Genomic DNA, 57,671 nt, shown 5'->3' on the forward strand with positions numbered 1-57,671 from the left:
ATTCTATTATTTCATTCTCTTCGGGAGATGAACAACGTATGATGCTTATGGGCTTAAAACGTTACATTAAATATGTTAATATGCCTAATATTATAGAATTAAGAAACATCATTGCAAATAAAGTAACTCAAGAAAACAAATATTGCTTTTAATTAAGTAAGTGACTAATTCAAATCCTTAACGCTTCAAATTAACTTTTGAAGCGTTTTTTATTTTCAGTATTTTTAAGCTAAAATTTACAATATGAAATACATAACCACATTAACCCTCCTATTTGCAATAAGTATTTCCTTTAGTCAACAAAACAGTAAGATATACGATATAATAGAATCAATTTCGGCCGAAAGAATTCAAAAAGACATTCAAACCCTTGTTAATTTTGGTACACGAAATACCTTTAGTGACACCCTCTCAGACACCCGAGGCATTGGAGCCGCAAGGCGCTGGATTAAGAAAGAATTTGAAAATATTTCTAAAGATTGCAAGAACTGTTTAGACGTATTTTACCAGAAAGATCTTGTAAAAAAAGAAGGTAACCGAAGAGTGCCACATGATGCTTGGGTGGTTAATGTCGTTGCGGTTCAACGCGGTACCAAATACCCAAATAGATATGTAATAATGAGTGGTGATATAGATTCTAGAGCTAGTAATACCATGGACTTCACTACAGACGCCCCGGGAGCAAATGACAACGCATCTGGGATGGCAGGAACTATAGAAGCCGCCAGAGTATTAAGTAAATACACCTTTGAAAGCAGCATTGTTTATGTTGGGCTCTCAGGAGAAGAACAAGGCTTATTTGGTGGTGCAGGTTTGGCAAAATACGCCAAAGACAACAATTGGGATATCATTGGCATACTAAACAATGATATGATTGGAAATATTAAAGGTGTTGATGGTGTTATTGACAATAGGACATTTAGAATATTCTCAGAACCAGTACCTCCAACCGAAACCGAACGCCAGAGAAAAATGCGTAGGTATTATGGTGGTGAAGTTGATGGTATTTCACGTCAGTTAGCACGGTACATCCATAAAACCACAACAACATATATGCCCGAAATGAATCCTATGATGGTTTATAGATTAGATAGGTTTGGCAGAGGCGGGCACCATCGTCCATTTAACGACTTAGGATATGCAGGAATACGTATTATGGAAGCCCATGAAAACTATACCCAACAGCATCAAGACATTAGAGAAGCAAATGGTATTAAGTATGGTGATGTTATTGAGCACGTAAACTTTGACTATGCAAAAAAACTAACGGCCGTAAACGCTATCAACCTAGCTAGTTTAGCTTGGGCGCCACCGGCTCCTAAAAACGTATTTATAGGCGGTATTGTGCAGCCTGCAGCAAAATTTCAATGGACCAATGTTGAAGACGTCGCTGGTTATAAAATTTATTGGAGAGATACCACCTCCCCTACTTGGGATTATAGCAGATACGTGGGCGATATTACAGAGTTTACTTTAAAAGGCATAGTTATTGACAATTACTTCTTTGGAATATCTTCGGTTGGGAAAAACGGATTTGAAAGTGTGGTTACTTTTCCAAATGATATTTTCGTAGAAAAAGATTAACATATACTTAAGAAGGCTTTTATTTAAATTTGAAGAAACTAACCATTATGTCATTTTTTCGTTCTGTAGTCATTATTTTTATCGTTTTCATTTCCGCATCTTCAAACGCGCAGTTACTTAAAGAAAAACACAATTTCACAAGGCAAGATACACTACGAGGCAGTATAACACCAGAACGAGAATGGTGGGATCTTACCTACTATCATTTGGATATTAAAGTTAATCCAGATGAAAAATTTATTGCTGGTAAAAACACCATTCAGTATAAAGTTTTAAAGCCTAATTCTAAAATGCAGATAGATTTGCAACCTCCAATGCAACTTACTAAGGCTATTCAGAATGGAAAAGCGCTTGAGATAACTCATGAAGGTAATGCCCACTTTATAACTTTAGAAGCGGTACAAGATGTAGATGCCATAAATACTATTGATGTGTATTACGAAGGTAATCCAAGAGAAGCTGTTAGAGCCCCTTGGGATGGTGGTGTTTCTTGGAAAAAGGATAGTAATGGTAATCATTTTATAGCTACTTCTTGTCAAGGTTTAGGCGCTAGTGTTTGGTGGCCCTGTAAAGACCATATGTATGATGAAGTAGACAGCATGCTTATAAGTGTTAATGTGCCAGATAAACTAACTAACGTTTCTAACGGAAGACTACGTTTAGTAGAACAGATTGGGGATACAAAAACCTTCCATTGGGTGGTTAAGAATCCCATAAACAACTATGGCGTAAATATTAATATTGCAGATTATGTAAATTTCTCTGAAGTCTACGATGGTATGGCTGGAAACTTAGACATGAATTATTACGTACTTAGAGATAACCTAGAGCAGGCTAAAGAGCATTTTAAAGATGCGCCCAAAATGATGAAAGCTTTTGAACATTGGTTTGGCCAGTACCCTTTTTACAGAGATGGTTATAAACTAGTTGAAGTACCATATTTAGGCATGGAGCATCAAAGTTCCGTGACTTACGGAAACAAATATAAAAAGGGCTATTTAGGAAGTGATTTGTCTGGTACTGGTTGGGGGCTGAAATTTGATTTTATCATCATACATGAATCCGGACATGAATGGTTTGCAAATAACATTACCAATAAAGACATAGCCGATATGTGGGTACACGAAAGTTTTACTGCGTATTCCGAAAGTCTATTTTTAGAATACTACTACGGCAAAAAAGCTGGTGCAGAATATGTTATTGGTACACGAAGAACGATCTTAAACGATAGACCTATGATTGGACATTATGATGTGAATCACGAAGGTTCTGGAGATATGTATTACAAAGGTGCAAATATGCTTCACACCTTACGTCAGTTAATTGAAGATGATGACAAATGGCGTAAAATACTAAGAGGATTAAATACGACCTTTTATCATCAAACAGTGAGTTCTAAACAAATTGAAGATTATTTAAGTGAGGAAACAGGAATTGATTTAACTGAATTTTTTAATCAGTATTTAAGAACAACTAAGGTGCCTACCTTAGAATATAAATTTGATGGTAATAACTTAAAATACCGTTGGACCAATATTATAGATGGTTTTGACATGCCTGTTCAAATCAAAGTAAATGATACAGAGCAATGGATATTTCCAAAGGCAGATTGGAATGCTTTAGAACACAATGCTACCATTGAAACGGTTGAATTGGATAAAGACTTCTATATTAAATCTAAAGCAATTTAAACTTGAAAGATTTACAAGAACTTTATTTTGAACGCGATACCGATTGGTACGATTGGTTATTGAAAAACCATGAGGTTGAAGAAGCTGTCTATCTTATCTTTTACAAATTAGAATTAAATATACCTACCATGCGATGGGAAGAAGCGGTTAAAGTAGCGTTATGCTTTGGATGGATAGATTCTACAGTAAAAAGCTTAGGTGATGGTAAACGCCGACAGTACTTTAGTAAACGTAACCCTAAAAGTACTTGGAGTGCGCTTAATAAACGTTATGTTGCCGAACTAGAGCAATCTGGACTAATTCATGAAGCTGGTTATAAAATGATTGAATTAGCAAAACAAACAGGAACTTGGACAGCGATGGATGATGTTGAAAATGGCGTTATACCAGAAGCTTTACAAAAGGCCTTTGACCAAAACCCTATAGCATTTGAAAACTACCAAAATTTCGCAAAAGGTTATAGAAAAGGCTATTTATCTTGGTTAAATAGTGCTAAACGAGAAGACACCAAACAAAAACGTATTTCTGAAATTATTAGACTCTGTGAGGCTAATGTTAAGAGTAGAGGCATATATTAATTGACAATTATAGGATTGGTATTGGATGAACTAAAATGCTCTTATGAAAGGTTTAGAAATTGCTTAACACCATTAAAGTTAAAAATTTAGACAAGATAAATGAAAAGTAAGATTTTCGAAGTTGGTTTACTGGACCAATATCATATCTATATTCCAGAAGACGTTTTTAGACCTTTTGTTGAAGCTAAACATAGTAGAGTCAAAATAAAAGCGTCACATCAAACAAAGTCAATTGAATTTTATGCCGCAGTAAAAAAAGATAAAAATACGGGTGACTATAAAATAATGTTTGGCAATAGATTGCAAAAATCTTTAGGGCTTTTCATGAATGATTATTTCTCTATGCAAATCTTTCAAGACACCTCAAAATACGGTGTTGATATGCCTGAAGAATTAGATGCTGTTTTTAAAAGTGACCTGGAAGCTTTTCAAATTTTTGAGAACCTAACCGCTGGAAAAAAACGCAGTATTATTTATGCTGTAGCCAGATATAAAACAAGCCAAACAAGAATTGATAAAGCTTTGATTGCCTGTGAAAATTTAAAAAAAGGAGAAACTAATCCTATGAAAATTTTTAAGCTTTAGAACATCAACTTTTTAATATTATCCATATACCCTCTACTAACTCTAACAACATCGCCATTTAGCATAGTAACATCATAACTTTTGGTATACTTATTAAGTTCTTTAACCTTATTCAAATTTATTATGGAAGATCTATGTACTCTAATAAATATATTGTTATTCAATTTTTCTTCCAATGTTGAAATGCCATAATTACTTAAATAACTATAGTCATTCACAATAATTTTAGAATAATCGCCATAAGCTTCAATTCTAACCACATCCTCTAAACTTAAGGTTACAAGTTTATTTTGGCTTTGTACTAGTATACGCTTAGGATATTGTGATTCCTCCAAAAGCAAACTTTCAGCTAATGGGCGCACCTTATTGTTTGAGTTGTTGTAAAGTTTTTCAATTGAAGTTTTAAACCGCTTCTTAGTATAAGGTTTTAATAAATAGTCTATTGCATGAACCTCAAATGCCTTTAAGGCATATTGGTCATAAGCCGTTGAAAAAATAATCTGAGGTAATTCTTCTAAATGGGTTAAGACATCAAAACCTGTCATTCCCGGCATTTGAATATCCAAAAAAACTAAATCTGGCTTAAATTCATTGATGAGTTTTACAGCATCTACACCATTATTGGCTTCACCAAGTAAAATAAGATCTTTGTAATTTTGAAGATATTCTTTTATTAACTGACGTCCCGAAGCCTCATCATCTACTATAATTACTTTTTTCATACGTTCATATTGAAAAATTAATTTTTAAACCTTGAGGTAAATTATCCGATAAGCTTAAGGTTGTCTGATACATTTTTTCTAACCTCAACTTAGTATTTGTTAAACCTATACCCTTTTCGAATGCGTCATTTTTATCTTTAATACCAACACCCGTATCTGCAACTTCAAATGCTAGCCGTCCGTTTTTCTTTTGAATAGATATTGTAATTTTTCCACCTTCAACTAAGGAAGACAGTCCATGTTTTATGGAGTTCTCTACAAGGGGCTGCAATAACATAGGCGGTATAACTTCATCCATAATTGATTCATCAACATTTACCTCAATGTCTAAACGCTCTTTAAAACGCTCTTTTTCCAAAGCTAAATATTTATTTACAAAGTCTATTTCTTCTCTAATGGTTACTTTTTCAGTCTGTGAAGCTTTTAATTGATATCTAAACAAATCCGATAATTCTGCAATTAAATGTCTTGTATGTTCATTTTCGGCAGGTACAGAAGCACTAATAGTATTAAAAATATTATACAAGAAATGAGGATTTAACTGGGCTTTTAAGGCGGATAATTCACTTTTTAATGCGGCATTTCTAAGCTCACTTTCCAAGCGCCTTTTCCTTTGATCTTCAAGGTAATAGTTATAAGCGTGAAAGATGCCAAATTGTAAGGTATAGAATAACGCAGGAATGTAGATATCCCATACTCTTGCTACGCCTCTTAAATGACCCCATTCAAACAAATCGCATACCACGTAATATAGCTGCTGCCAAACGACAACAAATGTGGGTAACAAAATAATATGTAGTAGTACCTTTTTGTAGGTTTTCCAATACTTTAATTTTTTAAACAAAAACCACCAAATAGGATAGGTTAAAATTGCTTTAAGAATATAGTCCACACCTACGGTATTCATAAACTCCATAAAATCAAAAATGGAAGATTCTCCTTTACTCCACCTACTGCTATTTATAGTTATTGCAGCATGGTATGCAAATGCCCAAAACAAATAAAATCCAATAAAAAAGATAAGTTCTATAATCTTGATTCCTAGGAAACGCTTTTTTAGAAAAGATTGACTTGATTCCATATTCTAAATTTTCAACAAATTTAAAGTTAGTATATTTTTTTGGCTTTGACTTTCCGACGAGTTGACCTATTTACAGCTAAATGGACATTCCAATTCGTCGATACATAGGTTCATCGGTCTGTAATGACGTGCACCACATACACTTAGTTTTCATCTTTGACAGACAAAATTCAATCAACATGAAAACTATTATTCAAATTATTGCAACACTTATCTGTTCTATTACTATGGCTCAATCTAATATTACAGGTAGCGTGGTAGATGAAAACCTTCAACCTATTCCTGGAGCCATTATTTCCATTTATAATTCAGATAAATCAAGTTTCATAAAGGCATCTTTAAGTGATGATGATGGCAATTTTTTTATTAAAAATATAGCCAAAGGCGATTATATATTAACTATAACAAGTTTAGGGTTTCAACCGTTCAATTCTAATGTTTTTAAACTTTCTAATGTTAAAGATTTTGGAGCTATTAAATTAATTCCTGCTTCGGAAGATTTAGAGGAAGTTGTGGTAACTGCCGAAAAACCAATGGTGCAAGTTATGGCTGATAAAACAGTTTTTAATATACAAAATACAATAAATGCTACTGGTGATTCTGGTTTCGAATTATTAAGAAAAGCACCTGGTGTAATTATTGACAATAGTGATAATGTCATTGTTGAAGGAAAAACTGGCGTACTAGTTTATATAGACGATAAACCATCTATTCTTAGAGGTGAAGATCTAACCAATTACTTAAAAAGTATACAGTCTAGTGATATCGAAGCCATAGAAATAATTACCCAACCATCATCCAAATACGATGCTGAAGGTAATGCAGGTATCATTAACATTAAGCTAAAACGTGATAAAAGTTTAGGGACTAATGGTACAATAGCCTCGGGCTTAACTTATGGAGAATTTGCCAGAATGAATAATTCTGCCTCCTTTAACAATAGAGGTAAAAAGACCAATTTTTATGGTACTTTTAGTAATAGGTTTGGAGAAAGCCTAAGCTTTATTAATCTTTTTAGGCAACAAAATAACACCACTTTTGACGCTAGAACTGAAACAATATTAGACAACTTAAATAATAATGCCAGGTTTGGTTTTGACTGGTACGCAAGTAAAAAATCTACTTTTGGTGTTATTGTCTCAGGTAATTTTTCAGATAATGCCTCTTATTCCGATTCCCGTACACCAATAACACCTATAGGAGACACAACCCCAAATCAAGTATTAATTGCTGAAAGTGACACCGAAAATAATGTATCTAACTTGTACGCTAACTTTAACTATAAACTTAAAGGAGCCAATAATACCGCTTTAAATATTGATGTAGATTTTGGAAAGTATGCTCGTGATAGAGAAAATTTACAACCTAATCAATATTTTGATGGTAGTGAATCACAAGTTTTAAGCGAAGTCATAAATTTTATGGTAACACCCATTGACATCAATCTATTTACCAGCAAAATTGATTACGAACAAGACTTATTTAAAGGAAAGTTAAGTATTGGTGGTAAATTTTCAAAAGTTGTAACAGACAATACGTTTGATTTTTATGATCGTGTAAATGGACAAGATATTTTAAATATGGAGCGTACCAATGATTTTCAATATGACGAAAACATAAATGCACTGTATTTTAATTATAGCTACAAGCTTAAAAAATGGAATCTACAGTTCGGGTTACGTATGGAAAACACAAAATCTGATGGCGTTTTAGTAAGCTTACAAGAAGATCAAAATAATCGTGTAAAACGAAGTTATACCGATTGGTTTCCTAGTGGAGGGATAACCTATCAATTAAATCAAAAAAACGCCTTTGCTTTAAATTATAGTAGACGTATTCAAAGACCAAATTATGCAAGTTTAAATCCGTTTGAATATAAAATTGATGAGTTATCATTTAGTAAGGGGAATCCTTTTTTACAACCTCAATATACCGACAATATTAAACTATCACATACCTTCAATTATCGTTTAACCACTTCAATAAGTTATAGTTTTATAAAAGACTATTTTGCAAAAATAACTGAAGCTGTTGGTCAAAATCAGAACTTCTTAACCACCAGAAATGTTGCTAACCAGAAGATTATTAATCTTGGCATAAGCTATCCAACTAGTTTTAACAAATGGTGGAGCATATATGTTAGTGCAAATGCGTACAGAAGTATTTTTGAAGCCACTAATCCAGACTTCCTTCCAATTTCGCAAAATACATTAAGTTTTTATGCTCAAAACACATTCAAATTACCAAAAGGATTTAGAGCCGAGGTATCTGGTTGGTATAGTTCTCCATCTATTTGGGGTGGTACTTATCAAACCAAAAGTTTAGGTTCACTCAATATAGCTTTTCAAAAGAAATTTATGAACGATAAAATTACTGCTAGATTAGGTTTTAATGATGTATTCTTCACCTCACCATGGCGTGGCGACACACAATTTGGAGATTTAATAATCAATGGAGATGGTGGTGGAGACAGCAGACAAATCCGTTTTAATCTTAGCTATAAATTAGGAAGTAATGACATTAAAAAAGCCCGAAAACGAAAAACAGGGTTAGAAGATGAGAAAAATAGAATTGGAGGTTAACGGTTATATAAACTATCATCAATCAATCAATCAACGAATAGTTAACGTTTACTATTAGAAACGAAAAAGGAAGCCAATTGGCTTCCTTTTTATTTTTTATATCCCACTAATAAAGCTCCCATAAGGGTCTTTAAACTGAGTACTTTCGGCAAAGCGTTGTTTACTCAATAACTTGTATTCTACCAGTGCCCATAGCACGAACTCTTTTACAAAGAAGCTATCTTCAGTTTTTAAATTTGGTAGATACTCACCTAACAAATCATCAAGTGGTGTAATACTGGCTAAAATAGTTTGGTATTCTTTATCTCTTAAATCATCTAACAATTCTACGCCATCTTCTTGATTAAAAAACCATGATACTATTTGGTCATAAGGCGTTTCTTGGTTTTGTCTTTGTAACTTTTCAATTTTCGGAAAAGACTCAACAAATAAATTCTTCACTGCTTCTCCAATTAAATTCATAGCAACAAAGGCAGCGCCTTCTTGTTCGCCTTCATACACCAATTCTACCTTACCTGTAATGGCGGGAATAACGCCTATAAAATCACTTAAACGTAAAAAGGTTTTATCTTCACCAGAAATTAAAGCCCTTCGTTCGGCGGTACTTAACAAATTTTCAAAGGCCGTAATACTTAAACGTGCACTTACGCCCGATTTAGCATCAATATAGTCACTATCTCGAGCTTCAAAAACAATTTGTTCCAATAAGTCTTTCGCCAATTCTGGCACATAAACACTTTGTTTTTGACCTTCAACTAAATTAGATTCTTGTTCAGTTATTAATCTAGCAGTTTTAATATCCTCAGGATAATGCGTTAAAATTTGAGAGCCAATTCTATCCTTTAAAGGTGTTACAATACTTCCTCTGTTCGTGTAATCTTCTGGATTGGCAGTAAAGATAAATTGCATGTCTAAAGGCAATCGTAACTTAAACCCTCTAATTTGGATATCGCCTTCCTGTAAAATATTGAAAAGCGCCACTTGAATTCTAGCTTGTAAATCCGGCAATTCATTAATTACAAAAATGCAACGATTAGCCCTAGGAATCATACCGTAATGAATTACACGATCATCGGCGTAACTCAATTTTAAATTAGCTGCTTTAATTGGATCTACGTCTCCAATAATATCGGCAACGGTTACATCGGGTGTTGCTAATTTTTCCGCAAAACGATCGCTTCTATGCAACCAAGAAATTGGTGTATCATCTCCTTTTTCTTTAATCAATTCCGTGGCATACCTGGAAATTGGTTGCAAAGGATCATCATTAATTTCGGAGCCTTCAACTACAGGAATGTATTCATCTAAAAGATTCAACATTAAACGTGCTAAACGCGTTTTTGCTTGTCCGCGTAACCCGAGTAAATTAATATTATGCCGCGATAATATGGCTCGTTCTAAATCTGGAATTACGGTATTTTCATAACCATGAACGCCTTCAAATGTCGTCTCTTTATTTTTTATTTTAAGTATTAGATTATCTCTTAATTCGTCTTTTATTGACTTAGGTTGATATCCTATTTTTTTTAAGTCTCCTAAAGTTTTTATATCTCTCATACCTGTTTAGCTTTTAGCTATTTTTTATCCTTTAATCCTCTTTTTTCTATTAGTTTCGTAATCTTCAAAAATCATTTCTCCTAGTCCCTTTATTCCTGTATAAAAGGCCTTTCCTTGGTTAGCATAAGTGAACTCTCTAACAAATCGCATAAGATATTCATCTCTAGCTATCATAAAAGTTGTAATCGGAATATGCAGTTTTCTGGCTTGTTGTGCCATCATATAGCATTTGTTTACGATATGCTCATCTAAGCCCATACTGTTTTTATAATACTGTCCGTCGGGTAAACGCAAACAACTGGGTTTACCATCGGTTATCATAAAAATTTGCTTATTCGTGTTTCGCTTTCGTCTCAATAAATCCATAGCCAATTCTAATCCAGCAACAGTATTGGTATGGTAGGGTCCCACTTTTAAATATGGTAAATCTTTAATCTCAATGCGCCATGCGTCGTTTCCAAAAACCAAAATATCTAAAGTGTCTTTAGGATATCTTGTAGTAATGAGTTCTGCAAGCGCCATAGCTACCTTTTTTGCTGGAGTAATTCTATCTTCACCATACAAAATCATGCTATGGCTAATATCTATCATAAGCACCGTACTCATTTGCGATTTATGAAGTGTTTCTTCAACTACCAAATCGTTTTCTGATAAGGTAAAATCTGAAATACCATGATTAATCTGTGCATTCCTTAAACTTTCGGTCAAGGATACTTTATCTAAAGAATCTCCAAATTGATAACCTCTAAAGTCTCCGGTATGCTCATCGCCTAAACCTGGTGATTTACTTTTATGATTACCTTGTCCGCTACGTTTTATTTTTCCGAATATTTGATCTAGGGCTTGTTGGCGAATAGCACGTTCTGTCTTAGCTGTTATTGCTAAAGAGGGTTCTCCATTAGGGTCAATTTCTTCTCTTAAATACCCTTTCTTTTTAAGATCTTCAATAAAGTCATCAATGGTATACTCTGGCGTAGTAAGCTTATATTCTTTATCTAGTTCTCTTAACCAGTCTATGGCCTCATCAAAATCTCCAGAAGTATGCGTAATTAATTCCTTGAATATCTCAAATAGTTTATCAAAGGGAGATTGATAAGGTGCTTCGTATTTTTTAAACACAAAGCCTTTTCTAAATGTGTTTGTGGACTTCATAGCATTATAAAAATACTACAATTTCATGGAACATTTAGTGTGACACTATTGGATTTAGCTTTAGTTTAACAACCAATTATAAAAAGTTTCTATTCCACTCTTTTAAGAGCTTCTATATTTTGGATTTTAATATGCTTCCCTACCGTTGAAATTAGGCCTTCTCTTTTAAACTGGGATAATACTCTTATTGCAGATTCTGTTGCGGTACCTACTATGTTAGCAAAGTCTTCTCTAGACAATAAGACACTTAAGGTTCCATCTGGGTTTACACCAAAACTATCATGAATGTAAATTAAAGTTTCTGCTAAACGCTGCTTAACAGATTTCTGTGCCATATTAACGATAACATCATCTGCTTCTTTAAGGTCTTTAGCCATATTCCTAAGGACATCAAATGTAAACTCCGGATTCTTATGAAGGTCTTTTAAAATCTCACTTCTTGGTATAAAACAAACCTCCATATCATTAAGAGCCGTTGCTTTTAGATTAGAACGTTCACTACTCACCACAGATCGTTGACCAAGTAAATCGCCTTTTACAACCATTTTTACAATTTGATCTTTTCCGTTTTCACTCAACTTTGTGAGTTTACAGATACCATCTCTTACACAGTAAACACCATTTAGAACATCACCTTCTTCAAAAATGACTTCACCTTTTTTTATAACTCTTGATGTTTTGCACCCAGAAATTCTAATCAATTCACTTTTAGTAAGTGATTTAAGAGAGTTAAACTGCTTTATTATACATTGCTCACATTTGCCCATAATATTCGATTTTAATAAAACTACCTGAAAGTTTTAATGCAGTACTAAAAATGGAATGTCTGTATAGTACTTAATTTTTGACAACTTCGGATCAAATAAAATCTTCTCAAAATAGCTTAAGTTTTTGGCCAACATCGTAATTAGATTAATCTTGCGTTTTTCTACAAAATCTTGCACCTGATTTTCAATTTGGTTGTTTGCTAAAAAGTGAAAACTATGTTTATTTGTTCCTAAATAATCACCTAATAATTCTTTATTTCTTTGCTGATCTTCATTGAGATCTGTTTCTTTATTTTTTATATGTAATACCCTGGCAGAGGCCTTATTAGCTTCTATTATATTTGTTATGGCCTCTAGTGTTTTGGGTGAGTAAACCGAAAGAAAATCTGTAGGGAAGGCAATTTCTTTAAGAGAAGAATATTTGGCATTTTCTGGAACCACAACAGTAGCACACCTCACTTTTGTAATAACATTTGCAGCATTACTTCCTATTGGTGTATTCTTTAGCCCAGAACTTCCTCTGGTGCCCATTACAATAAAATTGATTTGATTTTTATCTACCCTATTGCGTACAGAATTCACTAAATAACCACTATCTATTAAACTAAAAAATTTATGCTTAGGGTTCTTAGGAAATTGCTCATCTATTTTGGCTAAGAGAGATTTTATTTTCTGTTCACATGCTTTCCTATCATCTTCAGATTCATTAGAAGAGCAAACGTGCAGAATATAGAAGTTACAGGTTGAATTTTCAAAAAAATTAACCGCGTACTCTACTGCATTCCACGCATTTCCTGAGAAATCTGTTGGTATTAAAATGTTCTCCATTCTCACATATATTGCTCTACATGCAAAAATAGATGTATAACTACAACCTAAATATGACCAATATCAGAATTTGAATTTATGAAGAGGTATTATTCTACTTTTTTTAGTTGTTGCAGATCTAAAACCTTAATATTTCGCCCTTCAATTTCAATAATACCTAAATCTTTAAAACGAGAAAGCGTTCTTATTAAACTCTCGGTAGCTACGCCAGCAACGCCTGCTAAATCATTTCTTGAAATTCTAATAAACTCTTCTGGTTTTTTCCCCAATTTATCTACGAATTTTAAAATGGTAGTGGCTGTTCGCTTTCTAACCGAACTATAAGCCATTTCTAGCAACTGATCCTTAACACCAACTAAATCTTCATTTAATAGTTGAATAAGGTCTAATGTAATGTTATGATTGCTTTTAATGATTTCCATAAATTCATTTTTGGCAATCCCCAATAAAACAACATCTTGTATTGCAGCTGCTGTTTCTTTGTAAGTAGTATTTTCGGTAAATGACGTATATCCGAACAAATCATCTTCTTTATGTAGCGCGGTTGTAAGGTCTTTACCTTGATCATCAAATTTATGGCACTTAACTAGCCCCTTTGCTATTAGATAGATATAATTTGAATGTTGTCCTTCTTCATAAATTGTTGCACCTTTTTTAAAATTAAAGGTCTTACCATTATCATCGAAAAAATTCTTTAAATCATTAAGGTTTCTTATGCCCTGTTCATCCTCTGTTTCATAAGATTTCTTTTCTCTAATATCTTGCAGAATAGAAGTTTTTGCTAACCTACTCTCTATAGCGCTTATAAGCTCTTCTTCTTCAAAAGGTTTAGTGATATAATCATCTGCCCCTAAATCCATTCCCTTGCGCACATCTTTACGTTCAGTTTTTGCAGAAAGAAAGATAAACGGAATGTACTTTGTGCTTTCATTTTTAGAAAGCCCCTCTAAAACACCATAACCATCAAGCTCTGGCATCATAATGTCGCACACTATGATATCAGGTAGTATTTCAAGAGCTGTTTGTAAACCTACTTTTCCATTTGGAGCAGTTGTTACTTCGTAATTAGACAACTCCAATAGTTCGGAGGTATTTTCTCTTAAAATTACATCGTCTTCAATTAAAAGTATTCTTTTCATGAATTGGCTTTATTTGGTAGTTTTATTGTAAATGTACTGCCTTTATTCTCTTCGCTTACAAAGCTAACATTACCGCCCAAGTTATTCAAATGACTCTTAACAATATTAAGCCCTATTCCTGTCCCTTGAGATAATAATGCGTTTTCAGCTCTAAAATAACGATTAAATATTTGCTTTTGATCTGCCGCGGGAATACCTATACCACTATCTTTAACTTCAAACCTAGTATAGCTTTCACCTTGTTCTATTTTAATATCTATATTAGAGTTTTCTGGTGAATATTTAATGGCATTATGCACCAAATTACTCAAAGCTAATTCAACTATTTTCTCATCTTGAAACAAAGACAATTCATCTATATTCTTAGGGTAATTTATATTTTGCCCTTCTTTTAAAAGCATATTCGCATTATAAATAACCTCATCTACAACTTTGGTTAGTCTAAACGAACTGTATTTGTAATTTATTTTACCTGTTTCTAATTTTTCAATAGAAAGAAAATCGTTCAGTATGTTATTTAGATAATGCACTTTATCTGATATCGTTTTAATGTGCTTATCTCGCCTTTCTTGTTGCTCAGATAGTTTGTATTTGCCCAATAACATGGCTGAAGTTAAAATACCACTCAAAGGTGTTTTAAACTCATGGGACACTAAAGACAAAAACTTTGTTTTTAACTCATTAAGCTCTTTTTCCTTTTTAAGCGCATTACTAATTTTATTTTGGGCTTCCTTAAGCTCGTCTACAGTAGCACTTAATTGTTCAGTTCTTTCGGCTACTTTTTTCTCAAGTTCATTATTCAGCTCATGGAGTTCTTCTTCTTGTTTTTTACGTATTGAAATATCAATAACCAACGCCATTATATATGTTTCGCCATCTACTTTTAACGGATTTAAACCAACTTCAACAGGAAACGTTTTTCCATTTTTATGAGCGCCAAATAAATCTCTTCCCCTACCCATTTGCCGTTTTTCCTGATGTTTCATATACCCGCTAAAATGGGCTCCATGATTTGGATGATACTTTTTAGGAATCAATATTTCCAAATGTTCGTTAAGCAATTCATCTTTAGTATAACCAAACATGCTCTCAACAGATTTGTTAATAGATATTATTTGTTGATTTTTATTTACGACCAAAACACCTTCTGAAACAGCTTCAAAAAGAGTATCAAACACACCTTTACCGCTCTGAAACATTATTAAATTTAGTAGTTAAAAAGGTTAAAAACCAGTAATAAAAGGGGTTACAAAAATGTATCTGCTTTTTTACTGCCTAGTAAAAATATACAAATCATGACAATTATCATATTTTAATTTTCACTTTCCGCTCACCTTTGCACAAGGTATAAATGAGCATAAATTATGGAACATAAAACGTGTTTCCACTGTGGGTTAGATGCAACTTCTGCAAACATTACTTACGACGATAAATCATTCTGCTGTAATGGCTGTAAAACCGTTTACGAAATATTTTCTGCAAACGATTTAACATGTTATTACGATTTACAAAACGCGCCTGGTGCAACACCAAAAGAGGTAGCTGGTAAATACAATTTTCTTGAAAATGAAAAGATTATTGAACAGCTTTTAGAATTTAATAATGATAATATTCAAATTGTAAATCTATACATACCTCACATACATTGTAGTTCCTGTATCTGGATTTTAGAAAACCTCAACAAATTGCATCCAGCTGTAAGCGCTTCTATTGTGAACTTTGGAAAGAAGACTGCAAGAATTACATTTAACTCTGAAAAGATTAACCTAAAAGAATTAGTGCTTCTCTTAAGCAGCATTGGTTATGAACCCTATATAAGTTTAGAAGATTACAACGTTGGTAAAAAGAAAACCGACAGATCATTAATCTACAAATTGGGTGTAGCAGGGTTTGCTTTTGGGAACGTTATGTTTTTGTCATTTCCCGAGTATTTTGAGGTTGGCGAGTATTGGCTAGAACAGTACAAACATTTGTTTAGATGGCTAATGTTTGCCTATAGCTTACCTGTAGTTTTTTATTCGGCTCAAGATTACTTTATTTCTGCATTTAAAGGTCTAAGATCAAAAATTTTAAATATTGATGTGCCAATAGCCTTAGGAGCAGCAGTATTATTTATTCGCAGTAGCATTGAGATTATGTTAGATGCGGGCTCAGGGTTCTTTGACAGCTTAACAGGACTCATTTTCTTTTTGTTAGTTGGTAAATTTTTCCAGCAAAAAACGTATACCTTTTTATCTTTTGAACGCGATTATAAATCTTATTTCCCCATTGGCATAACCAAAATCACTTCAGATGGAAAAGAAGCATCTATTCAAGTTTATGATATTAAAAAAGGCGATAGATTACTTATACGAAACGAAGAACTAATCCCAGTTGATTGCATCCTAATACATGGTAATGCAAGAATAGACTATAGTTTTGTTACTGGAGAATCTAAAACAATTAGCAAACAATCTGGAGATAAGTTATTTGCCGGCGGTAAACAAGTAAACGGAAATATAGAAGTAGATGTTTTAAACTCTGTTGAACAAAGTTACTTAACACAGCTTTGGAGCAACGATGTGTTTAAAAAAGACAAAGAAACGGCCTTTACGACACTTACCAATCGTATAAGCAAAAACTTTACTATTACTATTTTACTTATTGCTCTAGTGGCCACATCATATTGGCTTTTAGTAGATTCTAGTAAAGCTATAAATGTATTTACTGCTGTTTTAATAATTGCCTGTCCTTGTGCCATTGCATTATCTGCTCCGTTTACTTTTGGGAATATTTTACGCATTTTAGGAAAGAAGAAATTCTATCTAAAAAATGCCAGCGTTATTGAGCAATTAGCAAAAATTAACACGATAATTTTTGACAAAACCGGGACTATAACCTCAAACAAAGACGCATCAATAACTTATGTGGGAGATGCACTTTCTTTAGAAGAAGAAAGCTTATTAAAAAGTACTTTAAGAGGCTCTAATCACCCATTAAGTAGGTCGTTATACGAGCTTTTAAGTGATCATAATATTGTAACACTAGATACCTATAAAGAACATACCGGAAAGGGTATTGAGGCCAAACACAACCAAGATTACATAAAAATTGGATCAGCACCTTTTGTTGGTCATACAAAAGAAACAGCTACATTAAACACAGCGGTTCATGTAAGTACAAATAACCAATATAAAGGTAAGTTTACATTTTATAATGCCTACAGAAAAGGCATGTCTAAACTCTTTAACACGTTAAAAACAGATTATGATTTAGCAATTTTATCTGGTGATAATGAAGGTGAAAAAGACAACCTAAAAAAGCTACTCCCTTCTAAAACAAAATTACTATTTAATCAAAAGCCCGAAGATAAATTAGAGTATATAAAACATCATCAAACAGAAGGTGCCAACGTTCTTATGATTGGAGACGGATTAAACGATGCAGGTGCTTTAGCACAGAGTAACGTTGGCATTGCTATTTCAGAAAATGTAAACATATTTTCCCCCGCTTGTGACGCTATTCTAGACGCTTCTAAATTCAATGAATTAATCAACTATTTAAAAATATCAAAGTCCGCCATAAAGATTATAAAATGGAGTTTTGTACTCTCTTTTATTTACAACATTATCGGACTTTATTTCGCAGTTACAGGACAATTAGCCCCAGTAGTTGCAGCCATTTTAATGCCTTTAAGTTCTATTAGCATTGTGATTTTCACTACAATTTGCACAAACATTATTGGCAGGAAACTGAAATAAGATTACAAATGAAACATGACAAATGTCATTTTATTAAAAAAAGGTTGAAAGTACTTTTGACCCATAACTTCAATTAGGTATGAGTGTTATATATGTTTTATTAGCTATAAGTATAGTTGTAGCTGTTGGCTTCTTTATAGCTTTCATTTTAGCTGTTAAAAGTGGACAGTATGATGACAGCTACACCCCTTCTGTAAGAATGCTTTTTGAGGACGAAATAATCAAAGAAAAATCAAATAAATCAGTACTAACCAAAAAAAAGATTAACAACTAATTATGGAAATGCAACAATTTCATTACGATAATAAAATCGTTAAAAAGTTCATTTATGCCACAATAGTTTTTGGGGTCGTTGGGATGCTCGTAGGTCTACTACTTGCATTTATGTTTTTATTCCCAAACCTTACCGATGGCATTTCATGGCTTAGTTTTGGACGATTAAGACCATTACATACAAACGCTGTAATATTTGCGTTCGTGGGGAATGCAATGTTTGCGGGGATCTATTACTCGTTGCAGCGTTTGTTAAAAACTCGTATGGCAAGTGACCTTCTAAGTAACATTAATTTCTGGGGTTGGCAGCTCATAATTGTAGCGGCGGCCATATCTTTACCATTAGGATATACCACATCAAAAGAGTACGCCGAATTAGAATGGCCTATAGATATTGCAATTGCGTTAATATGGGTTGTTTTTGGTGTAAACATGATATGGACCATATTAAAAAGAAGACAACGTCATTTATATGTTGCGGTTTGGTTCTATATAGCCACCTTTGTAACTGTAGCTGTTCTTCATATTTTTAATAGTTTAGAGTTGCCAGTAAGTGCCATGAAAAGTTATTCGGTATACGCAGGTGTACAAGATGCTTTAGTACAATGGTGGTATGGGCACAATGCGGTGGCTTTCTTTTTAACAACACCGTTCTTAGGTTTAATGTATTACTTTGTTCCTAAGGCTGCTAATAGACCTGTATACTCATACAGATTATCTATTGTACACTTCTGGTCTTTAATCTTTATATACATTTGGGCAGGACCACATCACTTATTATACACAGCTTTACCTGAATGGGCGCAAAACTTAGGAGTTACTTTCTCTGTAATGCTATTAATGCCTTCTTGGGGTGGTATGATAAATGGTTTATTAACACTTCGTGGTGCTTGGGATAAAGTTAGAACAGACCCCGTTTTAAAATTTATGGTAGTAGCTATTACAGGTTATGGTATGGCAACTTTTGAAGGGCCAACCTTATCTCTTAAAAATGTAAACGCTATTGCTCACTTTACAGACTGGATTATTGCCCACGTGCACGTTGGTGCATTAGCATGGAACGGATTTATGGCTTTTGGTATGATTTACTATTTAGTACCAAGGTTGTTTAAAACGAAATTACATTCTACTCCTTTGGCCAACTTACATTTCTGGTTAGGTACTTTAGGTATAATCATTTATGCACTACCAATGTATGTTGCTGGGTTTACACAAGCAAGTATGTGGAAACAGTTTAACCCAGATGGAACATTAGTTTATGGTAACTTCTTAGAAACAGTAACAGAGATTATACCAATGTACTGGATGCGTGCTATTGGAGGTACCATGTATGTAATTGGTATGCTAATTCTTGTTTACAACATTATAGTTACTGTAAGAAGTGGTAGCAAAGTTGAAGATGAATTAGCCGAAGCACCTGCACTTTCTGTAGTTACTAAAAAACGTACTGCAAACGAAGGTTGGCACACTTGGTTAGAAAGAAGACCTATTCAATTAACTATTCTTGCAACCGTTGCTATTTTGATAGGTGGAATTATTCAGATAGTACCAACCATAATGGTTAAATCTAATATCCCAACTATAGCCAGTGTAAAACCATATACACCTTTAGAGTTAGAAGGTAGAGATATTTACATTCGTGAAGGTTGTGTGGGATGTCACTCGCAAATGATTCGTCCATTTAGAAGTGAAGTAGAACGTTATGGAGAATACTCTAAGGCAGGTGAGTATGTTTATGACCATCCATTCCTTTGGGGTAGTAAGCGTACAGGACCAGATTTACATAGATTAGGAGGTAAATACTCAGATAACTGGCACTTTAATCATATGTATGACCCACAAAGTACATCATCTGGTTCCATAATGCCACGTTACCCTTGGTTAATTACGGGATCTTCAAGTACCCTTAATAAATCTCAAACAGAGGCTAAAATGAAAACTATGGTGTCTTTAGGTGTACCATATTCAGATGAAGATATTGCCAATGCACAGCAAAGTATGTTAGAGCAGGGTACTCAGATTGAGAAGAACTTATATTCAGATCCTGATTTTGCGAAGAACTATGAAGCAAACAAAAAGTATGCAGCAGAAAATGGTGAAGCGTTTGTTGAAATGAGAAACAGAGAAATTGTGGCTTTAATTGCTTATCTACAACGTTTAGGTACAGATATTAAAGTTGAAACGGCTCAACAATAACCATCAAAACTTGAGACTATGTTAAAATTTGTAAAAAACCATATGGAGAGTATTACAGGAGTAGAAATCTACCCTATCATCTCCCTATTAATCTTTTTTATCTTTTTTGTAGCACTGTTTTGGTGGGTTGTAACCGCTAAAAAAGACTACATAAAAACAGTTAGTAATATTCCATTAGACAACCAAAACGACGATACATTATGAGAAAGTTATTTCCATCTTGGGTAAGAGTACCCGTAGTATTCTTCATCATCTTCGGAGTTGTAGAATTCTTTATAGACTCTGGTGAGAAGCCAGCATTTATTGAATATCCTGTAGTACTACTATTTTTATTTTTAGTACTGCTAATCTTAATAGCTATTGAAGCTATTGTTGGTGCCCTAGAAAATGTAATGCTTCACAAAATGGATGAAGAAGCAAAAGCGCGTTTTTTAGCCGACAAAGAAAAATCATATCAGTTTACTTGGTTTAAGAAAACGTATAATAAGCTTTTGGATCAAAAACCAATTGAAGAAGAAGGCGAAATTGTACTAGATCATAATTACGATGGCATTAGAGAGTTAGACAACAACCTTCCTCCTTGGTGGTTATGGGGGTTCTATATCTCTATTGTATTTGCCGCTATTTACTTGGTAAGATTCCATATTCTTGATGGACCAGGACAAATTGACGAGTTAGAAACAGAATTAGCTGAAGCTAAAACTGCCATTGAAGAATACAAAAAAACAGCCAAAGATTTAGTAGATATTAATACGGTGACTTTATTAACCGATGCATCAGATTTAAACGCTGGTAAGGAAGTGTTTAATACTAACTGTGTGGCCTGTCATATGGCAGATGGTGGCGGAGGTATTGGTCCTAACTTAACCGACCAACACTGGATTCTAGGTGGTGGTATTAAAAATGTATTTAAAACAGTTTCTGAAGGTGGTAGATCTGGTAAAGGTATGATTGCTTGGAAAGCACAATTAAAACCATCTCAAATTGCTCAAGTTGCTAGTTACGTGCTTAGTTTACAAGGTACAACACCTGCAAACCCTAAAGCACCAGAAGGCGATATTTGGGTAGATGAAAACGCAACTGAAGAGACAACCACAGAAACAACAGAATAAACGCAAAACTGTGACTAACTAAATATTCATGTAGATTCCCTTTGCTAGATAAAGGCAAAGGGAATCTTAAAGTAAAAACAATTGGAAACACCAGAAAACGAAATATTCAGAGACTCCATTAGTACAATTACCGAAGAAGGTAAACGTGCATGGGTGTATCCAAAAAAGCCTAGCGGCAAATATTATGACAAGAGGAAACTTGTTAGCTACGGTTTATTATTATTTCTATTAGCATCTCCATTCATTAGAATTGGAGGTAACCAGTTTTTACTTTTTAATGTTTTAGAACGCAGATTTAACATTTTCGGCTTTCCTTTTTGGCCACAAGACTTCCACTTATTCGTAATTTCAATGATAATTGGGGTGGTATTCATTACCTTATTTACAGTTGCCTTTGGAAGAATTTTTTGTGGGTGGATTTGTCCGCAAACCATTTTCATGGAAATGGTTTTTAGACGCATTGAATATTGGATTGAAGGCGACAGGGGAAAACAAATGCGTTTAAACAGACAACCTTGGAATGCGGAAAAAATCAGAAAAAAAGGACTAAAATTCACGATCTTCCTACTCATTTCGTTTATAATTGCCAATGTCTTTTTGGCTTACTTAATTGGAGGAGATCGCTTAATTCAGTACATCATTGATGGGCCTTTTAGCCATATGGGCACACTAATTCCTCTGCTAATATTTACAGCGGTATTTTACTTTGTTTTTGCATGGTTTAGAGAGCAAGTTTGTGTTATTGCTTGTCCTTATGGAAGATTACAAGGTGTACTTCTTGACACTAAATCTGTTGTAGTTGCATATGATTATAAACGTGGAGAAGGCTCCAGTGGTAGAAAGAAATTTAGAAAGAACGAAGACAGAGCTGCTCTTGGTCATGGAGACTGTATAGATTGTTTACAATGTGTAAATGTTTGTCCTACGGGTATTGACATTAGAAACGGTACACAATTAGAATGTGTTAACTGTACCGCGTGTATAGACGAATGTGACCATATAATGGACAGTATTAATCTACCTAAAGGATTAATACGTTATGCTAGTGAAGAAAACATAAAAAACAAAGTTCCGTTTAAGCTCACAGCAAGAATGAAAGGTTATGTTGCTGTGCTTACCATTTTGGTAGGTATTTTAACAGGTATGTTATTCTTAAGAAATGAAGTAGAAGCTAATGTTTTAAGATTGCCAGGGCAATTATATGAACATAAAGAAAACAACATCATTAGCAATGTATTTACTTATAAACTGGTAAATAAAACAACTAAAGATATTGAAGATGTTACACTTAAATTAATGTCTCATAAGGGTTCATTAAGATTAGTAGCAACGAGTAGTGAGTTTATTGTACCAAAGCAAGGTATAGCAGAAGGTACTTTATTTATTGAAATAAACAATGCCGCATTAAGTGGCGATAGAAATAAAATTAAAATAGGGGTTTATGAAGGTGACGAATTAATCGAAACCTGTACGGCAAATTTTTTAGGCCCTAGAAGTTATAAATAGTTTTTGGTTGGCGATTGGTTGTAAGGTAATGATTGAAATTACAAATAATTTCTCCTAACAATCAACCTTACAACCATAACCAAAAAAAGCTATGCACGCATTGTGTTTTAAACACAATATTGAAGTGCATAAATAAAAAAAGGAAAACAATCCTGAAAAAGTTTCAGGATAATAAAATTTTGGAATTATGAAACTTAACTGGGCAACAGGAATTGTTTTAGCATTTATAGGATTCATCTCCTTTATAATGTATTTCATTGTAACTATGAACATTGATGACAAATACGATCATGACTTAGTTACAGAAGATTATTATGCTGAAGAATTAGCATATCAAAACGATATTAATAAGCTTAAGAATGCCAAACAGTTAAGCGAAAATATAGTGTATAAGAAAACCGCGGAAGGACTACTAATAGAATTTCCGAGTAATATAGATTATAAGACAATAACAGGAAAAGTGTTCCTATACAGGCCATCTAACAAACAACTAGATTTTGAAAGTACCATTTCATTATCTAATCCACATTTGCTCATACCTGACTCCCGTTTGGTAGGTGGCCGCTGGAACATTAAGATCGATTGGCAAGTTAACGGAAATTCTTATTTGTTTAAAGAATCTCTAGAGTATTAATTTATTAGAATATAAAGAATATTTATTCATGTAAATAAACCATCTAGCAAACAACTAGATTATGAAAGTGCCATTTTCATAGTCTAATCCACATTTGCTCATACCTGACTCCCGTTTGCTAGATGGTATTTTAACATAAAAGTTATAAGACAATATATTGAAAATCTTGTAACTAAAAAACTTAAGTTATGTTAGCATCTGCATTTGTTTTAGGCTTGTTGGGCAGTTTTCACTGTATAGGTATGTGCGGGCCAATTGCCTTTATGTTGCCTGTAGACAGATCAAACAATTTTAAAAAAGTTTCTCAAATAACAGCTTATCACATAGGCCGATTATTAACCTACAGTCTTATTGGTTTGGTGTTTGGCCTCATTGGTAAAAGCTTATACCTATTTGGTTTTCAACAGCAATTATCTATTGCTATTGGTGTTATTATGATTCTTCTTGTTTTAATTCCACAACAAAAATTAAATAGCTACAGCATTTCTAAACCTATCTACAGATTAATTTCTAAAGTAAAAACTGCATTAGGCGGTGCTTTAAAACGAAAATCTGCAGATACCTTTTTAACTATTGGTTTTTTAAATGGCTTCTTACCCTGCGGATTGGTCTATATGGCTGTTTTTGGCGCTATTACTGGCGGAAATGCACTTCAAGGAAGTTTGTACATGCTTTTGTTCGGTCTTGGAACAATACCACTAATGACTACTGCCATTTATGCAAGTCATTTTTTAAAAGGTAATGCCAGACAAAAAATTCAGAAAGCGATCCCTGTTTTTGTAGTTATAATCGGAGCTTTGTTTATTATAAGAGGCTTAGGTCTTGGTATTCCATATATTTCTCCAGCTCCAATACAAGATGTTGTGAATAGCTCTATTGAATGCCATTAAAAACTATCCCAAAAGAGCTCTATACTCCGATGGCGATTTTTTTACATGACGCTTAAAGTATTTCACAAAGTACGATGGATCTTCAAAACCCAAACGGTAGGCTACTTCATTTATTTTTAGATCTGTAAAGGATAGTAAACGTTCTGCCTCTAAAATAATACGCTCCGATATTAGCTGAGAAGGCGTCTTAGAAACTACCTTATTTGTAATGGTATTCAAAGTCTTGGTAGACATATTAAGTTTGTTCGCAAAATCTGCAACCGAATAATTCTTTGTATAGTGCGTTTCTAAAAACTCTCTAAACTGAAAATATTGTAATTCATAAGAATTATTAAATTTTACAAATTGGTCATTAGTTTTACTATGTGCACGTTCAAGAATAACAAGCAAAGACTTCAATAAGTTTCTAATAACATGCTTATAACCAAACTCTTTTCTATTGGATAGTTCTGTTCTAATTAATTTTAAGTAACAATGTGCCAGATCTGTTGATTCATCTCCTAAAACTCGGAATGGTTTTCGTTGATTATTAAAAATCGTGTATTTCAAAAATATTTCAACATCCGAATGCATTAAAAAATGCTCATTAAAATGAATTATAAGCCCCTTATGGTTTGCATTCTTATCAAAATAATGCATTTGATTTTTTGAAATAAAAAAGATTGTATTGTTTTCTATGTTATAGGAATTAAAATCTACATAATGCACACCACCTTTGTTATATATCCATATTATTTGATAATAACTATGTGTATGAGGTATTGTAGCATGTTCTCCACTTTTAAGTAAATACGGCTCTAAATCGTAAATCTCAAATTGTAATTTTTCGGGATGTTCTTTATGAAGATGATATTGCTCTACTTTCATTGGTTACCTATACATACGTTATAAACAAAGTTAACTTTAATTATCAAGAACGTAGTTAGCCGCTCTTACCCCACTATACACAGCGCCATCCAAATACCCACCAAAAACTGGTGAAGTTTCCGTTCCTGAAAAAAACAGTTTATCATTCATGTAAAAAGATTTAAACACCGAAGCTCCATATTGGGGAGACATATATAAGGACTTTAAATTTTCACAACTAGTAAAAACATCTTGAGACCAATCCTTTTCAATATAATTTGTATAATGCCTTACTTGTGGTCCCAAATAGGTTTCAAGGTAGCTTAAAATGCGTTCCTTTCTATTCTCTGGAGAAACATCTCTAAGTCCTTCATTTACAAACCCCATTAAACTAAAATTTGTTTCATCTGCATTCACGTGATCATACAATTCCGTTACTGGCCCTATTTGCCCAATAATAGTACCTGAAAAGGACTGCTCTCTCCAAAATGGCCTTTCGTAACTAATACCAACTTTTATTGCATTGCTCATCCAGGTGTGCGTTTTAAGCATAGTGTTAATTAAGTGTTCGGGCAATTCTGGAATATATTTTAATTTAACAGCCAACTTTGGTGGTAAAGTAACTATTAGTTTTTCTCCTAAAAATTCGCCATTTTTAGTTAAAACCTGAACCTTATTCTCAACTTCTTTAATGTCTTGAACAACTGTATTTAGTTTTATTTTATCTATTATATGTGCTGCTAGTTTATCTATTAAGTTTACAGTACCTCCCGATATACGATATGCAGAAGGCTGAGTTTGATCGCTCTCAAAATAATGAGCTGGAGCCGCTGTATTGTATACCAAAATGCTTTTTCCCGAAGCATATTGATTAAACTTTCCAAGATTTAAATGTTTAAGCAGTTCAACAACATTTCTATGTCCTTGTTGAAACCATACCGCTCCTAAATCAATATTATTTTGGGTGATTACGCGCCCCCCAATGCGATCTCTTGCTTCGAGGATTACAAAGTCTGCTTCTCCTCTCATGAATAATTGATAGGCCGATACTAAACCAGAAACACCAGCTCCTATGATTATATATTTAGACTTCAATTTTACCTATCATTTTTATCTATAATTATAACTCTTTTAAAAAAGCATGATTATGTGTAATCATGCTTTTACCTCACCTTGTTCTCTTCACTAATTTCTACCTGACATTACACCCCCATCTGTATCCCAAATAGCACCAGTAACCCATGACGCCTTATCAGACAGCAAATACGTTATTGTATTGGCTACGTCTTGAGGTTTTCCATTCCTTCCAATTGGATGAAACCCATGGAAGTTTTGCAAAGCATCATGTGCTTCTTTCTCTCCACCAAACACGCTATCATAAACAGGTGTTTCTACTACTGCAGGAGAAACAGCATTTACCCTAATTTTATAATCCGCCAATTCCATTGCCAAGTGTTGCGTTAAACTATGTAAACCAGCCTTTTGCATAGAGTATGCAGAAGAAGGTGTGGCTTTAACAGCTTGTTTTGCCCACATTGATCCTACATTTACGATTGCTCCTCCTTTTGAATCCTTCATTTTTTTTGCCGCGGCTTGTGTTATAAAAAAGAACCCTCTATTTAAATCTAGGTATTTGTTGTAATCTTCAACCGAATGTTCTAAGAACGATTTAGGTCCAAATACACCAGATGCATTTACTAAATAATCCAAGTTATCAAACTGATTAATTGTTTCGTTTAAAGATAGTACATCCGTACTATTTGTAATATCAGTTTTATGAATATGAAGATGGTCTCCAGATGCATTTTTAAAAGCTTCTAATTTTTCTAGGTTAGTCCCAACTACATGAACTTCTACACCTTCGGTTAACAAATTCTGCGCGGTTGCTTTTCCAATACCACTACTCCCGCCTATTATTAATGCTCTCTTTTTCATTTTATTTTTATTAAAGTTATTGGGCAAAATTAAGCCCGCATTGAACTTTAAGCACAGTAAATAAAGGATAAAGTATGGTAATTTTAGGAAACGGAAGTAACTCCTGGAAGCGCAAAACCACCATAAGTATAAAATTAATTTATAGATAATATTAGAAAAACCAATAGTTTTATTTTCTTTTTTGATAGTATTACTATTAAATTAGCAACTAAATATATTAACCGTGGATAGATTACTATCAAATTTAAAAATAGTTGTACCCGAAAAAATTTACGTTAAAGACCCAGAATCTTCAGATTTGGGCAAGCGTATAGTACAACATAGTATCCTATTAATAGACGACATTGGTTTTGAAGCTTTTACATTCAAAAAGTTAGGAGCTTTAATAGGCTCTAATGAAAGCTCTATTTATAGATACTTTGAAAGCAAACACAAATTATTGCTTTATTTATCTTCTTGGTATTGGGCTTGGATAGAGTATCAGTTAGTTATTGAAACACATAACCTAACCCCAAATGAAAAACTATATAAAGCCATTAAAATTGTTACCAGAAAAACTAAAGAAGACGCCAACTTTAACCACATAAACGAAATAGTTTTAAATAAGATTATTATTAATGAAAACTCAAAATCCTTTCTAACAAAGGAAGTAGATCAAGAAAACAAAGATGGATATTTTGTAATCTACAAACGTATTGTTTATAGGCTTAGTGACATGATTAAAGACATTAACCCTAATTACAAGTATGCACTTAGTTTGGCAAGTACCATTTTAGAAGGCAGTTTACATCAACACTTTTTAAAAGACCATTTTTCATCAATTACAGATTGCAACAACACTGTTGCTCCGTCTGAGTTTTATTTAAACCTAATATCTAACGTTTTAAACTATACACATGGCAGTACCTCCAATGACTCCTTGGCAACGTCTAATTAACTTGCTTCAGTTAGAGAAAAAAGACATCTTTCAAATCTTTTATTATGCAATTTTTGATGGTTTAGTAGCCCTTTCATTACCCTTAGGTATTCAGGCTATTATCACCCTAATACAAGGCGCTCAAATTTCAACCTCTTGGGTTGTTTTGGTAGTCTTGGTGACCTTGGGTGTAGCCTTCTCAGGGCTTCTTAAACTTATGCAGCTGCGTATTATTGAAACCATACAGCAACGTATTTTTATTAGGTCGTCTTTCGAACTAAGCTACCGATTCCCTAAAATAAAAATGTGGGAACTTAGAAACTTTTATCCGCCAGAGTTAGCCAATAGATTTTTTGATACACTTACCATTCAAAAAGGATTATCTAAAATACTTATAGATGTACCTTCAGCAGTATTACAAATTGCATTTGCACTTTTACTACTATCGTTTTACCACCCATTTTTCATCATATTTGGTATTCTGTTGCTCCTGCTCATATTTGTAGTTTTTAAATTTACTGCCAAAAAAGGTTTAGACACTAGTTTAAAAGAGTCTAAAAACAAATATAAAGTAGCGCATTGGATTCAAGAGATTGCGCGTACAGTTGTTAGTTTTAAACTTTCTGGTAGCACCAATTTAGGTGTTAATAAAAATGATGATTTAGTAGGAGACTATTTAAAATCCAGAGAAAGTCATTTTAAGATCTTAGTACTTCAGTTTATACAAATGATAAGCTTTAAAGTTATTGTAACCGCTAGCTTACTATTAATTGGTGGTGCTTTGGTACTTAGACAAGAAATGAACATTGGTCAGTTTGTAGCCGCAGAAATCATTATCCTTTTGGTTATTGCATCTGTAGAAAAATTGATTTTGGGTCTTGAGTCGTTTTACGATATTTTAACCTCTATAGAAAAAATAGGGCAGATTGTAGATAAAGATCTTGAAAATCAAGAAGGAGGATTACCAATGTTTAACGATGGTTTAAACATAGAATTAAATGATGTTTCTTATAGTGTACCAGATAGAGAAAAGCCCATTCTATCTAATATCTCACTTAAAATAAATAAGAAAAGTAGAATTTTGGTAAATGGTGAAAGTGGCTCAGGAAAATCGGCTTTATTCCGCATTATTCTTGGTATAAATGAAGCTACCTCCGGAAATGTTTACATAAACAATTATTCTATTAATAATATTAACCCTAATTATTACAGATCGCATCTAGGAATGTCGCTTTCTGAAGAAACTCCTTTTGAAGGCACCATTAAAGACAACCTAACCTTTGGCAATACCTCTATTAAAGATCAAAAAATTTATGAGGTACTCGATAAAGTTGGTCTTACCGAATTTATAAAAGAACAGCCAAAAGGTCTGGATACCATTATTGGCGCAGAAGGCAATAAACTTTCATATACAATTTCAAAAAAGTTAATTCTTGCAAGAGCCATAATAAAGGAACCAAAAGTTCTTTTATTAGAAGATCCTTTAGATAGGTTTAATCAAGTAGAAATGAAAAGTATAATTAACTACTTAACTGATGAAAACCAACCTTGGGCACTCGTTGTTGTAAGTACAAGTAAAAACTGGAGAGAGAAGTGTAATCAGCACATTTTATTAAAAAAAGGTAAAGCCACTATTAAAAACGTATAAATTATGCTAAATATATCTCACAATAGTGTAAACGAAAAAGTTGATATAAGAAAGTTCAAGTCTACAAAAGGCACTTTTGATATCCCCTATTATAAAAAGCTTAACAAGTTTTTATTAGCACTTGCTATCATCCTTTTTATTGTTCTGTTTTTACCTTGGACCCAAAATATAAGCGGTAAAGGTATTGTAACTACTTTAAAACCAAATCAACGTCCGCAAGCTATACAATCTCAGATTCCTGGAAGAATTGAAGAATGGTTTGTTCAAGAAGGTGCTTATGTAAATAAAGGCGATACCATTCTAAGAATTTCCGAGGTAAAAAGTGATTATTTCGATGACAAATTGGTTGAAAGAACAAATGACCAAATTGTTGCAAAATCGCAGTCTGTTGAGGCTTATACGGGTAAAGTAGGTGCTTTAAACAGGCAAATTAGTGCTTTACAAAACGAACAGAGCCTAAAACTAAAGCAAACGCAGAACAAATTAATGCAAGCCAATCTTAAAGTTAAAAGTGACAGTATTGATTTAGAAGCAGCTAAAACAAATCTGAAAATTGCAGAAACCCAATTTAATCGTATTCAAACTTTACAAAATGAAGGTTTAAAAGCTGTTAAAGATGTTGAGGAAAAACGATTAAAATTACAAGAAACCCAAGCGAAGTTTGTTTCTCAAGAAAATAAGTATTTGGCAAGTCAAAATGAAGTCATCAATGCCCAACTAGAATTGTCTAGAATTAAAGCCTCTTATGGCGATAAAATATCCAAGGCACAAAGTGATATGTTTACGGCGCAATCAAGTCAGTTTGATACCGAAGCGCAAGTAACTAAACTAGAAAACGCATATTCCAATTACAAAAGACGTAACAGCCTTTTGTACGTTACAGCGCCTCAAAGTGGCTATATTAATAGAGCCCTAACAGGCGGTATTGGTATAACGTTTAAAGAAGGCGAAGAGTTAGTAAGTATTATGCCTGCTCAAATTGATTTAGCTGTAGAAACCTTTGTAAGACCAATAGATTTGCCGTTAATTCATAAAGGTGAAAAAGTTAGAATTCAGTTTGACGGATGGCCTGCCATTGTCTTTAGCGGATGGCCAAATGTATCATATGGTACTTATGGTGCAAAAGTGGTGGCCATAGAACGCTATATAAGTTCTAACGGAAAATACAGAGTTTTACTAGCACCAGATACAGAAGATCATGAATGGCCAGATGCTATAAGGGTAGGTTCTGGAGCAAAAACAATTGCCTTACTTGAGGATGTTCCAATTTGGTTTGAGTTATGGCGCCAAATTAACAGTTTCCCGCCTAATTATTATGAGCCAGAAACCAGTAAAACGACCTCAAAAAAAGACAAAAAATGAGATTAACAGTTTTAATAGCACTGGTTTTAATAGGAAAGCTTTCTGCTCAAGAAAATTCTAAAATTCTATCTTTAGAAGAATACTTAGGGTATGTAAAATCCTTTCATCCTGTAGTTAAGCAAGCTAATTTGGTTATTAACGAAAGTGAAGCCAAATTAATGAAAGCTAGAGGGGCTTTTGATCCTAAACTTGAAGTTGATTACGATAGAAAAAAATTCAAGAACACTGAGTATTACGACAAATTAAATGCATCCTTTAAAATACCCGTGTGGTTTGGTATAGAATTTAAGGGCAACTTTGAGGAAAACACAGGCACGTTTTTAAATCCGCAAGACAATGTTCCTATAGATGGCCTATATAGCGCGGGTGTTTCAATTCCTTTAGCTAAGGGGTTGTTGACTAACAAACGTATGGCAACGCTTAGGCAATCTAGATTATATGTAAAACAAGCCAGAGCAGATCAACAACTCTATATAAATGAGATCTTATTCGAAGCTACAAAAACCTATTTTAAATGGTTAAGGCAATACAATGAAAAAAGAGTTTACGAGAACTTCTTACAAAATGCCGAAATGCGTTTTAATGGCATTAAAAAAAGTTTTGAAGTTGGAGACAAACCTGCTATTGACACTGTTGAAGCCAGAATTACAGTAAACAACAGAAAGTTGAATTTAGAAAAAGCACGTATAAAATTTATAAAGTCTTCTCTAGAGCTTTCCAATTATTTGTGGTTAAATGACAATACACCAATAGAGTTAAAAGAAGAGATTATTCCTGATGAAAACACCTTTCAAATTGTAGATACCGTTTTAAACACTTCTGGCTTTGATTTAGAAAGTTTTGATATTGAGTCACATCCTAAGTTAAGATCCTTAGATTATAAAATTAAAGGCTTATCTATTGAAAAACGTCTTAAACGCAATAATTTATTGCCGCAGATAGATTTACAATACAATTTTTTATCGCAAACACCAGAGGAGATAAACAGCTTTAATTCCAACGCTTACAAAAGTGGTCTTAATGTTCGTTTCCCTTTATTTCTTAGAAAGGAACGTGGTGATTTAAAATTAGCGCAAATAAAGCTTCAGGATACAAAGTTTGATCTGCAAAACACAAGGCTGAGTTTAAAAAATAAGATTGATGCCATAAATCAAGAATTAGCCTCATTTTCTGTACAAAGTGTTTACACAACAGATATTGTAAATGACTACACCACTATGGTAACTGCAGAAGAGCGTAAATTCTATCTCGGCGAAAGCTCCTTGTTTTTGGTAAACTCAAGAGAGTCCAAACTCATTGATGCTAAATTAAAAGCTATTGAAATAGAAAATAGTTTTTTAAATACTAAGGCTAATTTATCCAACATATTGGCATTATCAAATATTCCATCTAACTAATAGTTAAAAAATTAAATATCCAGGAAAAGCTCTTTTCTAAAAATGTCACTTCGAGTGTTTTTCGACCTTAAGGAGAAAAATGTATCGAAAAGTATATCCTTCGGATAAGTTCTGGATACAACTTCTTTGTACCTCAGAAATCACTCAAACTGACTGTCAAACCATCATATTTTCAATACGTATTGATTTTATAGATAAAAAGAAAAGCGCCGAAATCATGAAATTTTCAGCGCTTTTCTAAGAAACTAATTAACCAAAATTTAACTGCTTACCCGCTCATGCGAGAACTGCAGCATGAAACCTCGGAAGAAAACACCGAGGATATTTTTATATTTTAAATTTTAAACGTCATAACTGGTAAAGTGGAATGGTTAGCCACATCTTCACCTATACTACCTTGAAAGAAATGTGCCAATCCTTTTCTTCCATGTGTTGGCATTATAATTAAGTCTGCCCCTAATTTGTTAGCACTGTTTATAATACCATCTTCCACAGAATACTCAGACACGTAATGCACGTCTTTCATTTTTTCTAAACTTCGCTCTGCCTTAGTAAAGAAATTCACCACTTCTTTTTCAATTTGAATAGAACTTTTAAATCTATCATTAGGTAAGTTTACATGAATCAAATACACTTTAGTATTTACATCATTAAACATCTGAGTAGCCTTTAAATAAGGTTCAATGCACTCTTCGGAGAAATCACAGCCCATGGCAACAACTTCAAAGTTAACATCGGTAATATCTCTTTTAACAACAAGCACAGGTATATCGGCATTCCTAACCACACGTTCGGTATTAGAGCCTACAAAAAACTCTTTAGCGCCACTAACACCATGCGACCCCATAACAATTAAATCTGCTCCATGTTTTTTAGCCTCATCATTAACCTCGCTAAACACTTTTAAGTGCTTAACAATTGGGGTTACTTTAACACCATCTAAATAATCTTTCTTTAAAAACTCATTAAATCGTTGTTCAGCAAGTTTTAAAAAGTAAATTACTTTTTGTGGTTCTTCTCCCGCTCCAGTAAGCATAATTTCAGGCATTTCTAACATATGTAATGCCAATACTTCTGCCTCATTCTTAATAGCTAATTTAGCTGCCGCTTTTAAAGCATATTCTGAAAATTCAGAAAAATCTACTGGTACAATTATCTTTTTCATCTTTTCGTTGTTTTAAACAGTCATTGAAAATAACTGTGTGTTAGGTTGTTTTCTTTGTAATAAAAGGTCAAAAGCCATACAGATATTTCTAACAAATGGCTGTCCTTTTTTAGTCACCTCTATACTATTAGAATTAATAGTTAGTAATCCGTCTGTTTCCATTTCCTTCAATCTAATTAAAGCTTCAGGCAATTCAGGAAAACTTAAGTTATTCGCACTCCATTCGGTTTTTAACCCACACATTAAATTAAGAATGTGCCTTCTAATGGTTAAATCTTCCTTATTTAAAATATGACCTCTGTAAACAGGAATCATGTTCTTTTCAAGCAACTGGTAATACTCTTTAATTCCTTTTACATTCTGCGCAAAACCATACCAGCTATCACTTATTGAGGACACGCCTAAACCAATCATAGCTTGCGTTTTAGAAGCAGTATACCCCATAAAATTTCTATGCAGCTTTCCATGCTCCATAGATTTATAGAGCGCATCTGATTTTAAAGCAAAATGATCCATTCCTATTTCATGATACCCAACTTCAGCGAGTAGCTCCTTCCCTAACTCGTATTGTGCGCGTTTTAATTCTGCTGAAGGTAAATCAGTATCACTAAACCCACGCTGTCCGTTACCTTTAATCCACGGCACATGGGCATAACTGTAAAATGCTAATCTATCAGGAAGTAATTCCTTAGTTTTTAAAATGGTCTCCTTAACATGTTCAAGGGTCTGGAACGGTAAACCAAAAATAATATCATGACCAACAGAAGTATAACCTACCTCATAAGCTAATTCTGTAACGCGTTTAACATTTTCAAATGGCTGCACTCTATGAATGGCCTTCTGTACCGTTTCGTTATAATCCTGAACTCCAAAACTAACACGTCTAAACCCTAAATTATATAAAGCTTCAAGATGTGCTTTTGTGGTATTGTTTGGATGCCCTTCAAAACTAAACTCGTAATCCTCCGCTAGAACTGCATCCTCTAAAATCCCTTTTATTAGACGCTCTAAATTTTCGGGACTAAAAAATGTTGGTGTTCCACCACCTAAATGCATTTCTTTTATTACTGGTTTTTCATTAAACAACTGTAAATACAATTGCCATTCTTTTAAAACCGCATTTATATAAGGCGACTCTACACTATGCTGCTTTGTGATGCGCTTATTACACCCGCAAAACGTGCACAAACTTTCACAAAAAGGTAAATGAATGTAAAGACTAATACCTTCGCTTTTATTACTCTCTTTAAATGACTTTACTAAAGACCCTTTCCAGTTGTTTAATGAAAAAGTATCTTGGTTCCAGTAAGGCACTGTTGGATAACTCGTATAACGAGGACCCGCTATATTATATTTGTTTATTAACGCTCTTGACATACCTGATAATTACATGTCAAAACTATAATCTAACCGTCAATTAAAATATGACATATGTCATATCTATGTTTGTAGTTAGGCTAATATTGATTACCTTTCACAAGTATTACAAACACTAAAGATTACTTCAAAAAAACCATAATTAAAAATGAAAAAGATTAGCGTTCTATTATTTGCCTTAGCAATAAGTATTGTTTCTTGTAAAAACGACAAAAAAGACACTAAAACTTCTGAAGAAGAAGTGGTTGCAACCGAAAAATTTGTAGTAAAACCAGAAGCAACTTCTGTTAAATGGACGGCTTATAAAACAACCGAAAAGAAAGGTGTTGGCGGTGAGTTTACTACTGTAAATTTTGACATTAAGTCTGGAGCTTCTGCTGAAGAGGCTTTAAATGGTTTAGCCTTTTCTATTCCTATTAGCAGCTTATTTACTAATGATGCTACTAACACCAGAGATGCAAAAATTAAAGAGTCGTTTTTTGGTTCTATGCTAGACACCGAAATATTAAAAGGTACCATTAAAGTAGCAGACACTAAATATGTAGCCTCTTTAACAATGAATGGTGTAACGCACGATTTACCTCTAGATGTAAAAATTACAGAAGAAAGACGTGTAACCATGACTGGTGTTATGAACCTTAAAGACTGGAATGCTTTAGACGCACTTGCTGCTCTAAACAAAGTATGTTTTGATTTACATAAAGGTCCTGACGGTGTTAGTAAAACTTGGGAAGATGTAGCTATTGAAGTTAGCACTTACCTTAGAAAAAACTAGTGGTTCTCACAAAGGCACCAAAACACAAAAGGAGAAACAGTCCTAAACTCTTTGTAAAAACAAAACTATTTTGATGACTGCTCAAGAAATTCTTGAAAAATTAGTAGCATTTCCTGTTTTAGGTGGCGATTCTAATTTAGAAATCATAAACTGGATTAAAGATTATATTGAAAGCTTTGGTATTACGACTACGTTAGTTCCTAACGAGGCTAATACCAAAGCTTCTTTACATTGTAGAATTGGCCCGCCTTCAGATGGCGGTGTTATTCTTTCAGGACATACCGATGTTGTTCCTGTAAAAGGACAACCTTGGGACACTAATCCCTTTGAACTGGTTGATAAAGGTGATGGTAATTTATATGCACGTGGTAGTTGCGATATGAAAGGTTTTTTAGCCTGTTGTTTAGCTACAATTCCAGAAATGGTAAAAGCTAATCTTACCAAACCAATCTACTTTGCCATTACCTATGATGAAGAAATTGGATGTTTAGCAGCCGAAGCCCTTATTGAAGACATTAAGAAGTCCTACTCAGAGTCTCCAAAATTCGCGATTATAGGTGAAGCCTCTATGTTACAGCCCATAATTGGACAAAAAAGCATACACATTTTAGACATTACTGTTAACGGATCTGAAGGTCATAGCAGTAGAATAAAACAAGAAGTAAGTGCCGTTCACGAAGCCGCGAGAATCGTACTTTGGGCAGAAGAAAAGATGAACAGCTTAATTGTATCTGGTGGAAGAGACGAGCGTTTTAATCCGCCGCATTCATCTTTACATGTTGGTACTATTAATGGCGGAATTGCAGCCAATGTTATTGCAAACAAAGTAGAACTTTCTTTAGACATTAGGTGTTTACCACAAGACGATGCTAACCAAATGCATCAGGATTTATTAGCCTTTTGCAAGGAAAGAGAGCAACAACAACGTGCTATATTTTCTGAGTTTAAGATTGATGTTGTAGAAAACCATCCAATTGTACCCGCTCTTAACACCAGTGAAGACTCCGATGCTGTAGACCTTATTGGTAACATTACAGGAAATTATAACTGGACCACCGTGTCTTATGCTTCAGAAGCTGGTCATTTTGCAAATGCAGGCTATGAAAGTATCATTTGTGGCCCTGGTTCTATTAAACAAGCTCATAGAGCAAATGAATTTATTTCTAAAGATCAGCTTAATAAAGGCGTTACCATGATTCAATCTTTAGTTAAACATTTAGAAACTACTTTTTAATACCACATCACTTTTGTTTTAATAAATAAGGTTTAACTTTATCTTAAATTAAATCCCTATGAATCCATCAGCTCAAGGTTGGATAAAAAAATTATTAAAAGAAGTCTCTAAAGACACTGCGTTTTTAAATTTAAACGAAACGCAATTTTATGATAGTTTAAGAACTTGCGGATTTATTTACGGCAGTAATCTTGAAATTGTTTTAGATATAGTTGAGCGTAAAGACTTTACTGAAGAAGAACGCTCTAAAATAAATATTCTATTAGCCTTATTATATACGCATCATCAATCAAAATCCGAAACACCATTTGTTAAAAGTGTTATTGATTTTTACACCGAAATAAATGAAATTAAGACCTCCTTCTTTAAAGGCCTTTTAGGTGGTGATAAAAAAAGTAGTGAACAGTTAGAAAAAATAATTCATAAGCGCACGCAGATTGATGCTAATGTGCTTACTAAAAACTTTCAGTACTTTATAATAAACGCCCTGTTGTACATTGATGTATTAGCCTTTCAGGAGTTTTTAAAAAAGAAGTCCATTTCAACAGATTACTTAAAACACTTAGAAGCAGCTATTGAAGCCATTATTCTAGACGTTTTAAATTCAAAATCTACTAAAAACAAATACGATGAGAGTCTTATAAGGTTGTTTGAATCTTCATTACGTTATTTTGATAGTGCGCCTTTAAGCTATGAAAAATCGATAGCTCATATAAAAACCGACCAAGAGAAAAGCTATATCCTGGACCTTTCTTGTATGGCAACTTGGACTGATAAAAAGATTGACAAAAACGAACAACGTTTTCTGGTGCAATTGGGTACAGACTTAAACATTTCTAAAGATCGTATAAGGGATTCTATTGGTTCCGTTAATCAGTTTTATACCGAAAACAAAGACAATATTGCGCTTTTAAGTTCTAAAAATTTAGTACGCAGTTTTTATGATAATTCCAGTAAAATGGTAAGCAAACTCATTACTAGAAATAGCAAACGTTTGTACCAAGAATTAAAAGACAGTAAAGAACTTATGATGCTGTTAACGCAATCTACAGTTAGAAGTTTAAACGAAGAAGAGCAGAAAAAAGTACAAGAGCAACTGTTAGATATTTTTAAATCCATACCAAGTTTGGCCATATTTATGTTACCTGGTGGCGCCTTGTTGCTTCCCTTAGTTATTAAATTTATACCAAAACTTTTACCTTCGGCTTTTGATGAAAATCGTATAGAAGATTAGCCATGAAACAACAGTTGTTAGATTATTTTAATAGATATGTATCCTTTTCGGAAGAAGACATAGATAGCTTTTTTAAATACCTAACCACTGCGTCTTACAAAAAAAAAGACTTTATTTTGAAGGAAGGTGCTATTTGCAAAACAACTTTCTTTATTACTTCGGGTTTGGTAAGAACCTTTAAAATTGATGATAAGGGCAATGAAAAGATCTTGCATTTTGGCATTGAAAACTGGTGGGTTACTAACATGGAAAGTTTTGTGCTACAGCAACCTTCTAAAGTTTACATTCAGGCCTTAGAAGACACTAATGTTTTACAAATAAGTAAAGTAGATTTAGAAAAAGCCTATACGGCCATACCAAAACTAGAACGGGCATTTAGATTGATTACCGAAAAAATGCTTATCGCTATGGAACGTAAAAACGAATACTATTTAAAACTTAATAGTAAAGAACGTTACGTAGATTTTGTGCGCCAATTAAAACCATTCTCCCAAAGGGTACCACAGTATATGATTGCTTCTTACTTAGACATTACGCCAGAATATTTAAGCGAATTAAGAAAGTCTACGTAAGTCTAAATACATGTATTTCTGACACTTGAAATATGTGTTTCAACTGGAATTCAATTAAAGAAACTTAACCCTTTTTGAAGGTCTGTTCGCGTAATTTCTGAGACACGAAGAAATTGTATTGAGAACCGCGCTAAGAACAACTACTTCTCGATACATTTTTCTCCTTAAAGTCGAAAAACACTCGAAGTGACATTTTCAAAAGTTTGATTTGCTATTCCACATTTCTTAAGACATCTTAATTTTTAGGACGCTACACTCACCTAGCTTTGTATGGTAATTACACCGAAACCGGTTCGGATACAAGAAAATTTTAATACAATGCAAACAAGAGTAAACATTCACACCACAGAGCCACAAGCTATAAACGCTGTATTTGGTTTAGAAAATTATATTGCAGGCACCAACCTGCCTAAAAAACTTATTCATTTAATAAAAGTTAGAGCCTCTCAAATTAACGGCTGCGCTTTTTGCATTAACATGCATACCCGAGAAGCCATTAAAGATGGCGAAACACACAAACGTTTATTTCTGTTAGACGCTTGGAAAGAAACAGAGCTCTTTACAGAAGAAGAACAAGCGGTTTTACAATTAACCGAAGAAATGACTTTAATTCATGAAGGCGGGGTTAAAGACTCGACCTATGGTTTCATGGAAACCTTCTTTAATTACCAAGAGATTTCGCAAATAATATTGGTAATAAGTACCATTAATGTTTGGAATAGAATAGCTATTAGTACACATATGCCTTTAGATGACTAACAAAGACAGGGAGAAAGAGATTTCTCCCTCTTAAAACAACACCTATGCACATAAAACTTATACAACTCTTTTTAAGGTATTCTTTGGCCATTGGTTTTCTTTCTGCAGTGGCAGATCGTTTTGGTTTATGGCCAGAAGAGCAATCTGCTTGGGGTAACTGGAATACCTTTTTACATTACACTCATATACTGACGCCTTGGTTACCAAAATCTTTAATTCCAGTTATTGGCATTATTGCTACCGCCGCAGAAATTAGTTTTGCCCTTTGTTTAATGGTTGGTTTTAAAACCCGGTTATTTGCAAAACTAAGCGGTATTCTTTTACTAATTTTTGCATTCTCTATGACACTTTTTACAGGGATTAAAGGGGCTTTAGACTATTCTGTTTTTAGTGCCGCTGCCGCTGCTTTTGCCTTAAGTTGTTTTAAAGAGTATTATTTTGAAATTGATAGTTTTATCTATAAGTAAGTTTCTTTTCTCCTATTCCGCATTTTGTATATCAAAAAACAAAATTCTTTAAAATTGATATACAAAATGCGGTATTCATAAAAGCTTGATAAGTATTACCAATAAAGAAAAGTAGTATATTATGTAAGATATTTCTATATTAGCGTTAATTGTGTATACACACATACATATATTTATGTATGTGTTGTAGTTAAGTAACCTTAATGAAAATACAACCTGAAATAAATAAAACAATTAGTAAAATTCCAGAGAATATAATTCTAGATTATGCATTTTATAAAGAAATGGAATCTCGGAATAATTTCAGGTATAAATCCTCAACGGAAATAGGCCTTTATTGCTCAATTATTCAATCAGACCTTATTTTGGGATCAGGTGGTTTGTCAAAAGCTAAGACTGAATTAGAGGAAAAGTTCTATGCAAGAATTCTTTCTTTGACACTTTACGAGTACTTAAAAGATTTAAGTAGAATTCTTGGAAAGGAATTAGTTAATGAACTGAAAAAAAATAAATATGAAGACCTTATTGATTCAGTTTATTCACTTAACAAGGAGTTTTCTGATTTAAAGAAAGAAAAGGAAAATGTCATCAAGAAAATAAGACATGAAACTATTGCTCATAAAACAGGAAATAGAATAAGTTTAGTTGAACAATTATTTTCAATCGACTGTGGGGAAATTGGATTCTTATCTATTGACATAATAAATTTAAACACCAAATTGATAAGAATTTTGACCCAAATAAAAAACCGAATTGCTGAATACCATTCAAAAAATGGACAAATGAAAAATAAAAATAACTAGCTACAACTATGTATAAAATAATTACGGTTTAAGTCTAAATCAAAAGTTATTGCGCGTTTGCTGCACCTGATTTTCATTAGAAAAACCCTCGTACACAAAAACACAACTATTCTTATATTAGACCGTTAGTCATCATATTAAAAAATGAAAAGAGAATTACTTAAAATATTTCATCCAATTGGACAAGGAGCTTTTATTTCAGAACGACATGACAATTTCAATATTGTTTATGACTGTGGTGTAGATTGGACAAATAGAAATTCGAAATATGTAAATCAATTAGTTAAAAAAAGCTTCAAAAGAGGAACAAAAATAGATATCCTTTTCATTTCTCATTTTGACTATGATCACGTAAGCAAAATCCCGATACTACAAGCCAATTTCAGAATTAAAAAAGTCGTTCTTCCTTTTTTATCAAATGAAAATAAATTTCTATTATCTGCCTTCTATAAAGGAATTGGAGTGACGCAAGACATTCAGAGTATTATTGATTCTCCTGAAGATTATTTTTCTGATTCACAAGTTATTCAAGTTCAACCACTTGATAGTGATGGTGAGCAAAGTGAAGATTCAATTCTTAAAATCGATGATATTAAAAATTCGCAAATAAAATCAGGAACCAAAATCAGGATAGATTATTGGGAATATATTCCTTTCAATTTAGACCATATAAGAAGAACAAAACAATTAGTCTCCTTATTGAAATCAGAGGGCATTGACCCAAAAAAATTAACTAATAATTTTGTTTATACTGAACAATTAAGAAAAAAGTTAAAAAAAATATATTCAAAAGTTAAAGGAGACATTAATCAAAATTCAATGGTGATTTATTCTGGTCCTATAAGTTCAAATTTAAGCAATTTAAGATGTTACCCTATAAATTGTCAAATTATTCCCTTTAATGCCTATCTTAGATTACATCCCGATGAAATAAGTTCAATTTATACAGGAGACTCCAACATGAATGATTATGATCTAAGTAAATTATTTGGGACAAAATGGAAAAGAGTTACAATGTTTCAAATACCGCATCATGGCGACATTAAATCATTTAATATTAAACAGTTATATAACAAATCTTATTTATGCCCAATAAATTTTGGAAGTAGTAATACTTATGGTCACCCCAGTAATAATGTATTAGCAGAGTTAGCAAAAAATAATCAATATATTAAATTGGTTACTGAAGATCCAAGTTCGATTTTTATGCTAAAGTTCTCATTCGATGCCTAATAAAGCATATAATTAATTCCCTGAGCAAAAATTAATTCAGAATTTTCTCTCGTTCGTTTTTGTTTATTAAATTAGTTGCTCAAACACACAACAAACCATACATAGCCCAACCGTTGTGGTGCATATAAACATAACGAAATGAAAAATAAATTTAAAATATCTTTCACTGTTATATTGATTTTAGCAATAACTGGATGTCAGAACATTGACAAAAAAGAAAAAGAGTCTGTACAAAAAGAAACAGCCTTGATTCAAATGGCATTTGGAAAATGGAAAACACGAAATGACAGTCTTGGTGTTGAATTAGATGTTAATAATTTTGAAAACTGGTTGGACTTAGTTAATCGGACTGAAAAAATTGTCTGTAATGATAGTTTACCAAAAATAACTTTAACAACAGATAACGAAATCAAGACCATTTATTTCAGAAACACTTGTCTAAGAGAAGGCTCTGCTAGAATTATAAAAACTAAAAATGTAATAGGAATCTATAATAATAAGATTAGTAAAAATAAAGAATATGGCATTCCCTTGGATAGTTTGGAAAGTGTTTTAAGAAAAGATATTGAAAATAAAGAAAAAAACTCAGAATTGAGCGAAAGCCCAGAAAAGCTAACGATATGTATTCAATATGATGATAAAAATGATTTTAAAAACCTACCTAACATCTTAAAACAACTTACTACAACTTACTACCGAATCACAATTAGAACGGATTTGAAAATACTTTTAGTTGATGAAAACTACTTTAGTCCACCACCACCGCCAAAAGCTAAAATTTAAAAAAAACCAGTTTGAGGTAATACAGAAAAATTACTCGAATAGTCTTAAAGAATTCATTGAAAATTTTCTTAAGGACGATATAACAAACTATACATCTGAATTTTTAATTGACTAAAAATACTGCGACAACAAAATATAAAAATAATTCGTAAGTTTATTCCTAAATCATAAGATACTGTTACTTTGCTTGCGTCCGATTTTCCTTAGGAATATCAGTCACTCGAATACGCTGTATTCCAATATGAACCGCTATAATTAATAAAAGAATGGAATCATTTAAGAAATTAATATATTTTATATACGTATGTCTAATAGTATCTTCCTGTTCAAATAAATATAAAGCTATTGTAAATACAGATGAGGATTATCAAATTATTCCAAAACCTGTTTTTTTAGAAGCATATAAAGGGAGGTTTTTAGTAGATTCCAATACAAAAATATCAGGTTCTGAAGACTTAAGAAATGAGGGAGAATATCTTGCTGAAATGTTAAATCATGTGGCAAATTTTAGTACTAGTTTTAAAGTAGGTGCTTCTGGAGATATTTTATTAAAATTAGATGAATCAATTGAAAATGAAGAAGGATACACAGTTTCTGTAACTTATGATAAAATTGTTTTATCAGGAAAAACGGCAAAAGGGGTATTTTATGGAATTCAAACTTTAAGACAGTTGTTACCGGCTTCTATTAAACCAAACAATAATAAAATTAAAGCGCTAACAATTCCTGCAGTTGAAATTAAAGATTACCCTAGATATGTTTATAGAGGGATGCATTTAGATGTTGGCCGCCATTTCTTTTCTGTAGATTTTATAAAGAAATACATAGACTTTATAGTCATGCATAAAATGAATACTTTTCATTGGCATTTAACGGAAGATCAGGGTTGGAGGATTGAAATTAAGAAATATCCCAAGTTGACTTCTATTGGATCTGAACGCAAAGAAACTATTGTGGGACATGGTGGAACTTGGAATTCTAAAGATGTTAAATACGATGGAAAACCTTTTGGAGGTTATTATACCCAAGAACAAATAAAAGATATAGTGGCTTATGCAACTAAAAGACATGTAACAATTATACCAGAAATAGAATTACCAGGGCACTCTTTGGCGGCAATTGCTGCTTATCCAGAACTGGGTAATACAGGAGAACAATATGAAGTAGGTACCAGATGGGGTGTATATCCAGAAATTTATGCACCAACAGAGAAGACATTTTCTTTTTTAGAAGATGTGTTGACAGAAGTAATGGATCTTTTTCCTAGTGAGTATATCCACATTGGTGGAGATGAAGCTCCTAAAAAACAATGGGAGAAAAGTGTGTTTGCTCAACAATTAATTAAAGAAAAAGACTTGAAAGATGAGCACGGTTTACAAAGCTATTTCATTCAACGCATTGAAAAGTTTTTGAATTCAAAAGGACGAAGTATTATTGGTTGGGATGAAATCTTAGAAGGAGGTTTAGCACCAAACGCTACAGTAATGTCATGGAGAGGAACTAAAGGTGGTATTGCAGCAGCAAAAGAGCACCATGATGTAATTATGACACCTCAACACGCCTGTTATTTTGATCACTATCAGGTAAAAACTAAAGAAGCTAAAGCTAAAGAGCCGTTAGCTATAGGTGGTAATGTTACGGTTTCGGATGTATATGCATATGAGCCAACACCAGAAGAATTAACAGAAGAAGAAAGTAATTATATTTTAGGAGCTCAAGGTAATGTTTGGACAGAGTATATCAAAACAACTGAGCACTTGGAGTATATGGTTTTACCGAGAATGACTGCCTTGTCGGAAGTAGTATGGTCATCCAAAAAACATAGAGACTGGGAAGATTTTCATAAACGCTTGCAGTACATTGTAAAACGATATGATGCTCTTGGGTATAATTATGCAAAACATAGTATTATTGATAGAGATTAATAACTGATTATAACAAATGGCTATAAATAATTGCCTAGTCTCGCCAAATCGGAAAATCCTTCGGATTTTTCTTCTGGTTAATTCCTTTTTTGTTAAGTTAGTTATTTAATCACGCAACTATCCTTACAAAAACCGTTGTGCAACATTTGAAAAAATCATCGAGAATGAAAAAATCATTAGGAATATTATTGTTGACTTTATTTGCTTTTTCTTGCAAAGGGCAATCAAACTCAGATGTTGAAAGAAATGTTGGTGGACCTTGTCAAGATTGTAAGGCAGTTTTGGATTTCAAGGAGCTAAATATTAAACCTAAATCAACCGATACTTTACCAGGTTTTGAAAATAATGAACCGAAAATAAAAATAACAGGAACCGCTTTCAAAAGGGATGGAAAAACACCAGCAGAAAATATTTTATTGTATGTGTATCACGTTGATAGAAATGGAATTTATCAACCTAGTGAAACCCCTGTAGGTTGGGAAAAAAGACACGGACAGTTTAGAGGATGGTTAAAAACAGGAACGGATGGAAAATTTACTTTTTATACATTCAGACCTTTACCTTACCCCGAAGTTCAAGAACCTGAACATATCCACATCTATGTAAAAGAACCTAATACAATACCTTATTACATTGATAGCTACCTTTTTGAAAGTGACCCAACTCTTACAGAAGATAAAAAACAATCTCTAAAAAACAGAGGTGGTTCTGGAATTATAAAACTTAAACAGGAAAACGGAATTTGGACAGCGAATAGAGATTTAATTTTAGGGTTGAATATTCCTGACTATGAATAAAAAAGTTGCTCAACAATGTCTAAAAATAATTGCTCAATCAAGCAACTATCCTTTGGCGAACACGTGTAACACATCTGACCAAACCTTATAATTGAAACTAAACCAAAGACATATAAAGAAAATGAAATGGACAACTCGAATGGCGTTTTCGAGTTTAGTTATTTTGATTTTTGCTCTTTTAGCAAATGAATTTAGAGAACCATTATTCGGAATTAAAAGAGGCTACGCTCCACATAATTTTGGATTTAACTTTATGTTTTTCCTTCCTTCTATGTTAATAGCTAACGGACTAGGATTTGCTGTGATTGGACGGACAATAAAGCATTGGAAAACATGGACTGACCCAAATAAGAAGTTGATGTTAATTGGATTATCAATTCCCTCAATAGGGGTTTTTACTTCTCTAATAATACGATTGTTTGTTTAAAACTAAAATTGTCTATGATTAAGAAAATAATATTGACTCTGGTTTTGTCCATTCTGGTGTTTTTTTCAGTATCCTTCCTGACTGTAATAAATCATTTGACCTCACCAATCAATAAAACGATTGGATATAAATCTTTAGAAATTGGATTTCCATTCAAATATTACGAGGAATTTATGATTGACTGCCCTAATCCAAATTATGGCTGGAATTTGAATAACCTGATTTTAGATGTAATGCTGACTTTAATAATTGTAAGCGGAATTGTATATTTAATAAATAAAAAACGTGTCACAACAAAGTGTAAAAATAATTACTAGGTTGCAGCCTACTTGGAAAATCCTTCGGGTTTTCCTCTGATTTGTTCCATTTTTGTTAAGTTAGTTATTTAATCACGCAACTATCTTTACACCAATCGCTGTACGCAATTTGAAAAAAGCAATCTACATATTAATCGGACTACTAATTTTCGTGTCTTGTGAATACAAACAAAAAGTGGAGAAAGAAAAGCCTACGTCTGAATTTGACTTGATTACGGATTTGACCAACTTCCGACTCAAAATGACTGAATTGGATACTCTAACTATTTCGTTTGACCATTCAGTTTGCACTTACCAAGGTTATGAACGAATTGAAATAACTAAACAATCTGATTCATTTAATATTGTTAGCAATTTTAAAAATCTGACTTTTGAGGAAAACCCAAAATGGGAAACAATCTATGATAGGAAAATATCAAAGAATGATACAATTTGGAAATTTGAGCAGTTTCTAAAACGAAATGAAAAGCGTAAAAATACTCACCAAACCAAACGTGCAATTTTAATGCTCACAGATAAAGAAGATACCATACGATATTCAACAGATGGACTTGTTGACCTAAACAGATTTTTAGCCGACTATTATGAGACAATGAAAAAAATATATCCAGAAAACAAAAATGGAATTTATGGAGTTGAGATTGTGGAAGAATAAAAAGCTGCGGACAACAATGTATAACCGCAATTACAATGGATTCGGCTACATCCGAGTCCGCTCGGAATTGCTAACGTCAGTGCTTAACCTAAAAACAATAACTTAAAACCCGTAGCTGACGGTAATACCGTATTTTGAAACCTTATGAGACCATTATCTAAATTACTTCTCTTTTTTTTATTTGTAAGTTGTTATTCACTCAAAAATAATGACTTAACTCCTGAAAAATATATGAAGGAAGTCTTTGAAATTGTTGAGAAACATTCTATTAGGAGAGATTCTATTGATTTTAAAGCAATAAAAAAAGTGGTTTATAACAAATTAAAAAGCACTGATTCAATTGAAGATTGTTATCCTTTAATACAATATACATTAGCCGAATTGAAAGACCATCATAGTGTTTTTCTACCTAAAGAAAAATTGGAAAGTTGGAAGTCAACTTCTAAGACAAAAAGCATTAATCAAATAATTACTTTTCATTGCAAAACATTAAATAATGATATTGGGTATATTGCTATGAGAGGATTTAGCAGTGGTGATTCTATTTCTATTCAAACATATTCAGATAGTTTACAAAGCAAAATAAAATCAATTGACGATAAAAACATCAAAGGTTGGATACTGGATTTAAGGGAAAACACAGGTGGTAATTGTTGGCCTATGTTAACAGGATTAGGACCTTTACTAAATGATGGCGTATGTGGGTATTTTGTTGATAATAAAGGCAAAAAGGCATCTTGGTTTTACAATAAAGGGCAAGCGGGAATTGATTCAACTAGTATTACCAAAGTAAGTAAAAAGCCGTATTATTTAATAAATAATGAAAATCCTATTGCCGTATTAACTAGTCCTAAAACTGGCAGTTCCGGTGAAGTAGTTACCACAGCATTTCATAATAAAAAGAATGCTCGAAGTTTTGGAGAAAGTACAGCAGGCTTAACTACTGGAAATTCTCCATTTAATTTAAGTGACGGTTCTGCAATATTTTTAACAACCAGTATTTATATGGACCGAAAAGGAGTTATTTTTGGGAGTAGAATTAATCCAGATGAAACCATTAAAAGCCCCTCTTTTTCAGTTAGTTTGCATGACGACCCAGTAATACAAAGAGCCACTGAGTGGATTTATGAATACTAATAAAAATAGCACTCAACAATTTATAACCATAATACCTCTAAATTAAACAATCATATGAACCAACCTCAACAACTCTCAGAAAGACTTCAAGAAGTTTTAATAAGTGGCAAATGGATAGCTGGCACGAACATTAAAGAACAGGTAGAAAGCATAACATGGCAGGAAGCAACAGCAAAAGTTAGCACACTCAATACCATTGCCACACTTTTGTATCATATGAACTATTATACCGAAGGTGTTTTACATTATTTTAAAACTCATAAATTAGAAATGGCTGATAAGTATAGCTTTGATGCTCCAGAAATAACCAATGAACAAGATTGGGATGATCTAAAAAATAAATATTACAAGGCTTCTGAAGCCTTTATTGCCTATGTAAAAGACATGGAAGCCCTAGAATTATCAAAACCTTTTTTTGATGAAAAATATGGCGATTACCAGAGAAACATTAATGTTATCATTGAACATTGCTACTACCACTTTGGGCAGATTGTTTTGATAAAAAAACTGTTAAGGCAAGATGCCACTAAATAAAGTTTATGGAAACTTCAAATTTATTAAATTTGAAAGACCACTAAACTGACCTTAAAATGCATCATTTAAAAATAGTTCTACTTCTTCTTTTAGTATTAACAATTCAGTCTTGTAAAAGCAACAACGAAAAGCCCACAGAAAACGATAGTGCCGAATGGGTATCACTTTTTAACGGAAAGAATTTAGAAGGCTGGGAAGTAAATTGTGTTGAACAGGATAAACATTATGACTTTTTTAAAGTAATAGATGGTGCCATAGTGATAAACTCTATTGGTGTTAAGAACCATGATTACATGTGGTTAGCTACAAAAAAGGAATACGGCAACTTTGAGTTAACACTGCAATTTCAAACCTTTAAAGAAAGTACAGGAAATAGTGGTATTCAAATAAGAAGTCGCTATGACCACACCGCACAAGCCAATAAGAAAAAACCAGAAAATTTAGGCTGGCTAGATGGTCCCCAAGTAGACATTCACCCCAAAGGCCCTTGGCGTAATGGTTTAATTTATGATGAAACAAGAGGACACCAACGTTGGATTCATCCTAGTTTACCAAACTGGAATATTGACAAAGCCACTTACGCACCAAAGACAGTTAAACATTACTATGCCGATGAAAGCCCCAATTGGAACAGTTTAGTCATAAGATGCAAAGACAACCACATAACCACCTATGTAAACGAAATTAAAGTATCTGATTTTGATGGTACCGGAATTTTGAATGATAGTCTACATAAAAAATACAATATTGACAAAACTGGTGTTATCGCCTTACAACTTCATAGACATGATGAGTTAAAAATAGCTTTTAAAGCTATTAAACTAAGGGAATTGTAACTTAACTCTTAACATCTAGAGCATCACGAAGCGCATTACCGATAAGCATAAAGGCCATAACTAAACTCATGATACACAACCCCGGTATAATGGCTAAATACGGTTTGCCAAGAATAATATAATTGTAGTGATCTTTTATCATGGCTCCCCAACTTGCCATGGGTGGTTGTGCGCCAATACCTAAAAAACTTAAGCCGCTTTCAATTAAAATGGCTGCTGCAAAATTAGCAGCAGAAATCACAATAACCGGTGCCATAATATTTGGGAGAATATGTTTTGTAATAATTCTAAAATCACCATAACCTAATGCCCTTGCTGCGGTTACATATTGCATTTCTTTGGCGCTTATTATCTGTCCGCGTACAACTCTTGCTACCTCAACCCACATGGTTAATCCGACTGCGATAAATACTTGCCAGAACCCCTTGCCTAAAGCTAAGGTAATTGCTATAACCAACAATAGCGTTGGTATAGACCATGTTACATTGATTAACCACATTATTACGGCATCTACTTTCCCTCCAAAATAACCTGCCACACTGCCCATAAATACACCTATGAGTAAAGAAATAAATACGGCCACAAAACCAATAAAAAAGGATATTCTTGCCCCCACTAAAACTCTGCTCAATAAATCTCTTCCGTATTTATCAGTTCCAAATAGAAAGGTTTTTTGCTCAATATATGGTTTAGCATCACTCTCAGGAAAAACACTTAGAGCTATTGTTTTTTGTTCGCCTTTAACCCCATCAGAAGCATATTCAGTATAGGTTAATGTTTCTCCCTGAATATTGTATTCTGAAATTGGCACCTCGGTATCAGAATTTTTCTTTCCCAAGAACCACTTATTAAGTACACTTTGCTCTTGGTTAAACTCCGAAGGAATTGTGAGCATATTTACTTTAAAACCTGGCGATTTAGAATGAATAGACAAGTGCATTTGGTTGGCATGTCTTGAACTATCTGGCGCAATTAAATAAGCAAAGATTGATACCAAACCCACTAGTATTAAAAAGTAAAAACTGAAAACGCCCCAAAAGTTTTTTCTAAACTTTTGGAGCGCTAATTGTTTTAATGAGTTTGACTTATGATTACTCAAACTTTACTAATTCTTTATTTTGTTGGACTTATTTAAAGCTACTTTATCAATTGGATAAGATGTTTTAAGATCTTCTAACACATGTATAGCCTCTTCAACATAAACATCTTTAGATAAACTCTTGTGCCAGCGCTCACGCTTTTCTTTTAAATCTGTAGTATCTTGAGTAAACAAGTTTTGCTCGTATGCATGCGATCTAAAAGTTAAATTAGTTTGGTATTTAGAAATTGCATCAAACCTTTTACTTTCTTCATCATTCAATTCTAAATCCTTCTTATAGGTATCATAATTAAGAGAAACCGTAGTTTCATCTATTTTACTTTTCACCCATCTGGCATTTTCTTCAATTAGCTTTAACTGGGCATTATTACTCATACGCTCTTTACTTTTCTTAATGGTAGCATCATAATCAAAATAGTACTCCCATGGTGTAAATTCTGCTGCAGTAATTTCATCATATGGTAATGGGTTATCTTTTTCTTTTTCCCCAACCTCTATAAAGCTAAAACGTCCTGGTACTTTCACATCACTTTGTACACCTTCCAATTGTACTGAACCTCCATTAATTCTATAGTATTTCTGAGTTGTAAAAGCCAAAGCCCCTAAATCTCCACTTGTACTATTTCTTACCAAATCATTTAGATTATATACGTTTTGCACTGTTCCTTTTCCGTAAGTTTGTTTACTTCCAATAACAATAGCTCTCTTGTAGTCTTGCATAGCTGCAGCCATAATCTCCGATGCAGAAGCCGATAATTCGTTTACTAAAACTACTAAAGGTCCATCCCAAGTAATAGACTTATCTCTATCTTTTAAAACTTCTTTTGCAGCTCCAGTAGAACGCACCTGTACTATTGGTCCATCTTTAATGAATAATCCCGCCATATCAACAACAGTAGGTAAAGAACCTCCTCCGTTATTTCTTAAGTCTAGAATTAAACCTTCCATTCCTTCTTCCTTTAATCGCTCAATTTCCTTCTTAACGTCTTGTGCAGCATTTACATTTTTGTAATCGTCAAAATCTACATAAAACTTAGGTAAATTGATAATTCCAAAAGTTCTACCATCCTTTTCAACAACAGATGATTTTGCATAGGTTTCTCCTAACTCTACAACATCTCTGGTAATGGTAACATCTTTAATTGTTCCGTCTACCTTCTTGATGGTAAGTGTTACATTAGTGCCTTTAGGCCCTTTTATGTATTTAATAGCATCATCTATACGCATACCAACAATATCTACTGGAAATTCTTCATCTTCCTGCTTTACTTTAAGAATTACATCTTCAACATCTAACTCTTTGCTTCTCCATGCTGGTCCACCAGAAATTAATTCAACAATTTTAATGTAGTCCATTCGCTTTTGAAGTCTTGCTCCAATACCTTCAAGCTTACCAGACATATCCATATCAAACGCCGCTTTATTTCTTGGTGCTAAATAGTAAGTATGCGGATCAAATTCTTCTACAATAGTATTCACATAAATAGCAAACCAATCTTCACGTTTTAAATCGTCAATATTATCATTAAAGTAAATTTCTAAAGAACGTTGTGTGGCTTCACGCGCTTCCTTTTCTAATGTTTCGCTAGACTTTGCTTTATAAAGCACATCGTTTTTATTCGCCTGCTCTTCTTGAATTTGAAGATCGTCATAATTTGAAAGAGTAGAGAATTTCAGTTGCTTTCTCCAACGTTCTTTTAACTCTTTTTTGTTTTTAACAAACGTATCTTTATCGTAGTCTGTATTGAACGTCTCATTTATTGTATAATCGAAAGGCGTTGAAAGTACTTCGCCATAAATTACTTTTGCTTCTGCGATTCGCTTTAAAAGCCTTTCATGTGTTACATTGAAAAACGTAACATCCGTAGCCTTAAGTTGATCGTCTAATTCTAATTTATATTTTTCAAAATCCTTTATGTCAGACTCTAAAAAGTAACGTTTAAACGGGTCTAGAGTTTCGATATAATCATCAAACAACTCCTCAGAAAATGTATCATCCATAGCAATAGGATCAAAATGTCCTCTTTCTAAGACAAAGGTTATGATCTGTACAAGTAGCTTATCTTTATCCGGATTATCAAATGTTTTTGTAGTAAAACTGCATGATGCAAAAGCAAGTAGCAATAGCAGAGATAGAACTTTATAATTCCTTTTCATAATTTTTCTCATCAGTTTTTTTTTAAGAGTTCTATTAAAATAATAGTAATAATTCACTAAAATAAAGAAAAAACTATGCCAATAGCGGTAATTAGCCCTAATTTTTTGTTAAACCAAAGAAAATGAGCTTTTACTAATGAAATTATGTATTTTAGCGATGATTTTATCTACGAGCCCATGTCTAAAAAACCCCTTATTCTTGTAACTAATGATGACGGTATAAACGCCCCTGGAATTAGAACGCTTATTGGCATTATGAATTCTATTGGCGATGTAGTAGTTGTAGCACCAGACAGTCCCCAAAGCGGTATGGGACATGCCATTACCGTAGATGCTACACTTTATGTAAACAAGGTACAGGTTGATGATGGCCCTCAGAAAGAATATCGCTGCTCTGGAACTCCGGCAGATTGTGTAAAATTGGCTATTAGAGAATTGCTAGATAGAAAGCCAGACATTTGTGTTTCTGGTATTAATCATGGTTCTAATTCTTCAATAAATGTAATATACTCCGGAACAATGAGTGCTGCAGTAGAAGCTGGTATTGAAGGTATTCCATCTATTGGTTTTTCCTTATTAGATTACTCTTGGGATGCCAATTTTGAGGCTTCTAAATCCTTTGTAAAACGTATTACTGAAGAAGTATTAGAAAACAAACCAGATACTGGCATCATTCTAAATGTGAATATTCCTAATTTACCAAAAGATGACATAAAAGGAATTAAAGTTTGTAGACAAGGTAAAGGCAACTGGGTTGAAGAATTTGACAAACGTACCAACCCAATGGGAAAAGACTATTACTGGCTTAGCGGTAAGTTTGTAGATTTAGATAATGGTGATGATACCGATACAAACGCACTAGAAAACGGTTACATATCTGTGGTACCTGTACAGTTTGACCTTACGGCGTATAAAACATTAGAAACAATAAAAACTTGGAACTTTAAATAAAATGACAAAAGATATTTTTATAGGAATTTTTGTTGGGCTTATTGCCAATGCCATAGGCTTATTTATTACTGCTAATTTGTTAGGTAATGGCGATGATTTTACTAAAGTTATAAAGGCAGCTGCAGAAGAAGGCTTCTTAGGAAAACTTATTAGTCTTGGAGCTGTTTTAAACTTAATTGCCTTTTTCATTTTTATTAAAAAGCGACAAGATTACAGAGCTAGGGGTGTTTTATTGATTACAGTCTTTATTGCTGTTTTTACCTTTGTTTTTAAACTCTTCTAAACTAATAAATGAAGTACTACATACTTGCTGGAGAAGCATCGGGTGATTTACATGGTTCTAACCTAATGAAAGCCTTACTTAAGGAAGATAGTAATGCTAACATTAGATTTTGGGGAGGAGATTTAATGCAATCTGCAGGAGGTACTCTTGTAAAACACTACAAAGAACGTGCTTTTATGGGATTTACTGAGGTTCTCATGAACCTATCAAAAATATTTAAACTCATTGCTTTCTGTAAAGAGGACATTAAAGCATTTCAGCCAGATGTGGTTATTTTCATAGACAATTCTGGCTTTAATTTACGCATTGCAAAATGGGCAAAAGCAGAAGGCCTTAGAACTAACTATTATATTTCCCCACAAGTTTGGGCATCTAGAGCTAGTAGAGTTAAAGCTATTAAGCGCGACATTGATGCGATGTTTGTTATCCTTCCCTTTGTAAAACCATTTTACGAAAAGTATAACTACAAAGTGCATTTTGTTGGACATCCGCTTATTGATGCTATTTCTAACAGAGAACAAGTAGATATTTTAGAGTTTAAAAAAGCGCACAACCTAAGTGACAAACCTATCATTGCCTTATTACCTGGTAGCCGTAAGCAAGAAATAAAAAACATGCTTTCGGTAATGCTAAGTTTAGTAGATGATTATAAAGAGTATGAATTTGTAATTGGTGGAGCTCCTAGTCAAGATTATGAGTTTTACAAGCAGTTCATTACAACAGATAACGTTAAGTTTATCTCAAACAAGACCTATGATTTGCTGAGTGTGTCTCATACAGCCTTGGTTACCTCGGGAACTGCTACTTTGGAAACCGCACTTTTTAAAGTACCCCAAGTTGTTTGTTATAAAGGTAGTACGATTTCATATCACATTGCTAAAAGAATCATTACGCTTAAATTTATTTCGTTGGTGAATTTAATTATGGACAAAGCAGTGGTTACCGAACTGATTCAGCATGATTTTAATAAAGTAAACTTGAAAAAAGAACTTGATAAAATTCTAAATTCTGAAAATCGTAATACGCTTTTTGAATCCTATTACGACTTAGAGCAAAAGTTAGGAGGAAAAGGTGCTAGTGAAAATACAGCCAAACTGATATTTGAATCTCTAAAACCTTAGTTATTTATGATAAAAAAGCTCCTCTTAATCACCATTCTAATCTTAACCTTTAGCAATTGCGGTTCTTCTAAAAAAGTAAAAACGCAAAACGCATCCACAACTAAGACAGCTCCCAAAAAATTAACCAAAGCCGAACGTATTGTATCTTATGCAAAACAGTTTAAAGGTGTAAGATATAAATGGGGAGGCACTACTAAAGCTGGTATGGATTGCTCCGGATTAGTCTATGAGTCTTTTAGAGCTCATGGCACCTATCTTCCAAGGATATCAAGAGATATGGCTAAAAAAGGAAAAAAAGTGAACCTAAAAGATGTTAAAGAAGGGGATTTGCTTTTTTTTAGAACTAAAAAAAGAGGAGGACGAAAAGTAAATCACGTTGGGCTAGTAACCAAAGCCAATTCCAAAACAATAGAGTTCATTCATTCTACCAGCAGTAAAGGCGTTATTATTACTAAACTATCGGAGGACTATTGGAACAAGGCCTTTGTTGAAGCTAGAAGTCTTTTATCGAATTAATGTAAAATGGGAGGTAAAAATTAATGGTGCTCCTGTATTCAAATCTTGATATTCAATTCTAAACCAATAATCATTTTGAGGCATATCGTTACCATTAAATGTACCGTCCCACCCAACTCCTGATGTCTTTATCTGTTTTAACAATTTACCAAATCTATCAAAAATGGTAATAATGGCATTTTGATGTTTTAAAGCCTCTATATTCCAATACTCATGAATACCATCTCCGTTTGGAGTAAAAAAAGACGGAAAGCCCACTATAGTTATGGTTTCTTGTACAACACCACAACCATAGGTATCTCTTAAATACACCGTATGAGTTCCACTGCTAACAGTATTAAACGTATCACGTTCTTGCCAGGAACCATTATCTAAACGATACTCATACATACCTGTTGTTTGTGGAATTACTTGTATAATTTGATTCTTCTCAAAATCCTTAGACAGCACTTCAACAATCATCTTTGGTGGTTTGCCCAAATACCCAAATGTAGAAATCTCATGGGTGCAATTAGTTTCCTTATCAATAATTTCAACCTGATACGTTCCTGTTTTAGTTACTTCTAAATTGCCTCCTATTTCTTCACTTAGAAGATTACCTTCACAGTACCAGTTAAATAGGTAATCTTCAGGAGACAAAAACGTTTCAATTACGGGGTACGTCCCTATGACGTTTTCGTTTTCGTCTAAGCAACCAAAATAAATACTGTTTAAGCTTGTTTCGGATAGTTGCCCCAACGCCTTTTCGGTTCCTATTTCTATATTTAAAGAATTACTTTCTACACAATAGTTAACCGCTTCTAGCCTTATCTTATAATTTGAACCTTCCTCCAAATCTTCTGGAAGTATGCATTCAACTTGGGTTTCAATATTTGTGGTCGTTATGCTTCCAATCTCAATAGCATTTTTAAAATCTCCATCCTTATCACTTAGCGCTACTCTAAACCGTGTTCTTTTTGTAAATCCGGCATTTGGTACAAATAACAAATTGAATTTAGCCCCAGCGCACAATGCTAATGCCTTTTCAGGTTGCAATAGATTTATTCTTTTAAAAGTGTCTTCATAAACTGTGGTGTATATATTTCTATCTTTTAGATAGACCACTACAATATCTTCTGTAACCGGGTTTCTACAAACACCATGCACATGCCCATTTTCAACTAAAATTGTGGTTTCAAAACTTTCACCTTGGTCATAACTTAAAGACAAAAACAGGTCTTCATTTGCACTTTTATATCCATCAAAAAGGACGCCTTGATTATCGGAATATAAAAACCTAGAAATTAAAAACGTAGAACTATCTCCTAATTGAACAGAAGATACTTCTCCCGTATTTATGTTCACCTTATACCCTATTTTTCCATGACCCAAGACTCCAAAGCCACTGTCTCCAACAAAGATATAATCACCGCATATACTCTGGTTTAAAGTGTAAGTAGCTGAGTGCGATTCTGTAGGTGGTGCCAAGTTTATTCTTTTAAAGCTTTTTGTATCTAATGAAAATTCATAAAGGCTAAGATTAAGATAATCTCCAATAAAATAAATTCTCCCCTCTTTACTAATTAGAACATCAGTAAAAACATCATGCGCATTTCTGGGCGTATCTACCACATCAAATTCACCTTCGCCATTATTGGTATTGAAAAAAAGGCTACTGGTGTTGGAGTTAACTATAAAAATATTGTCTCCGTAGGTAGCCATGCTAACTGTTAATCCACCGTCACCATTATTCTCTATTCCAATAACTCTTGGTGTTGAAAATGTTTGCCCACCATCTTTACTCATAGAAAATA

The 57,671-nt window shown here is 33.3% G+C and carries 54 protein-coding genes (2 of these 54 cut by a window edge); 38 read left to right on the plus strand and 16 right to left on the minus strand.

The window, feature by feature from the left end; translation table 11 throughout:
* From FUA24_RS02350 to FUA24_RS02370, 5 genes are all read left to right on the plus strand, one after another.
* Window positions 1-152, plus strand: the final stretch of a protein-coding gene (locus tag FUA24_RS02350) for an acyl-CoA dehydrogenase family protein (RefSeq protein ID WP_148539900.1). 1,654 nt of this gene lie to the left of the window's left edge; only the last 152 of its 1,806 coding nucleotides appear in the window; the start codon falls outside the window, past its left edge; its stop codon occupies window positions 150-152.
* A 91-nt stretch (window positions 153-243) separates the two neighbouring features.
* Window positions 244-1,584, plus strand: coding sequence for a M28 family peptidase (locus FUA24_RS02355; RefSeq protein WP_148539901.1), 1,341 nt, complete (start codon window positions 244-246; stop codon window positions 1,582-1,584).
* Between the two features lie 47 nt (window positions 1,585-1,631).
* A complete protein-coding gene (locus FUA24_RS02360) occupies window positions 1,632-3,275 on the plus strand; it encodes a M1 family metallopeptidase (protein WP_148539902.1) in 1,644 nt (547 codons plus the stop codon).
* 2 nt (window positions 3,276-3,277) lie between these two features.
* Entirely contained in the window at window positions 3,278-3,853 is a 576-nt protein-coding gene (locus tag FUA24_RS02365; RefSeq protein WP_148539903.1) for a YdeI/OmpD-associated family protein, read from the plus strand.
* A 99-nt stretch (window positions 3,854-3,952) separates the two neighbouring features.
* Complete coding sequence (locus FUA24_RS02370; protein ID WP_148539904.1) at window positions 3,953-4,438, plus strand: YdeI/OmpD-associated family protein; 486 nt, start codon at window positions 3,953-3,955, stop codon at window positions 4,436-4,438.
* Here the strand turns inward: FUA24_RS02370 and FUA24_RS02375 are convergent.
* Complete coding sequence (locus FUA24_RS02375) at window positions 4,435-5,160, minus strand: LytR/AlgR family response regulator transcription factor (RefSeq protein ID WP_148539905.1); 726 nt, start codon at window positions 5,158-5,160, stop codon at window positions 4,435-4,437. The two genes, FUA24_RS02370 and FUA24_RS02375, sit on opposite strands and share 4 nt — an antisense overlap.
* A 4-nt stretch (window positions 5,161-5,164) precedes the next feature.
* Window positions 5,165-6,241 (minus strand): sensor histidine kinase, encoded by a 1,077-nt coding sequence (locus FUA24_RS02380; RefSeq protein WP_148539906.1) that lies wholly within the window; start codon window positions 6,239-6,241, stop codon window positions 5,165-5,167.
* Window positions 6,242-6,420: 179 nt separating this feature from the next.
* Between FUA24_RS02380 and FUA24_RS02385 the strand changes: the two genes are divergently transcribed.
* Window positions 6,421-8,823: a TonB-dependent receptor domain-containing protein gene (locus FUA24_RS02385; protein ID WP_148539907.1), complete on the plus strand. Its 2,403-nt coding sequence runs from the start codon at window positions 6,421-6,423 to the stop codon at window positions 8,821-8,823.
* A gap of 96 nt (window positions 8,824-8,919) precedes the next feature.
* On the opposite strand, the gene FUA24_RS02390 is transcribed toward FUA24_RS02385, so the two are convergent.
* The 6 genes from FUA24_RS02390 to FUA24_RS02415 all read right to left on the minus strand — a co-directional run bounded on the left by FUA24_RS02390 (window position 8,920) and on the right by FUA24_RS02415 (window position 15,465).
* A complete protein-coding gene (locus tag FUA24_RS02390) occupies window positions 8,920-10,380 on the minus strand; it encodes a MoxR family ATPase (RefSeq protein ID WP_148539908.1) in 1,461 nt (486 codons plus the stop codon).
* A 24-nt stretch (window positions 10,381-10,404) separates the two neighbouring features.
* Entirely contained in the window at window positions 10,405-11,532 is a 1,128-nt protein-coding gene (locus tag FUA24_RS02395; protein ID WP_148539909.1) for a vWA domain-containing protein, read from the minus strand.
* A gap of 89 nt (window positions 11,533-11,621) precedes the next feature.
* Complete coding sequence (locus FUA24_RS02400; protein WP_148539910.1) at window positions 11,622-12,299, minus strand: Crp/Fnr family transcriptional regulator; 678 nt, start codon at window positions 12,297-12,299, stop codon at window positions 11,622-11,624.
* 33 nt (window positions 12,300-12,332) lie between these two features.
* Window positions 12,333-13,127, minus strand: coding sequence for a universal stress protein (locus tag FUA24_RS02405; protein ID WP_148539911.1), 795 nt, complete (start codon window positions 13,125-13,127; stop codon window positions 12,333-12,335).
* Window positions 13,128-13,216: 89 nt separating this feature from the next.
* The gene (locus FUA24_RS02410; RefSeq protein ID WP_148539912.1) at window positions 13,217-14,266 is read right to left on the minus strand and encodes a response regulator; all 1,050 of its coding nucleotides are present in this window, start codon (window positions 14,264-14,266) and stop codon (window positions 13,217-13,219) included.
* Window positions 14,263-15,465 (minus strand): PAS domain-containing sensor histidine kinase, encoded by a 1,203-nt coding sequence (locus FUA24_RS02415; protein ID WP_148539913.1) that lies wholly within the window; start codon window positions 15,463-15,465, stop codon window positions 14,263-14,265. The genes FUA24_RS02410 and FUA24_RS02415 overlap by 4 nt, the downstream gene beginning before the upstream one ends.
* A 165-nt stretch (window positions 15,466-15,630) precedes the next feature.
* Here FUA24_RS02415 and FUA24_RS02420 point away from each other — a divergent pair, with 165 nt between their 5' ends.
* From FUA24_RS02420 to FUA24_RS02455, 8 genes are all read left to right on the plus strand, one after another.
* Window positions 15,631-18,006, plus strand: a complete 2,376-nt coding sequence (locus FUA24_RS02420) for a heavy metal translocating P-type ATPase (RefSeq protein WP_148539914.1) — start codon at window positions 15,631-15,633, stop codon at window positions 18,004-18,006.
* Window positions 18,007-18,085: 79 nt separating this feature from the next.
* Window positions 18,086-18,280 (plus strand): cbb3-type cytochrome oxidase assembly protein CcoS, encoded by a 195-nt coding sequence (ccoS, locus tag FUA24_RS02425; protein WP_148539915.1) that lies wholly within the window; start codon window positions 18,086-18,088, stop codon window positions 18,278-18,280.
* A gap of 2 nt (window positions 18,281-18,282) precedes the next feature.
* The gene (ccoN, locus tag FUA24_RS02430) at window positions 18,283-20,475 is read left to right on the plus strand and encodes a cytochrome-c oxidase, cbb3-type subunit I (protein ID WP_148539916.1); all 2,193 of its coding nucleotides are present in this window, start codon (window positions 18,283-18,285) and stop codon (window positions 20,473-20,475) included.
* Window positions 20,476-20,493: 18 nt separating this feature from the next.
* Window positions 20,494-20,679, plus strand: a complete 186-nt coding sequence (locus tag FUA24_RS02435; protein WP_148539917.1) for a CcoQ/FixQ family Cbb3-type cytochrome c oxidase assembly chaperone — start codon at window positions 20,494-20,496, stop codon at window positions 20,677-20,679.
* Window positions 20,676-21,587, plus strand: a complete 912-nt coding sequence (locus FUA24_RS02440; RefSeq protein WP_148539918.1) for a cbb3-type cytochrome c oxidase N-terminal domain-containing protein — start codon at window positions 20,676-20,678, stop codon at window positions 21,585-21,587. The genes FUA24_RS02435 and FUA24_RS02440 overlap by 4 nt, the downstream gene beginning before the upstream one ends.
* 81 nt (window positions 21,588-21,668) lie before the next feature.
* Window positions 21,669-23,093, plus strand: coding sequence for a cytochrome c oxidase accessory protein CcoG (gene ccoG, locus FUA24_RS02445; protein ID WP_148539919.1), 1,425 nt, complete (start codon window positions 21,669-21,671; stop codon window positions 23,091-23,093).
* Between the two features lie 187 nt (window positions 23,094-23,280).
* The gene (locus FUA24_RS02450) at window positions 23,281-23,727 is read left to right on the plus strand and encodes a FixH family protein (protein ID WP_148539920.1); all 447 of its coding nucleotides are present in this window, start codon (window positions 23,281-23,283) and stop codon (window positions 23,725-23,727) included.
* Between the two features lie 188 nt (window positions 23,728-23,915).
* Window positions 23,916-24,617 carry a sulfite exporter TauE/SafE family protein gene (locus FUA24_RS02455; RefSeq protein ID WP_148539921.1) on the plus strand — a complete coding sequence of 234 codons (702 nt, stop codon included), beginning with the start codon at window positions 23,916-23,918 and terminating at the stop codon, window positions 24,615-24,617.
* 3 nt (window positions 24,618-24,620) lie between these two features.
* Here FUA24_RS02455 and FUA24_RS02460 read toward each other — a convergent pair whose 3' ends face one another.
* The 3 genes from FUA24_RS02460 to FUA24_RS02470 form a co-directional block, all read right to left on the minus strand.
* Complete coding sequence (locus FUA24_RS02460; protein ID WP_148539922.1) at window positions 24,621-25,484, minus strand: AraC family transcriptional regulator; 864 nt, start codon at window positions 25,482-25,484, stop codon at window positions 24,621-24,623.
* A gap of 36 nt (window positions 25,485-25,520) precedes the next feature.
* Window positions 25,521-26,558, minus strand: a complete 1,038-nt coding sequence (locus FUA24_RS02465) for a flavin monoamine oxidase family protein (protein WP_148539923.1) — start codon at window positions 26,556-26,558, stop codon at window positions 25,521-25,523.
* A 90-nt stretch (window positions 26,559-26,648) separates the two neighbouring features.
* Window positions 26,649-27,398 carry an SDR family NAD(P)-dependent oxidoreductase gene (locus FUA24_RS02470; protein WP_148539924.1) on the minus strand — a complete coding sequence of 250 codons (750 nt, stop codon included), beginning with the start codon at window positions 27,396-27,398 and terminating at the stop codon, window positions 26,649-26,651.
* A 223-nt stretch (window positions 27,399-27,621) separates the two neighbouring features.
* Here FUA24_RS02470 and FUA24_RS02475 point away from each other — a divergent pair, with 223 nt between their 5' ends.
* The 4 genes from FUA24_RS02475 to FUA24_RS02490 are packed head-to-tail and all read left to right on the plus strand — an operon-like array spanning window position 27,622 to window position 32,721.
* Window positions 27,622-28,335 carry a TetR/AcrR family transcriptional regulator gene (locus tag FUA24_RS02475; RefSeq protein WP_148539925.1) on the plus strand — a complete coding sequence of 238 codons (714 nt, stop codon included), beginning with the start codon at window positions 27,622-27,624 and terminating at the stop codon, window positions 28,333-28,335.
* Window positions 28,295-29,962 (plus strand): peptidase domain-containing ABC transporter, encoded by a 1,668-nt coding sequence (locus FUA24_RS02480; protein ID WP_148539926.1) that lies wholly within the window; start codon window positions 28,295-28,297, stop codon window positions 29,960-29,962. Before FUA24_RS02475 ends, FUA24_RS02480 begins: the two co-directional genes overlap by 41 nt.
* A 3-nt stretch (window positions 29,963-29,965) precedes the next feature.
* Complete coding sequence (locus FUA24_RS02485; protein WP_148539927.1) at window positions 29,966-31,324, plus strand: HlyD family secretion protein; 1,359 nt, start codon at window positions 29,966-29,968, stop codon at window positions 31,322-31,324.
* A complete protein-coding gene (locus tag FUA24_RS02490) occupies window positions 31,321-32,721 on the plus strand; it encodes a TolC family protein (RefSeq protein WP_148539928.1) in 1,401 nt (466 codons plus the stop codon). Before FUA24_RS02485 ends, FUA24_RS02490 begins: the two co-directional genes overlap by 4 nt.
* A gap of 334 nt (window positions 32,722-33,055) precedes the next feature.
* On the opposite strand, the gene FUA24_RS02495 is transcribed toward FUA24_RS02490, so the two are convergent.
* Window positions 33,056-33,886 carry a universal stress protein gene (locus FUA24_RS02495; protein ID WP_148539929.1) on the minus strand — a complete coding sequence of 277 codons (831 nt, stop codon included), beginning with the start codon at window positions 33,884-33,886 and terminating at the stop codon, window positions 33,056-33,058.
* Between the two features lie 12 nt (window positions 33,887-33,898).
* The gene (gene hemN, locus FUA24_RS02500; protein ID WP_148539930.1) at window positions 33,899-35,263 is read right to left on the minus strand and encodes an oxygen-independent coproporphyrinogen III oxidase; all 1,365 of its coding nucleotides are present in this window, start codon (window positions 35,261-35,263) and stop codon (window positions 33,899-33,901) included.
* 148 nt (window positions 35,264-35,411) lie between these two features.
* Here hemN and FUA24_RS02505 point away from each other — a divergent pair, with 148 nt between their 5' ends.
* The 16 genes from FUA24_RS02505 to FUA24_RS02580 all read left to right on the plus strand — a co-directional run bounded on the left by FUA24_RS02505 (window position 35,412) and on the right by FUA24_RS02580 (window position 49,751).
* Window positions 35,412-36,038, plus strand: coding sequence for a YceI family protein (locus FUA24_RS02505; RefSeq protein WP_148539931.1), 627 nt, complete (start codon window positions 35,412-35,414; stop codon window positions 36,036-36,038).
* A gap of 73 nt (window positions 36,039-36,111) precedes the next feature.
* A complete protein-coding gene (gene argE, locus FUA24_RS02510; RefSeq protein WP_148539932.1) occupies window positions 36,112-37,272 on the plus strand; it encodes an acetylornithine deacetylase in 1,161 nt (386 codons plus the stop codon).
* 58 nt (window positions 37,273-37,330) lie between these two features.
* Window positions 37,331-38,506: an LETM1-related biofilm-associated protein gene (locus FUA24_RS02515; protein ID WP_148539933.1), complete on the plus strand. Its 1,176-nt coding sequence runs from the start codon at window positions 37,331-37,333 to the stop codon at window positions 38,504-38,506.
* 2 nt (window positions 38,507-38,508) lie between these two features.
* Window positions 38,509-39,078 carry a Crp/Fnr family transcriptional regulator gene (locus FUA24_RS02520; RefSeq protein WP_148539934.1) on the plus strand — a complete coding sequence of 190 codons (570 nt, stop codon included), beginning with the start codon at window positions 38,509-38,511 and terminating at the stop codon, window positions 39,076-39,078.
* Window positions 39,079-39,396: 318 nt separating this feature from the next.
* Window positions 39,397-39,837 (plus strand): carboxymuconolactone decarboxylase family protein, encoded by a 441-nt coding sequence (locus tag FUA24_RS02525; RefSeq protein WP_148539935.1) that lies wholly within the window; start codon window positions 39,397-39,399, stop codon window positions 39,835-39,837.
* Window positions 39,838-39,881: 44 nt separating this feature from the next.
* Complete coding sequence (locus FUA24_RS02530; protein WP_148539936.1) at window positions 39,882-40,304, plus strand: DoxX family protein; 423 nt, start codon at window positions 39,882-39,884, stop codon at window positions 40,302-40,304.
* Between the two features lie 203 nt (window positions 40,305-40,507).
* Complete coding sequence (locus FUA24_RS02535) at window positions 40,508-41,107, plus strand: hypothetical protein (protein ID WP_148539937.1); 600 nt, start codon at window positions 40,508-40,510, stop codon at window positions 41,105-41,107.
* Window positions 41,108-41,251: 144 nt separating this feature from the next.
* Window positions 41,252-42,340, plus strand: coding sequence for an MBL fold metallo-hydrolase (locus FUA24_RS02540; RefSeq protein ID WP_148539938.1), 1,089 nt, complete (start codon window positions 41,252-41,254; stop codon window positions 42,338-42,340).
* Between the two features lie 138 nt (window positions 42,341-42,478).
* Window positions 42,479-43,123 carry a hypothetical protein gene (locus tag FUA24_RS02545; RefSeq protein WP_148539939.1) on the plus strand — a complete coding sequence of 215 codons (645 nt, stop codon included), beginning with the start codon at window positions 42,479-42,481 and terminating at the stop codon, window positions 43,121-43,123.
* A 266-nt stretch (window positions 43,124-43,389) separates the two neighbouring features.
* On the plus strand, window positions 43,390-45,048 hold the full coding sequence (locus FUA24_RS02550) for a beta-N-acetylhexosaminidase (RefSeq protein WP_148539940.1): 1,659 nt from the start codon (window positions 43,390-43,392) through the stop codon (window positions 45,046-45,048).
* A gap of 164 nt (window positions 45,049-45,212) precedes the next feature.
* Window positions 45,213-45,845 carry a peptidase associated/transthyretin-like domain-containing protein gene (locus FUA24_RS02555; RefSeq protein WP_148539941.1) on the plus strand — a complete coding sequence of 211 codons (633 nt, stop codon included), beginning with the start codon at window positions 45,213-45,215 and terminating at the stop codon, window positions 45,843-45,845.
* Between the two features lie 91 nt (window positions 45,846-45,936).
* Window positions 45,937-46,272 (plus strand): hypothetical protein, encoded by a 336-nt coding sequence (locus FUA24_RS02560; RefSeq protein ID WP_246146929.1) that lies wholly within the window; start codon window positions 45,937-45,939, stop codon window positions 46,270-46,272.
* Between the two features lie 492 nt (window positions 46,273-46,764).
* Window positions 46,765-47,244, plus strand: coding sequence for a hypothetical protein (locus FUA24_RS02565; protein ID WP_148539942.1), 480 nt, complete (start codon window positions 46,765-46,767; stop codon window positions 47,242-47,244).
* 231 nt (window positions 47,245-47,475) lie between these two features.
* Window positions 47,476-48,381 carry a S41 family peptidase gene (locus FUA24_RS02570; RefSeq protein WP_187388136.1) on the plus strand — a complete coding sequence of 302 codons (906 nt, stop codon included), beginning with the start codon at window positions 47,476-47,478 and terminating at the stop codon, window positions 48,379-48,381.
* A gap of 54 nt (window positions 48,382-48,435) precedes the next feature.
* Entirely contained in the window at window positions 48,436-48,915 is a 480-nt protein-coding gene (locus FUA24_RS02575) for a DinB family protein (protein ID WP_148539944.1), read from the plus strand.
* A 56-nt stretch (window positions 48,916-48,971) separates the two neighbouring features.
* On the plus strand, window positions 48,972-49,751 hold the full coding sequence (locus FUA24_RS02580) for a 3-keto-disaccharide hydrolase (RefSeq protein ID WP_148539945.1): 780 nt from the start codon (window positions 48,972-48,974) through the stop codon (window positions 49,749-49,751).
* A gap of 1 nt (window position 49,752) precedes the next feature.
* Here FUA24_RS02580 and FUA24_RS02585 read toward each other — a convergent pair whose 3' ends face one another.
* Together FUA24_RS02585 and FUA24_RS02590 are read right to left on the minus strand one after the other, a co-directional pair.
* A complete protein-coding gene (locus FUA24_RS02585) occupies window positions 49,753-50,850 on the minus strand; it encodes an ABC transporter permease (RefSeq protein ID WP_148539946.1) in 1,098 nt (365 codons plus the stop codon).
* 6 nt (window positions 50,851-50,856) lie between these two features.
* Window positions 50,857-53,007: a carboxy terminal-processing peptidase gene (locus FUA24_RS02590; protein ID WP_148539947.1), complete on the minus strand. Its 2,151-nt coding sequence runs from the start codon at window positions 53,005-53,007 to the stop codon at window positions 50,857-50,859.
* 177 nt (window positions 53,008-53,184) lie between these two features.
* Here FUA24_RS02590 and surE point away from each other — a divergent pair, with 177 nt between their 5' ends.
* From surE to FUA24_RS02610, 4 genes are read left to right on the plus strand one after another with little or no spacing between them, the layout of a single operon-like run.
* Window positions 53,185-53,958, plus strand: coding sequence for a 5'/3'-nucleotidase SurE (gene surE / locus FUA24_RS02595; RefSeq protein ID WP_148539993.1), 774 nt, complete (start codon window positions 53,185-53,187; stop codon window positions 53,956-53,958).
* A gap of 1 nt (window position 53,959) precedes the next feature.
* Window positions 53,960-54,241: a hypothetical protein gene (locus FUA24_RS02600; protein ID WP_148539948.1), complete on the plus strand. Its 282-nt coding sequence runs from the start codon at window positions 53,960-53,962 to the stop codon at window positions 54,239-54,241.
* An 8-nt stretch (window positions 54,242-54,249) separates the two neighbouring features.
* Complete coding sequence (lpxB, locus tag FUA24_RS02605) at window positions 54,250-55,362, plus strand: lipid-A-disaccharide synthase (RefSeq protein WP_148539949.1); 1,113 nt, start codon at window positions 54,250-54,252, stop codon at window positions 55,360-55,362.
* Window positions 55,363-55,368: 6 nt separating this feature from the next.
* Entirely contained in the window at window positions 55,369-55,878 is a 510-nt protein-coding gene (locus FUA24_RS02610; protein WP_148539950.1) for a C40 family peptidase, read from the plus strand.
* Here FUA24_RS02610 and FUA24_RS02615 read toward each other — a convergent pair.
* A protein-coding gene (locus FUA24_RS02615) for a T9SS type B sorting domain-containing protein (protein ID WP_148539951.1) crosses the window boundary here: on the minus strand, window positions 55,867-57,671 show its 3' portion. Its footprint extends 355 nt past the window's final position; the window shows 1,805 of its 2,160 coding nt (coding positions 356-2,160); its start codon lies off the right edge, out of view — the gene reads right to left on this strand; its stop codon occupies window positions 55,867-55,869. The genes FUA24_RS02610 and FUA24_RS02615 overlap by 12 nt on opposite strands.

Source organism: Seonamhaeicola marinus (assembly GCF_008085455.1).

Excerpts from the sequence above, each read along its gene's own strand:
- ccoN (WP_148539916.1), top strand. The coding sequence starts at position 18,283 with ATGGAAATGCAACAATTTCATTACGATAATAAAATCGTTAAAAAGTTC.
- FUA24_RS02375 (WP_148539905.1), bottom strand. The coding sequence starts at position 5,160 with ATGAAAAAAGTAATTATAGTAGATGATGAGGCTTCGGGACGTCAGTTA.
- argE (WP_148539932.1), top strand. The coding sequence starts at position 36,112 with ATGACTGCTCAAGAAATTCTTGAAAAATTAGTAGCATTTCCTGTTTTA.
- FUA24_RS02460 (WP_148539922.1), bottom strand. The coding sequence starts at position 25,484 with ATGAAAGTAGAGCAATATCATCTTCATAAAGAACATCCCGAAAAATTA.
- FUA24_RS02440 (WP_148539918.1), top strand. The coding sequence starts at position 20,676 with ATGAGAAAGTTATTTCCATCTTGGGTAAGAGTACCCGTAGTATTCTTC.
- FUA24_RS02470 (WP_148539924.1), bottom strand. The coding sequence starts at position 27,398 with ATGAAAAAGAGAGCATTAATAATAGGCGGGAGTAGTGGTATTGGAAAA.
- FUA24_RS02455 (WP_148539921.1), top strand. The coding sequence starts at position 23,916 with ATGTTAGCATCTGCATTTGTTTTAGGCTTGTTGGGCAGTTTTCACTGT.
- FUA24_RS02515 (WP_148539933.1), top strand. The coding sequence starts at position 37,331 with ATGAATCCATCAGCTCAAGGTTGGATAAAAAAATTATTAAAAGAAGTC.
- FUA24_RS02415 (WP_148539913.1), bottom strand. The coding sequence starts at position 15,465 with ATGTTTCAGAGCGGTAAAGGTGTGTTTGATACTCTTTTTGAAGCTGTT.
- FUA24_RS02495 (WP_148539929.1), bottom strand. The coding sequence starts at position 33,886 with ATGAAAAAGATAATTGTACCAGTAGATTTTTCTGAATTTTCAGAATAT.
- FUA24_RS02530 (WP_148539936.1), top strand. The coding sequence starts at position 39,882 with ATGCACATAAAACTTATACAACTCTTTTTAAGGTATTCTTTGGCCATT.
- FUA24_RS02450 (WP_148539920.1), top strand. The coding sequence starts at position 23,281 with ATGAAACTTAACTGGGCAACAGGAATTGTTTTAGCATTTATAGGATTC.
- FUA24_RS02555 (WP_148539941.1), top strand. The coding sequence starts at position 45,213 with ATGAAAAAATCATTAGGAATATTATTGTTGACTTTATTTGCTTTTTCT.
- FUA24_RS02420 (WP_148539914.1), top strand. The coding sequence starts at position 15,631 with ATGGAACATAAAACGTGTTTCCACTGTGGGTTAGATGCAACTTCTGCA.
- FUA24_RS02545 (WP_148539939.1), top strand. The coding sequence starts at position 42,479 with ATGAAAAATAAATTTAAAATATCTTTCACTGTTATATTGATTTTAGCA.
- FUA24_RS02485 (WP_148539927.1), top strand. The coding sequence starts at position 29,966 with ATGCTAAATATATCTCACAATAGTGTAAACGAAAAAGTTGATATAAGA.
- FUA24_RS02570 (WP_187388136.1), top strand. The coding sequence starts at position 47,476 with ATGAAGGAAGTCTTTGAAATTGTTGAGAAACATTCTATTAGGAGAGAT.
- FUA24_RS02590 (WP_148539947.1), bottom strand. The coding sequence starts at position 53,007 with ATGAAAAGGAATTATAAAGTTCTATCTCTGCTATTGCTACTTGCTTTT.
- FUA24_RS02610 (WP_148539950.1), top strand. The coding sequence starts at position 55,369 with ATGATAAAAAAGCTCCTCTTAATCACCATTCTAATCTTAACCTTTAGC.
- FUA24_RS02355 (WP_148539901.1), top strand. The coding sequence starts at position 244 with ATGAAATACATAACCACATTAACCCTCCTATTTGCAATAAGTATTTCC.
- FUA24_RS02520 (WP_148539934.1), top strand. The coding sequence starts at position 38,509 with ATGAAACAACAGTTGTTAGATTATTTTAATAGATATGTATCCTTTTCG.
- FUA24_RS02395 (WP_148539909.1), bottom strand. The coding sequence starts at position 11,532 with ATGAAGTCCACAAACACATTTAGAAAAGGCTTTGTGTTTAAAAAATAC.
- FUA24_RS02490 (WP_148539928.1), top strand. The coding sequence starts at position 31,321 with ATGAGATTAACAGTTTTAATAGCACTGGTTTTAATAGGAAAGCTTTCT.
- surE (WP_148539993.1), top strand. The coding sequence starts at position 53,185 with ATGTCTAAAAAACCCCTTATTCTTGTAACTAATGATGACGGTATAAAC.
- FUA24_RS02525 (WP_148539935.1), top strand. The coding sequence starts at position 39,397 with ATGCAAACAAGAGTAAACATTCACACCACAGAGCCACAAGCTATAAAC.
- lpxB (WP_148539949.1), top strand. The coding sequence starts at position 54,250 with ATGAAGTACTACATACTTGCTGGAGAAGCATCGGGTGATTTACATGGT.
- FUA24_RS02580 (WP_148539945.1), top strand. The coding sequence starts at position 48,972 with ATGCATCATTTAAAAATAGTTCTACTTCTTCTTTTAGTATTAACAATT.
- FUA24_RS02385 (WP_148539907.1), top strand. The coding sequence starts at position 6,421 with ATGAAAACTATTATTCAAATTATTGCAACACTTATCTGTTCTATTACT.
- FUA24_RS02380 (WP_148539906.1), bottom strand. The coding sequence starts at position 6,241 with ATGGAATCAAGTCAATCTTTTCTAAAAAAGCGTTTCCTAGGAATCAAG.
- ccoS (WP_148539915.1), top strand. The coding sequence starts at position 18,086 with ATGAGTGTTATATATGTTTTATTAGCTATAAGTATAGTTGTAGCTGTT.
- FUA24_RS02435 (WP_148539917.1), top strand. The coding sequence starts at position 20,494 with ATGTTAAAATTTGTAAAAAACCATATGGAGAGTATTACAGGAGTAGAA.
- FUA24_RS02575 (WP_148539944.1), top strand. The coding sequence starts at position 48,436 with ATGAACCAACCTCAACAACTCTCAGAAAGACTTCAAGAAGTTTTAATA.
- FUA24_RS02360 (WP_148539902.1), top strand. The coding sequence starts at position 1,632 with ATGTCATTTTTTCGTTCTGTAGTCATTATTTTTATCGTTTTCATTTCC.
- FUA24_RS02550 (WP_148539940.1), top strand. The coding sequence starts at position 43,390 with ATGGAATCATTTAAGAAATTAATATATTTTATATACGTATGTCTAATA.
- FUA24_RS02400 (WP_148539910.1), bottom strand. The coding sequence starts at position 12,299 with ATGGGCAAATGTGAGCAATGTATAATAAAGCAGTTTAACTCTCTTAAA.
- FUA24_RS02370 (WP_148539904.1), top strand. The coding sequence starts at position 3,953 with ATGAAAAGTAAGATTTTCGAAGTTGGTTTACTGGACCAATATCATATC.
- FUA24_RS02505 (WP_148539931.1), top strand. The coding sequence starts at position 35,412 with ATGAAAAAGATTAGCGTTCTATTATTTGCCTTAGCAATAAGTATTGTT.
- FUA24_RS02390 (WP_148539908.1), bottom strand. The coding sequence starts at position 10,380 with ATGAGAGATATAAAAACTTTAGGAGACTTAAAAAAAATAGGATATCAA.
- FUA24_RS02405 (WP_148539911.1), bottom strand. The coding sequence starts at position 13,127 with ATGGAGAACATTTTAATACCAACAGATTTCTCAGGAAATGCGTGGAAT.
- FUA24_RS02410 (WP_148539912.1), bottom strand. The coding sequence starts at position 14,266 with ATGAAAAGAATACTTTTAATTGAAGACGATGTAATTTTAAGAGAAAAT.
- hemN (WP_148539930.1), bottom strand. The coding sequence starts at position 35,263 with ATGTCAAGAGCGTTAATAAACAAATATAATATAGCGGGTCCTCGTTAT.
- FUA24_RS02480 (WP_148539926.1), top strand. The coding sequence starts at position 28,295 with ATGGCAGTACCTCCAATGACTCCTTGGCAACGTCTAATTAACTTGCTT.
- FUA24_RS02535 (WP_148539937.1), top strand. The coding sequence starts at position 40,508 with ATGAAAATACAACCTGAAATAAATAAAACAATTAGTAAAATTCCAGAG.
- FUA24_RS02600 (WP_148539948.1), top strand. The coding sequence starts at position 53,960 with ATGACAAAAGATATTTTTATAGGAATTTTTGTTGGGCTTATTGCCAAT.
- FUA24_RS02540 (WP_148539938.1), top strand. The coding sequence starts at position 41,252 with ATGAAAAGAGAATTACTTAAAATATTTCATCCAATTGGACAAGGAGCT.